The organism is Streptomyces sp. NPDC057950, assembly GCF_042887295.1.
GTDB classification, from domain to species: Bacteria; Actinomycetota; Actinomycetes; order Streptomycetales; family Streptomycetaceae; genus Streptomyces; species Streptomyces kaempferi.
This window is the reverse complement of record NZ_JBHVPP010000026.1, coordinates 1-57,671: the sequence shown is the minus strand read 5'-3', so window position 1 is coordinate 57,671 and position 57,671 is coordinate 1. Positions and strand designations below refer to the sequence as shown.

The following is a 57,671-nucleotide window of genomic DNA, read 5'->3' as shown; positions in this document are numbered from 1 at the left end:
CCCGGTGGCAGTACCAAGGTGCGGCTGCGCCTGCGCAATACCGGCGACGTGGTGGACGAGTACCGTTTCGAGCCGGTGGGTGATGTCGCGCCCTGGACGACGGTGGAGCCGCAGTCGCTGCGGCTGTATCCGGGGACGACGGGGACGGTGGAGTTGACGTTCGCGCCGCCCCGGACGCCGGACGCGGCGGCGGGCCCGAACCCGTACGCGGTGCGGATCACGCCGACCGAGCACCCTGAGGCGACGACGGTTCCCGAGGGGAACCTGACGATCACCCCGTTCACCGAGGTGCGGGCGGAGTTGGTGCCGCCGACCGTGAAGGGGCGTTTTCGTGGGCGGCCCAGACTCGCGATCGACAATCTCGGCAATACGAAGCTGACGGCGTCGATCAGCGGGAGTGACAACGGGGACCATCTCTCGTACGACATCCATCCGAGCAACATCCAGATCGAGCCGGGGCGGGCCGCTTTCGTCAGGGCGACGCTGAGGCCGCGCCAGATCATCTGGTTCGGGTCGAAGGAACAGCGGCCCTACTCGCTGGCTGTCCAGCGGTCCGGGACGAAGGCGCAGCCCGTCGAGGGGACTTACGTGCAGCGTGGCTTCCTGCCCCGCTGGCTCGCCACCTTCCTGGGCGTCTTCATGGCCCTCGCCATCACCTTCGTGATGCTGTGGCTCGCGTACAAGCCCCAGGTCCGCAGCTCCGCCACCGAGAAACTCCAGGAAGCCGGCGTCAGCACGCTGCCGCCCAGCCCCTCGGCGTCCCTCCCGCTGCCGCAGCCCTCGATTCCCCCGCAGGCCCCCACTCAGGAGGCGGCCCCGTCTCCGACCGAGAAGCCGGCCGGTGGAGGCGGCGGGGGCGGCGGTTCCGAGAAGAAGAAGGAGACCAAGGCTCCCGAGGAGACCGCGGCGACCGCTGTCACGCGGCTGGCCGCGGACGATCCCGGCGTGCGGCACATCTGCTACCGGGCCTACGAGACGGGCGGGGGCTGGCAGAAGCCGGTCTGCGACGGCGCCATGGCGGGCACGGTGGGGCAGAACCGCCCCATCAAAGCGCTCAACCTTGCGGTGTCCGGCACCAAGGGCATGAACGGCAACGAATTCGTCCACGAGAAGGAGTGGCTGAACCCCTGGACGAGCGTGGCCGACGGGGTCGACCTGTACCTCGGGAGCACCAAAGCGGACGACCCGTACATGCTGGCCTTCGGTATCAACGCGGGTGAGGGCACCATCTGCCAGAACGCGCACGTCCACAACCAGGCATGGCTCGGTCTGCAGTGCAACACGCCCCCGAAGTGGATCTTCGGAGGGACCCTCGACCAGTCGCTCTGGCTCGAAGCCGTCAAGTTCACCGTGTGAATCGTCCGCGCCCGGCCGGTCCAGGGCGTGTTGCGAAAGTCCCGTCGTCCGCCCGAGGCAGGCGGGACTTTCGCAACCCGCCCCAGGTGGGACCGGCCGGGCGTCGGTGCGTTTCGGCGCGGGCCGGGCCGGGCCGGTCCGGAGGGCGGCACCGCGGCCCGCGGCGCGGAGTCACCAGGTGCCCTCGCCCGGGACCAGCCGCCCCGCCTTGCGGTACTCGCGCCGTGCGCCCTCCAGCAGGTCCGCCGTGGTGACCTCCGCGTCGCGGCCCGCGGCCGTGTAGGCGGCCGTGACGACGGCGCTGCGGATCGAACCACCGGCGAGTTCGAAGTCGTGGGCGACAGCCCGCGGGTCGATGCCGTCGGCTCGCGGCACATGGGTCAGGGCGTGCCGCCACAGGGCGAGGCGCTGGTCCGCGTCCGGGAACGGGAAGTCCACCACGAGGTCGAGGCGGCGGGTGAACGCCTCGTCGATGTTGGCGCGCAGGTTGGTCGTCAGCAGCGCGATGCCGTCGAAGGACTCGAGGCGCTGGAGCAGATAGGAACTCTCCATGTTGGCGTAACGGTCGTGGGCGTCCTTGACCTCGGACCGTTTGCCGAACACGGAGTCGGCCTCGTCGAAGAGGAGGACGGCATCGGTGCGGTCGGCCTCGGTGAAGATGCGCTCCAGGTTCTTCTCGGTCTCGCCGACGTACTTGTCGACGATGGAGGAGAGCTGCACGACGTAGAGGTCGAGGCCGAGTTCGGCGGCGACGACCTCGGCGGAGAGGGTCTTGCCGGTGCCGGAGTCGCCGGCGAACAGTCCGAGGACGCCCCGCCCGCGACCGCCGCCCGCGCTGAGCCGCCACTCACCGAGCACGCGGTCTCGGTGGCGGGCACGCAGGGCCAGCTCGTGCAGTTGCAGGAGCGGTTTGTCGGGCAGCACGAGATCGTCCCAGCCGACGTCGGGACGGATCCGGCGGGCGTGCCGCTCCAGGCCGGAGGCGGACTGCTGCCGGGCGGCCAGACGCAGATGGGCCGCGGTGAGCGCGCCGCCGTCGAACGCCGCGAGGTTTCGCGCGGCACGGGCGGCGCGCACGATGCGGTCACCGCCGAGCCGGTACGGCGCGACGACGGGGGCGAGGTCGAAGCCGGGCGGGGAACCGGAGCCGTGCGGAGGATCCGGAAGGGGGCCGGCGCCCGCGGTCCGCTCCGGTGCGGGCACCGCGTCCTCGGCCGGCTCCGTCCAGGGTTCGGCCTCGGACGCGGGTTCCTCGCCGAGCGCCGAGGCCCACGCCTCCACGGCACCGGCCCGCAGCCGGGGCGCGTCGAGGACAAGCGGGTCGCGGTGATCGCACCAGTGCGGATCGTAGGGGCGGGGATCGGTGAACAGGACGGACACGTCGTCCACCGCAAGTGCCCGCATCAGCGGCGCGGGGTCCGCCGGCAGCGGGGACACGACGATCGCGCAGTCCCGCAGCCGTGCCTCGCGCAGGAGTTCGGCGATCGGATCGTGCGCGGCGGTATCACCGGGCGTGAAGTGGAGCGACTCCCGTCCGGAACGGCGCAGGGCGGCCGCGGCGCAGGCGAGTCCGTCTCCGGCCCGGTGCTCGCGCAGGTACACCGGGAGCTGGACGCGCGTCAGCCGGTCGGCGAGCCGGAGCAGGAAGTCCTCGTCGTACCGCTCGCCCCGCACCGGGGCCCGCAAACGGCGGACGTGGCCGCTCAGCGCCGCGTCGAGGGTGTCGTCGCCGAGCAGGTGCGCCACCAGCCGGTCGGGGACACGCAACGACCGGCTGAGGAAGGGACGTTCGGGTTCCTCGACCACGACGAGACCCAGCGTGGACAGCGGAGCCGAAGGATGGAAGCGGGCCCGTGCCGCGGCCTGGTGCGCGGGAAGCCCGCACAGGTCGAGGGCGAGCCCCGTGGTGGCCCGGCGGCGGCCGACGTCGTCGTTGAGGTAGCCGTACAGCGGCTCGAAGGCGCGCTCGAGGTCCGGTGCGAGGGCGATGAGCAGGATACGGACGTCCAGTTCCGTGAGCCCGAGGCGCCCGGCGAGCAGGTCCAGCCGGTCACCCCGCTCGGGGCCCCAGTCCTGCCGGGGCCCGGGACCCGGGACGGCCGGCTCCAGGAGATGCCGTACCGCCTCCTCGGGCAGGTACAGGCCACGCAGGGGATCGGTCGCGGTGGGGTCGGTGGCGCTGCGCTGCTCCACGAGCAGGGCGACACGCTCGCGCAGCCGGGACAGGCGGGGGAGGATCGCGTCGGCCGCTTCCACGGGCACCGCCTCGGTCGGTACGGGGGCGGCGGCGGTCCCCGGGACGTGCGGAGTCACTTGGCCCGCTTCTCTCCGTCGGGCCGGCCCGTCGCCGGGGGATCCGCGTCGGGCGCGGTGCCGGCCCGTGCTGGTGCGCTGGTCAAGTGCCGTGCCTGGTGATGTCGTTCGGGTGAACCCTCCAGCGTGCCGTCCATGCCGCGTACGCGCACGGCGGCGCCCTCCGTGACCGGCGGCCCGGCGTCGTACTCCGGGAACGCCGGGAACGGCGCGGTGACCACCAGGTCGAGCGAGGGCTTCAGTTCGCCCCCGAGCGCGGACCAGATCTCGGCCAGGGACCGTGACTCGGTGTGCAGGCCCGCCACCGTCAGCGGTACGGACAGGCCCAGTGCGCCCAGCGCACCGGGGAGTTGCTCGGGAGGGAGGACTTCGTGGGGAAGCAGCGTGGCCAGCACGGCGGACAGCAACCGGTGTTCGTCCTGCGGCTGTTTGGTCCAGGCCGTCACCAGATACGACAGCCGGAACCAGCGGGGCGGCTGGCGGCGGCGGAGCACGACACCACGCTCGTCACGGACGGCCATGGCACCGCGTTCGCGGCGTCTGACGTCCTCGCGGATGTCGTACAGATACGTGTTGATGGCGGGCGCGTTGCGCCGGGCCGCCCACTCGCGGGTCGGCGCGTCGAAGGAGACGTCGATGCCGGAACCGTCCAGGGCGCCGCTGTTGAGCAGCCGCTTGAGGACCTCGTCGACCTCGTGAATCACCGTCGTGCTCCCGCCGCGCCGTGCTGTGCCGTGTCGAGATGTGCCGTGTCGAGATGCGCTGTGTGTCCGCCGCGCACCGTCATGTCCCGTTCGAGAGGCCCCATGTGAAGGACCGTCGGGCTCAGATGTAGCCTTCCCGGAGGGCGTAGGCCACAGCGTGCGCGCGATTGCGCAGGTGGAGCCGGGTGGTCAGCCCGTGCATGACGTTCTTGACGGTTCGCTCGGAGTAGGAGAGTTTGCTCGCTATCTCTCCGGTGTCCATTCCTTCGGCGATGAGCCTCAGGACGTCGATCTCACGCGGTACCAGGCCGGCCAGCGGAGCGCCGGGCCGGCCGGCCGCGGTCCGCTGGAGCGAGCCCACCTGAGTGATGAGGCGTCCCAACAGATCCGCGGGCAGGTCACCGTCACCCCGTGACGCCGCGAGCACGGCCTGCACCAGACGGTGCGCGCTGGCCTCGTGGCGCCAGACGATCGCTCCGACACCACACTCGATGACGTCCAGGAGCTCCGCCTCGCGGATCGCGCCCACCACCAGGACGGCGTGTGCCCCCTCGCTGCGCACCAGCCGCCGCAGCCGGGAGAGCGTCGCCTCGTCCGGGCTCTCGTTGACGAGGACGGCCACCGCGCCGGGGCCGGCCTCCGCGCCGTCGAGGAGATCGATGACCGGGTGCTGCCCCAACTGGCTGCGGACCCCTGCCTGGGAGATCGGGTCGGGTGCCTGCACCACCACCGGGATGCGGTTCGCGGAGCCCACCGCGCGGGATTCGGCCTGCCGGTGTGACACGCCTGCGTCAGTGGTCCGTAATGAACTGCGCAACCGTTTCTCCCAAATCCACGTACTCGTCGCCCCCGCGCCGGCTGTGGCCGAAGGGCTTGTCCCAGACTTCTGCGCCTGGTGTGTCCCGCGCAATCGTGGAGGACCACGAGACGTACCACGAGATCGATCATGAAAAGTTCACGACAGGAGGCAGCGATGGGTGCCGAACTCGAGACGCTGCGGGATCGCCGGGAGGCACTGGAGCTGGTGGCCGCCGAGGCGGACCGTGCCCGTTCGGGGTCCGGCCGACTGGTGCTGCTCAGAGGTGCCACCGGAACGGGGCGTACCGCCCTCCTGGAGGCCGTCGCCGGACAGGCGGCGGCACGCGGCACGCGGGTGCTGCGCGCCCGCTGCTCGTCCGACGAGGACACCGCCGCCTTCGCGCCGGTCCGGCAACTGCTGGCGTCCGCAGCCGAGTTCGAGAGCGGGGTCAAACCCTGTCCGGACCCAGCCGACGCCCCGCACCGGTGGACCCGCGCGGAACACCTGTGGGACCAACTGCGGGCGTACGCCGTGCACTCGCCCCTGCTGGTCGCCGTGGACGACGTCCACCGCGCCGACGAGTCCTCGCGCCGCTGGTTCGTCGAGGCCGCCCGCCGGATCGACCGGCTCCCCGTCCTGCTGGTGGCCACCGAACGGAGCCAGTACGACCTCGACCCGCCCCCGGCGGGCCTGGCGCACGCGCTCTCGCCCACCCTCGTCCGTACCCACACCGTCGCCCCGCTGAGCGCCGACGCCGCCGCGCGGCTGGTGCGCGCGGAGTTCGCCGACGCCCCGCCCGGCTGGGTGGACGACTGCGTACGGGCCGGCGCCGGCAGCCCCCTGCTGCTGCGCGCCCTGCTCGACGACCTCCGCGCGCGGGAGCCGGACGGCGCCCGGCGCACCACGCTCCCCGAGACCTGCGCGGCGCTGTACCCGGGCGCGTACCCGGCCGCCGTGACCTGGTGGCTGGACAGCGCGGGACCGGCGACCGCGGGGGTGGCTCGCGCCCTCGCGACACTCGACGCCGACGCGATGGAGGACGAACATCCCCAGGAGAGGGCCGAACTGCTCGCCCGGATGGCGGACGCGGACCCCGCCCGGGTGCCCGGCTGGCTCACGGCCATGACCCACCTCGGTCTGCTGCGCCCAGGACCTCGGGGGCGACCGGGCTACGCCCACCCCCTCTTACGGGACGCGGTGCTGAGCGGCTGGCCCAGCACCCGGCGGCAGACCGCCCACCGTACGGCGGCCGAGGTGATGGTGCGCCGCGGCGATCGCGCCGAAACCGTCGCCGGACAGCTCCTGCGGGCACCGGCCGTCGGGGCGCCCTGGGCCGCGACCGCGCTGCTGGACGCCGCCGATCTGGCGGTGCGCGACGCCAGACCCGACGACGCCGTGGCGTTCCTGCGCCGGGTGCTCGACGAGCCGCTCACGCCGGCCCGCCGCACCACGGCCCTCACCGAGCTGGGCTCCCTGGAGTTCGCCGTCGCCCGTTCGTCGGCCGGGATACCGCGGCTGACCGAGGCGACCCGGCTGCCGGGCACCCCGCAGGACCGGGTACGGGCGGCGGTGGCACTCGGCACCGTACTGGCGCGGCGCGGCAAGGCGCGCGCGGCGATGGACGTGCTGCGCGGCCTGGACGAGCAACTGGCGGACCACCCCGACCTGATCATGCTGCTGCAGACCGCCTCGGCGCTCCTGTCGGACCACGACCAGGGAATCCGCGAGGAGGCCTACCGCTGGCTCTACGGTGCCGCCGAACGGTCCCCGGACCTGGTCGGCACGGCCGGCCGGGCGCTCCTGGTGCGCTACGACGCCACGGCCGGTCTGGTCTCCGCCGCCACGGCCATGGAACGGATGCGCGCCCTGCTCGACGAACCGGTCGACGCGCTCGCGGAGCCCTTCCTGCTCGGTACGGCGGCCGCCGTCGCGCAATGGGCCGACGAACTGGAGGAGGCCGAGAGGCTGGTGCGCCGCGGGCTCGCCCGGCAGCGGCCCTCACTGCTGCATCCGATGCACGAGGCACTTCTCAACGTACGGGCGGACATCGCCGCCGTCCGCGGGAGGTATCCCGACCTGCTCGTCGACCCTGAGGGCCGGCAGGCCGGCGAGCGGGCCCGCCGGGGTCCGGCCAACGCCCACGCGCACGCCCTGATCGCGCTCGTCGAGACGGGCCGCACCCAGGAGGCGTCCCGGCTCGCCGGCCGCTTCGATCTCCGGGACGCCCAGGACTCCTGGGAACTCAACCGGTTCCTGTACGCGCGAGGTGTGCTGCGGTCGGCGACCGGTGATCCGGCGGGCGCCCTCGACGACTTCCTGGAGTGCGGGCGGCGGCAGACGGCGCGGGACGTGGTGAGCCCCGTCGTCACGCCCTGGCGCACCGCGGCCGCCGCGTGCCGTACCGCGCTGGGCGCTCCGCAGGACGCCCTCGCGCTGGCCCGGGAGGAGCTGCGGCTCGCCCAGGTCTGGAACACCCCGCGGCTGGTGGGCAGGGCCCTGTCCGGGCTCGCCACGGCCACCGGGGGCCGCCGCGGGCTCGAACTCGCCGACCGCGCCGTACACATGCTGCGGGACGCGCCCGCGGAGACCGAGCTGATCCCCGCCCTGATCGCGCAGGGGCGCCAGTTCGTCGCGGCGGGAGAGCGCGCACGGGCCCGTGACGCCCTGCGTGAGGCGGCCGAGCGCGCCGAACGGCTGGGAGCGGTGCGCCTGCGGGCGCGGGCCGAGGAGGCACTGCCGGAAGGCCGTTCCCGCGGCACGACGACGGCGCTCACCGGATGGGAGGCGCTGACCGGCAGCGAACGCCGGATCGCCGCGCTCGCGGCCGGCGGCCGGACGAACGCCGAGATCGCGGCGCTCCTGCACCTGGCCCGGCGTACCGTCGAGACCCATCTGACCAGTGCCTACCGCAAGCTCGGCATCCGCCGCAGGGCGGAACTCACCGCCGTGATCGGAGGGCGGGCACCGGACCATGGCGAACCGGTGGAGGTACGCGGCGCCTGAGCGGGGCTCCCGCCCCGGCCGTACGGGCTCGCGCCCCGGCCGTACGGGCTCGCGCCCCGGCCGTACGGGCTCGCGCCCCGGCCGTACGGGCTCGCGCCCCGGCCGTACGGGCCGCGCCGCGGACCGTAGGGGCAGCGTCGGGCCGGTGGTGCCCGCCACCGCCCGCGACTGTGCGGGCGAAGCGGGTCAGGACGGGGTGAGCCGTCCGTCCGGGTCTCGCAACGTGCCCTGCTGGGACGGGTCTTGGAGCATGCGGCGCACCAGGGGCGCCGGCATCCGCACGACCACGGGGAAGGGCAGAGTGAGGTCCCGCACGGCGACGGACGCGGAGCCCGGCCGGCCCCGGCCGCTCACCCGGGCCACCACCCTCACGTCCAGGGTGAACTGCACGAGCGTCGACTCGGACTTCGGTTTGTGCAGCGGCATCGAGCCGGAACCGTGTGCGGCCGCGTCCGTCGCGCCGGCCGCCCGGTCGGCGTGGCCGAGGAACTGGTTCATCCGGAACTCGTCCGCGTTCAGCACCCCCGCGCCGCCCAGCCCCCGTACCGACGTGCCGTGCTCCGCCGCCTGCTGGTGGTCCGTGCCGGTGGGCCGGGGTGCGTCCAGGCTGCTCTGCGCCACCGTCTCGAAGGTCATCTTGTCGCCGACACTCAGCACCCGTCCGCCGCGCAGCCTTGCGTGCAACGAGGTGCGCAGATCCTGCCCGCGTACGCCGGAAGCGTGGACGACCGGCAGGTCGGCCCCGGCCGCCGTCAGCAGCGGCAGGGCGGAGATCAGCCACTCGGTGGAGACCGCCTCGCGCTGGGCGTACGCCGCCGCGTCGCCCGTCCGGCGATAGCGCTCGCCCCCGTGCGCCGCGCGGACCGTGTCGTCGATCACCCGCCGGATCTCGGGCGCCCCGCGGAACCCGTTGACCTGCGCCTCCATCGGCAGGCTCACCCCGCGGGCGTGCCAGGGTCCCAGCCGGCCCTCCGCGGCGTCGTCCGGGCGCAGGAACGCCTGCCCCACCTCGGCCCGCGGCACCGGCCGCAGCCGGGACAGCGCTTCGAGGTCGTGCGCCGGTACGCGGTGGACCAGGGACTGGCCGCCGAGTGTGGCCAGGCCCACCCGGCCCCGGGACGAGTGCAGTTCGAGGGTCGCCTCGATCGGTACGCGCATCCTGACCGAACGGGAGGAGGCCTCCGCCACGGTCTTCACGCCCAGTTGACCCCGTCCGACGGCGACGGACCTGGTCACGTCCGAGACACCGACGCCGAGCCCGCCGGACGCGCCGACGCTCCTGAGCGGGCCACCGCCGCCCTCCAGTTTGCCCGCCCCGGCCACGATGCCCTCGAGGGTGCGTACGTCTCCCGTCTCGGCTCCGCGCGCCCTCTGCGCGGCGGCCGAGGTGATGTACTCCATGTCGCGGCCGTCGGCCGCCTCGCCCTCGGCCGTGCCGGGCCGGGTGCGACGTACGCGGAACACGGCCCAGTACGGCGTGCCGCGACCACGGAACAGCTCGACGGGTACACCGCCGTCCATGGCTCCGGAGAGCAGTGCGGCGGACCCGTCCCGGTCCAGGACGCGCAACAGCCGCTGCATGTTGTCGTTCGGATCGGCCAGTTGGAGCCGGGGGAGCAACGCGTCCGCGAGGCTCCGGTCACGGCGCCCGACGTCGTGCCGCAGCCGTTCGAGCAGGGGGACGAAGTCGGGCAGCTCCTCGATCATGCCGAAGCCGAGCGGCAGGTCTTGGGCCAGGGTGGGAGCAGTCGCCGCCGGGGTCGTCGATCCGCTCGCCCGGCCATCGTGCCGCGACGAGCCGGCCGGCTCGCGTACGGTCCCGTCGTCACGCCCGGTCCGTGGGTCGCCGGCGGACGTCGCCGCGGCGGCCGTGGAGCCGGACGAGCTCACCGCCGGTGTGGAGCCGGACGAGCTCACCGCGGGTGTGGAGCCGGACGAGCTCACCGCGGGTGTGGATTCGCTCCCCGCGCCCCCGGGCACCCGCAGGCCCGCGGCCCGCACCTGTTCCCCGGTGAGCCAGAGCGCCGCCGCGGCGGGCAGCGTCCGCTCGCCCGTCGCCACGTACGGGCCGCCTCCGGTGACCTTGACCTCGCCGACCATACGGACCACCAGGTCGCAGTGGACCAGGTAGAGGGGACGGCCGCGCGGGGTGTGGGCGTTGCGCTCGACGCTGCCGCTCAGAGTCGTCGCCACGGAGGCGCTCTCGCTCAGGCTCCGGCCGGCCGAGACCCCCTCGCCGATCCGCCACCCGGCGCCGTTCTCCGCCCCGAGGAGTCCTCCCTGCACCGAGGTCGTGGTACCGCGGCCCTCCTGCCCGGTGACCTGGTGTCCGCCGAGGACGAACGTCTCGGTTCCCGGTCCCGTGCCCTGTGCCACCACCTCGGGGTTGACGAGGGCGAACCGGGTGCCCACCGCGCCTTCGAGCGCCGCGAGCCTGCGCGGGTGGCGCAGGTTCTTCACCACCCAGCCGGAGGAGACCGCCTGGCGCAGCGCCGAGGTGATGGCCTGGGGGCTGAAGCGTTCCTCGATCGCCAGCCTCGGCGCGAGACCCTCCGTCTGCAGTGCCCGGTCCGCACGCGGCTCGCGGCCACGGGCCGCGGCCTGCGACAGCAGCCGGAAGGCGAGGTCCCGGACCGGGCCGCCGTCTCCCAGGGTCTCCACCAGGGTCCAGTCCCGGACCGCGCGGCCGGTGATCGACCGGGGCGTCATCGTGGACAGGTCACCGATGCCGGACGCGGTGAACCGCCGCTGCGGCGGGCCCAGTTCGGCCGTACGGGTCCTGGTGCGGGCGGTCAGCCGGTCCTTCCCCGCGGTGTCCAGGGTGAACGCGGTCGGAGTGAGCAGGCGTACCTCCTGCTCCGCCGGCGCCAGCGCCTCGGTGTCCGCGCTGGACGCGATGTGTTCGGCCTCGGGCACGTCCCGGCCCGGGGCGCCGGGGGTGAGGGCGCGCCGGGCGGTCCGCTCGCGGGTGGTCATGGTGACATCGACGTCGAGGCGCAGCGCGCCGCCGAAGGAACTGGTGCTCTCACCGCCGTTGGTCAGCACGTCGGTGCGGGTCGTCGGGCCCGCCTGATTGCGCCGGGAGCTGTGCCGGGTCCGTTCGCCACGCACCGAGGCGGACAGCACTCCGGGGACGAGCCGGAACTGGCCGAGCGCGAGTCCGCCGACCGAGCGTGAACTGGAGCGCCCGCTGAGGGAGTTGCTGGTGACACCCGAGTGACTGCGCACCAGCCAGTCCTCGGTGTCTCCCAGATGTCCCGTCTCGCGGAGCGCCCCGACGACGCGGATCTGCACGTCGTGCGCGTGCCACCGGCTCTTGCGCCGCATCCGCACGCGGATCCCCGAGGAGAGCAACTGGTCCTTGTTGACACGCAGGTTGGTCTCCGACAGTACGGTGACGAGCTCGCGGTAGTTGCGGCGCTGGACCTCGGCCTCCGCACGGCTCGCCTCCGCCGCCGGCCCCGGGCCGAACGAGGGCAGATAGCCCGAGAGGCGCGGATCGGCGGCGAAGAGCCGCTCTATGCCGGACAGCAGCGGCCCGGTGTCGAGTTGACTGATCGCGACGCTCGATCCCATGGCTCCGAAGGGCAGATGGCGTTCGGTGTCCTGCCCCGCGCGCGAACTGCCGGCCTCCCCCTCGGCCTCCGCCGTCCGGCCGGACACCGCGGTGTCCCCGGCCCCCTTCTTCCCGGCGTCCCCACGGGCGGGTACGGCGACCATCGGGCCCGCCGTGACACCGTCGGGCAGCGCGAGCCCGAGCGCCTGGGCCTCGTCGGCCCGCAGAGCGACCCACACGTCCATCGAGTGGTGAGCGGCCCGCGTTCCCGCGCGCACCCTCATCGCGGGCGAGAGCGGGCCGGTGCCCTCGACACGGAACCGCACCCGGCCGAAGTAGAGCACCTTGTCGCCCCGGACCTCGGCTCCCTGACGGCTCGACACGGTCTGTTCGGCCACCGTGAACCGCGCCTTGCGGACCCCGGCCGTGGGCATGACCGTCCCGCGCACCGCGGCGGCACCACCCAGGACTCCGAACCCCGCCGCCGGGCCCGCGCCGAAGGTGCCGCCGCGCCCCTTGCCCGCCGAGTGGGACACCGAGTGCTGCGCCTGCTGGTGCGTGCGCAGCTGCGTCCCGCCGATCGGCCACGAGGGCGCCAGGCCGGTGAGGTCCGCGCGCATCCGGTAACTGCCCGTGGCGCTGCCGTCCTTGGCCACCAGGTCCTCGCCCATCACCCAGCCGCCCAGCAGCCGCGGCAGATCCTCCAGCACCGTCGTGGTGGAGGTGGCGTCGTGCAGCCGGGCCCGGCCGGGCGCACCCGGCGAGGTCAGGGAGGGATGCAGTACGGAGCGGACGGTGTCGAACAGCCCGCCACCGCCCGCTTCCGGTGCCGCGGCATCGTCCAGCGCTACCGGGGCCAGGGAGTCCGCGAGCCGCACCCGGTTCGCCGACGGGGCGTCCAGGGGCCGCAGTCGGGCCGGCGCGGGTGTCTCGGCGGTCACGGGTACCAGGTGTTCGGTGGGTACCCGCATCATCAGCGTCCCACCGGCCCCGAAGGTCTGCGCGGTCTCACCCTGTCCCTTGATCCGTACGCCGTAGCGCACCTTCCTCGGTATCTCGACCGAACCCTTGTCACTGCGCAGCACGCGCGGTTCGGAGACGGCCTTGTGCACCCGGGTGTCCGTGGAGGACAGGAACGGCTGCGCGTTGGCCGTCACCGCCCCGCCGAGCCACACACCGGGAACCACCGGCGCCAGCCCGAACGCCATGAAGTTGACACCCTTGCCGGCCGAGCGGCCCGTGCTGTGGCTCACCGCACCCGAGGTGTTGTGCTGGGTGTCCACCTTGACGCCGGCACCCTCGGCCAGGCGCGCGGCCTGGGCCGCCTGCCGGGGGCCGGCCTCCGTGCGGGGAGCGGACCTGCCGTCGTGGTCGTCGGCCCGCTCTTTGCCCCTGCCCGTGGTCCCGGCGTTCTCCGACCTGGCCAGGAGGGCGGCCATGGACTCGACCTGTTGGGCCGCGGCGGCCAGCGCCTTCGCCGCCTCGGGGGAGACGAAGGTCTCGGGCAGGTCGGCGCCGTCCCGGGAGACGGTGACGGTGACGTCGTACCACCCCTTCCCCTCCGGTCCCTCGACGGTGAAGGAGCGGCCCTGTCCGTAGAACGTCTCGGGGCGCCCGGCCAGCTCCTCGCGGATCTCTGCCACCGTGCCGTCGGAGCGTCCGACGACCGTCGTGAGGGTGGTGGAGACGAACTCGTGCCCGGTCAGCCGGTACGCCGTGGAGAGGCCCGGAGCCCGTAACTCCCGCAGATACGGGGGCAGTCCGAGCGGCACATGGGCCGCGGCCGGGGCGACGCCGGCCGGCGGGGGTCCCGGCCGCCGCGCCGGCCGGCCCGAACGTGCCGCGGTGGGACGCGGGCGAGCGGTCCTTGTTCCTTCCCCGCTCTCGTCCTCCTCACGGAGGGCGGGCAGCACCGTGGGCAGCTTGGTGGCGGCTCCGCTCTCCGGCAGCTCCTCGACCGTGGCCGGGACGGCGGGCCCGGCACGCGGAGGAAGCCCGGATCCGGTCAGGCCTTCGACGGCCGGGGACCGCCCGCGCAGTGCGCGCGCCGTCGCGGCGTTCCCCGCGGACCTCTGCAGGGCCAGCAGAGCCTGGGGAGTCATGCCGGGGGCCGTCGTCGCGGACAGTGGGCGCGCCGCCGGAGTCTCGGCGCCGCTCCTGGCGGAGGTGTCGGCACCGCTCCTGGCGGAGGTGTCGGCACCGACAGGCCCCCGGCCGCGGTCGCCCGCACCGCCGTCTCCGCCCGACGTCTGCCGCTGCCTGCGCACTGTGAGCCGTCCCCGTCGCGGGGTGGCAACCCAGCCCCATCGGATCCATCCGCTCGGGAGCGTAACCACCGCGGCGGCCACCCGGGGAGAAAGATCTCGGACTCCGGCGGATGGACGCCCGCCGACCACCGAGGGGACGACGGGAGTACACCCGGGCTCCATGTCCGGTGTGCGAGCGGTCATTTCGACCAGGGTGGAAAGTCGTTGCCGCCCGCCGGCCGAGGCACCCACTGTGGCGGTGTTGACAACGAACCACACCCACAGGGGGATCCCTCATGCGCCGTATCCCGATCCCGGCCGTCATCGCCACCCGCGCCGCGACACTCGTCTTCCTCGCCCGGACGGGCGGGACTGCCCGCCTCGGCCCGATGCTGACCTCACGCGAACGGGCCTGCGCGAAGGGCCCCTGAAGCGGGGCGCCCGCGCGGCTCAGTCCTTGTCGGCGCGCAGCGCGGCGAGGGCCCGGTCGGCGTGGGCGCTCATGCGCAGTTCGCTGCGGACGACCTCCAGGACCGTACGGTCCCGGCCGATGACGAAGGTGACGCGCTTGGTGGGGGCCAGCGAGAAGCCGCGCTTGACGCCGAACCGTTCGCGGACCGACCCGTCGACGTCGGACAGCAGCGGGAAGCCCAGGCCGTTGCGCCCGGCGAACTCCTGCTGCCGGTCGACGGTGTCACCGCTGATGCCCACCGGCCGCGCGCCCGCGGCGGCGAACTCGGCCGCCAGATCACGGAAGTGGCACGCCTCGGCGGTGCACCCCGCGGTGAGGGCGGCGGGGTAGAAGAACACCACCACCGGTCCGTCGTCGAGCAGTTCGGACAACCGCCGGTCCGTGCCCGTCTCGTCAGGAAGGACGAAGTCCTCCACCTTGTCGCCCACTTCGACCGTACGTGTCATGACCGGCCCTCCCCACTCCTAGCGACGCCACGTGCCCACAGCACCAGCGGTACCTGCAACGGAAGCCGGGCGAGTGCCGCGGCCTTGAGCGGCGCGGGACGGTGACGCCAGTCCACGGCCATCTGCACATTGGCGGGGAACACCCCGACGAAGAACGCGGCCGTGGCCCGTGCGGCGGCACGCCGTGTCCGGGGCAGCGCCACCCCGGCGGCCAGCGCGAGTTCGGCGGCCCCGCTCACGTACGTCCAGGTGCGGGGCGATCCCGGCAGCGCGCGTGGAATCGTCGCGTCGAACTGCCTGGGCGTCACGAAGTGACCGACCCCCGCGGTCGCCAGCAGACCGGCGAGCAACAGGGCTGAGCGTTCCGACCGTGGCACGGTTCCTCCTCCTGGGGCCTCCGCGAGATATTACTGGACGGTAAGAGGGGGCGCGGAGGGCGGTTCCGTGCGGTCGAACGGACCTGTCGCGTCGTCAGTGTGCGGCGCGGACGCCGTCGAGGGCGACGGTGAGGACGCGGTCGCGCTGGGCGTCGTCGAGGAAGTTCGTCGAGGTGATCCCGGCGACCATGCGCAGGAGGTCGTCGAAGTCCATGTCCGTGCGGGCCTCGCCGGCCATCTGCGCCCGCTGGAACAGCGGGCCGCCCGCCTGGTACATCGAGTCCCGGCAGGCCAGGAAGATCTCCGACTCGTTGTCCAGGGCCTCACGGATGGCCCGCTTGGTCACGGTGTAGTCCACGAACCGGCGCAGCCAGGAGGTCAGGGCCGCCCAGGGTTCCTGGGTGGCGACGTCGCGCGCCATCCGGCACAGCGCGTCCACCTCGTCCGCGTAGACGCTCTCGAAGAGATGGCGGCGGGTGGGGAAGTTCCGGTAGAGCGTGCCGATGCCGACCCCCGCACGACGGGCGATGTCCTCCAGGGACGCCTCGGCGCCGTTCTCCGCGAAGGCCTCCCGCGCGGCGGCCAGCAGGGCGTCGTAGTTGCGAGCGGCGTCCTTCCGGTGCGGACGCTGGGACGCCACGATCCCGCTGATGGAGAGCGGCTGGGCCGTCACGAGTGCCTCCCGGCAGCGAAGAGGTTGTACCGGAGGTGAGCCTCCGGTACAGTGGAGGTATACCTCCACTTTAGCAGTCGGGGCTACGTTCCCGTCGTTGCGTGCGGCCGCAGGCGACGACGACGTGCCCGTGCCCCCTGTTGACGGGCAGTGGGCCCTGTGCCGCCCGCGCCGCCCGTCCGTCCTCCTCCGTTCCCCGGCGACCGCTCCATGCGCTCGCCCCACGCTCACGGCCGCCCGTCGGCCCTCCCTGTCGTACGACCACGGCCGGTCGATCCCGGCCGCATCCTGTTCCGAGAGGCTTTTCCATGCCCAGGAAGTCCACCCGCCTCACCTTCGCGGTCCTCGCGACCGGCGCGGGGGTGTTCTCCATGCTCCAGTCGTTGATCGCGCCGGCCCTGCCGACCGTCCAGCACGCGATGCACACCTCGCAGTCCACCGTGACCTGGGTGATGACGGCGTACCTGCTGTCCGCGTCCGTCTTCACCCCGATCCTCGGCCGGGTCGGGGACCTCGTCGGCAAGAAGCGCACCCTCGTCGCCGTCCTCGTGACCGTGACGCTGGGCTGTCTGCTCGCCGCGCTCGCGCCCTCCATCGGGGTACTGATCGTCGCCCGGGTCGTCCAGGGGATAGGCGGCGCGCTGTTCCCGCTGTCCTTCGGCATCATCCGGGACGAGTTCACCGCGGCCGAGGTCGGCCCGAGCATCAGCAACCTGTCCGCCGTGATCGCGGCGGGCGGCGGCGTCGGCCTGGTGGCGGCCGGCCCCATCGTGTCGGCCCTCGACTACAAGTGGCTGTTCTGGCTGCCGGTCGGCGTGGTCGCGGTGACCACCTTGATCGCGTGGCGCTGCGTTCCCGAGTCCCCGAAGCGCGCAGAGGGGCGCGTCAGCTGGCTCGGTGCCGTACTGCTCTCCGGCTGGCTGGTGGCCCTGCTGCTGCCGCTCAGCCAGGCGACCCACTGGGGCTGGGGATCGGACCGGGTGATCGGCCTGTTCGTCGCCGCCGTGGTGCTCTTCGCGCTGTGGCTGTACGCCGAGGCCCGCTCCAGCAGCCCGCTGATCGACCTGAACGTCATGCGGCTGCCCGCGGTGTGGACCACCAACGCCGCCGCCCTGCTGTTCGGCGCCGGCATGTACGCGATCTGGTCCTTCCTCCCCGGCTTCGTGCAGACCCCCCGCTCCGCGGGCTACGGCTTCGGGGCCAGCGTGACCGGGGCCGGACTGCTCATGCTGCCGATGCTGATCGCGATGTTCTGCTCGGGCGTGCTGAGCGGCCGGCTGGAACCGGTGCTGGGCGCCAAGAGGCTGCTCACGACCGGTGCCGCGCTCGGCGCCGTGGCCTGCGGCTTCCTCGCCGCCTGGCACGACCAGCAGTGGCAGGTGGCCTTCGCCGCGGGTGTCTTCGGCCTCGGTATCGGACTGGCCTTCGCCTCGATGGCCAACCTGATCGTCGGCAGTGTGCCGGCCGAGCAGACCGGCGCCGCGACCGGGATGAACGCCAACATCCGTACCATCGGCGGATCGATCGGCGCGGCCGTGACCAGCGTCCTGGTGACCGGCCGCCTGCAGCCCTCGGGCCTGCCCTACGGCTCCGGCTACACCCACGGATTCAGCCTGCTCGCCCTGCTCTGCCTCGGCGCCGCGCTGGCCGCCCTCCTCGTGCCGGCCCGGCGGACCGGCCGTATGCCCGGCGCCCGCGCCGTCTCCGACCCGCCGAGCACGGAGGCCGAGACCGTCGTGTCCGGCGTGCGGAACTGAGGCGGACGGACGACGGCGCCGGGCCGGTACGGCAGGGCCGGGCTGGTACAGCCGGGTCGTACGGGTGGGTCGTGCCGGTGGGGCCGGGCTGGTACGGCAGGGTCGTTCTACCGGTGGGACCGGGTCGTACGACCCGGTCCCACCGGTGGGGCGGCGCACGCATCACCTCGCCGGTGCGGACGGCGTTCCGGCGAGGTGAGGGTGTCCTGGCCTTCGAGGCGGCGCCTCGACGATACGGGAAGATGCTTGTCCTACTGTGCTACCGAGGCGTGACTCCGAACGGGCGGCGCCCTCACCCGACCCGGTGAGCGGCCGCACGGGCGCGTACCACCGGCGCACGCGCAGCCGTTGCTCCGTCATGGACAGCACACACACGTCCCGGCGACGCCGTCCGGAGGAGGGCTTCGCGGGCCGGCCCCCCGCCGAGCCGGCGGCCGGCCACCCGACGCACCCGCCGATCTACGCCCAACTGGTCGCGGAATGGCGGTCCGAGGGCCGTACGGTCCCGGAGCGCCGCGAGGTCTTCGAGGTGCTGTGGGCGTCCTTCGCCGCCCCCGACCCGTCGGAGGGCGAGCCGCGGCCGGCCGGCTCCCAGGCGGTCCACCGACGGGTGGGACCCCCCTCCCGGCCGTCGGACGTCCGGACGGAGCCGGCCCCGGAGAAGGACGTGGGCGAACAGGTGCCCGCCGTGCCCGTACCGCGCGGCCTTCCGGGCCGCTGACGCCCGCTGTTCCTCCGGAGTCTCAGCACTCCCGCGAGGGCGCCAGGACGGCGAGGGTCCCGTTGGCTTGTTGCAGGGCCAGCTCCAGGGAGGGGGCCGAGTGGAGTTCCCCGGTGCCGTCCGGTGGGATGAGCCACTCCAGGAACCCCGCGGAGCGATAGGGCGGGGGCACCGCGACCCACGACCCCTTGCCGGCGTAACGGATACCGGATCCGACCCAGCGGCTCTCGGGATCCGGTGCCAGGAAGAAGCCCACGCGGCGGGCCGCGGTGTCCACCAGGGTCGGACCCGGCGCGTGCAGGGGGTCCTGCCACAGGATGTCCAGGGCGAGCAGGCCGAGTTGCTCGGGAACGCTGAGGACGTCCCAGAACCGGCCGGCCTCCAACAGCGCGGTTCCCGGCTCCTGATCCCATTCCCGCTTGCAGGCCCGAGGGTCCGAGGCCGCCGCCGCGAGCCACTCGACGGCTTGCCTCCACGCTGCATCCGGCATGACCAACTCCCGCGTCCTCACAGGCTGTTCGGGCGTGTGCGGGGCGACACCCGGATGCGGGAGCGCACCCGGGCGCCGACCCGGCGTGTTCATGCTGGTAGATATTTCTATTCTTCGGAAGGGGTGGCGCGGTCTGGCGTTTACCGCCGGGCCGCTCGGGTGTCGTCCGCAGGGTCCGTGGCGGGCGACCGCGAGCCCCAGGAGGACGACGGTCAGGGCCCCGCGGACGGGTGGTGACGGCGCGGTGTACGGCCGTGACCGGCGCGCGGGCGGGGCGGGCGTGGCGACATCCGCTCCCGGTCAGGACCGCGACGGTGATCCCGTGTCGGGGGCAGGGGGACGGGACAGGGGGAGAGGGGGACAGCGAACCGTCGACCCTGGCGTCCCGGAACCCCGGCGGGGACGGCCGGGCAGGCCCGGCACGCCCGGCAGGAACAAAGAGCTTGAGAGCGTCGGGTCCGCCCGGACGTGATCCCCAGCATGTTCTCTCGCAAGAACCGCCGACCGAAGTCCGCCGACCTGCTGAAGGCATGGGAGTGCCTCGACGCCGGAGACATGCCCGGCGCCCTGCGGGTGGTGAAGAAGGGCGCGGAGACCCTGCCACTGGCGGAGACGGCACTCGTGGCGGGCCGGGCCGCGGGAATGGCCGGCTTCGACGACCTCCGGGCCGCCGCCGGGGCGCTGGCCGCGGATCCCGGGAAGGGGCAGGCGCTCTACGACTTCGGGTACGCCTGTGTCGAACGCGGGCTCTCCGCCCTGGCGATACCCGCCCTGCGTGAGGCGCTGCGCGCAAACCCGGGCGCCCTGATGGTGATGCGGGAGCTCGTGTCCGCGTACGAGCGCGAGGGCCGGCACGGCGAGGCCGTCGAGGTGTTGACGCGGTACGAGAACGACTTCGCGCAGTGGCCGGACCGCTACCTCCTCGTCCACAACGCGATCATGTCGGGTGACCTTCCGCTGGCGAGGCGCCAGGACGCGCTGCTGCCGGACCCGACGGACCCTCGCTGGGGGCCCACGCGTGACCGGCAGCGCCGGATGCTGGAGCGGGCCGCGAGCGCGGAGCCGGTGAGCCCGCTCGACGTGACCGACCTGCGCGGCTGGCAGTTCGTGATGGGCGGCACGGTCCTCGGCACGCTCTCGCCGTTCGGCTTCGGCGCCGGGATGACCGGCCGGTACGCGTGGCTGCGGGACTCCTACGGCCAGTGCCTGGAGGGCCTGCTGCGGCTGAGGGCGATGCTGGACGCCACCGAGGTGCGCCCCCGGTCGGTGTCGCTCCTGCCCGACCGCGACAGCCGGATCCTCGGTCTGGCCGCCGCCGAGGTGCTCGGCCTTCCGGCGGAGTCCTTCGCCCCCGGGCGGGAGGACACCGTCGTGGTCGCGTACGACCTGAACGGGCTCGCCGAGGCCGACGGGGGCCCCGAGATCCTGGGGCAGCTCTTCGACCGCGCCCCGGGACAGGTGCTGCACGAACACGCGAGCAACTGGACCGACGTCCCGGTGGTCACCGCCGACAGTGTCACGCTGCTGCACCAGGCGGTCGTGGCTCCGTGGGGCGAGCAGACGGGTGCGGGGGAAGACGGCGGTGTGGAGCGTGGGGTGGCCGACGACCGGCCGGTGGAACGGATCGCCGCCGAGATCGTGGCAGCCGATCCTGTGCCGGGGGAGGGCGACGGCGAAACGCCCGCTGACCCGCTCGGCCCCTTCACCGACTTCGTGGCGGCGGTCCACGGCTCCTGGCTCCGGGGCGACCGGGCCCGGCTGATTTCGACCGGCCCGGTCCCCAGCGCCAGGTTCGCCTGACCGGGCCCGGCCCCAGGTGCGCCCGGCACGCCGGGAATGCGATGAGGGGGGTCGCTGTTACACCCCACGTAGCTGGCATGCGCGAGTCAAGATCCTCGCGGTGCGGGCGGAAGGAGGACCTCATGGCACGCAGCAGCGCGCGTCCCGTCGTCACGCTGAGGTCGACGGCCGAGACCGGCGTCACCTACGTGACACGCAAGAACCGTCTCAGCGATCCCGACCGGCTCGTCCTGCGCAAGTACGACCGGGTGGCGGGTGAGCACGTTCCGTTCCGGGAGGAACGCTGAGTCGATCCCGGCATGGCCGGGTGGGCAGTGGCAAGGAGGGAACACACATGAGGCCCCGTATGCATCTTCATCCCGAATCCAGGCCGGTCGTCTTCCGTGACCGGGCCGCGGACGTCGCGTTCCTGACGCGTTCGACGGCGGGCTCGTCGAGGACGATCGAGTGGGAGGACGGCAACACCTACCCGCTGATCGATGTCGAGATCTCGTCGGCCAGCCATCCGTTCCACACCGGGAAAGCGCGGGTCGTGGACAGCGCGGGCCGGGTCGAGCGCTTCGAGCGCCGCTACGGCCGCGCGGCCGCGCCGCGGCACTGACCGCGGGCCCGCTTGCCCAGCAGAAGGAGAGCAGAGCTGTGAAGGTACGTAATTCCCTGCGCTCGATGAAGTCGAAGCCCGGCGCCCAGGTGGTCCGCCGGCGCGGTGTGACCTTCGTCGTCAACAAGAAGAACCCGCGTTTCAAGGCCCGCCAGGGCTGAGGAAGCACCGGGGGCGGACAGAGTGACGGCCGGCCCGGTCCTCGCACGGTGCGAGGACCGGGCCGGCCCCATGTCACAAGGCCGAGACCACCGCGTGGTGCGCGACCCCCGTCGATTCTCCGGAGCGGGGTACTCACGGGAGCGGACGGCGCCGGGTTGAGTAGCCGTACTCATGCCCGGTGGCCCCGGTGGCCCACACCATGGACCTCACGCGGCACGACGTACACCGCACGCTGATCGACCGTCAGCTCTTGTTCGGAGCAGAGAACTTGGTGTGCGTCGTACCGAAACGGCCCCGCGTGTGCGGTGGTCGGTCCGTCGGCCTTCTCGTCATGGGGGAATCACATGTCCAGGCGCCTCGTCCTGTCCGCGCTCGCCGGTGCCGTCGTCCTGGGTGGAGGCGCCGCTGCCACCGTCGCCCTCGTCGGGACCGCCGACGCGGCCGGACCGACGGGAGATCCGGTCATCGCGAAGTCCTCCTCGGACCCCGTGGTCCTCGGGAGCGGCGGGACCCATGCCTTCACCTTCACCACCTCCGTGTCCGACGACTCGGGCATCAGGAGCGTGAAGGTCCTGGCCTGGCCGAGGAGTTCGCACCTGGCCCCCAAGGCGTCGGAGATGGCCCACGTCGAGAGCGCCACGTGCAAGGCGTCCTCGGCGACCACCTCGGTGTGCGCCTACCGGTCTCAGGTCGACGGGAAGGACGCCGCCGACCTCCCGACCGGTACGTGGTACGTGGCGGTCCTCGTCACCGCCAAGGACCACGGCGCGGCGTTCTCGGCGAAGGCGTCGACCTTCACCGTCACACGTCACGCGGGCTGAGTGCCACCCGAAAGGTGCCGGTCGGGCGACGGCCCCGCGGGGGAACGGGCCGCCGCCACGGCCGCGTTGTGCCCCGCGACGCTTCTCCGCTATAGTCGATCTTGAGCACGCCGCCGGATCTCCGGTAGCGGGCCCGGCGTTGGTGGTCCAAGGAAAGACGCCCCGCTTCCTGCGGGGAGATGCAGGTGCAAGGCCTGCCCGGCGCTCCACACGGCCCCGCCCTCCGATTCGGAGGGCGGGGCTCAGGTGTTTTCCGGCTCCCCTGCGGTACGCGCCTCACGGTGCGGACGTCGCTCCCGGGCCCGCGTGCGGACGGCGCTCGTGTCACGTGCCGGTCGGCGGCGGGAGCGCGCCGGACCCGCGGATCGGTCTGGTCCGGCCGACGCGGAACCGCATCGCACCCATGGGACTCTTGGGCCGGTCGAGGCTGCGGAGACGGCTGACCACAGCCCCCACGGCGCGTGTCGGCAACATACCGGACAAAATTGTTGACAATCTTCTTGGCCTGGATTTACGTTCGACAGGCACTCACTCAGGGAGGGCACGATGCCGAAGGAAGCCCGTCCGGGCACCGGCGAGCAGGCCAGGAAACACGCGCTGGCACAGCTGCGGCAGGCCATCCTGCTGGGCGAGATGGCACCGGCCCAACGGCTCGTGGAGAACGAACTCGCCGAGCGGTTCGACGTCACCCGGGCCAGCGTCCGGGCCGCGCTGATCGAGCTGGAGTCGGAGGGACTCGTCGAGCGGATCCGCAACCGCGGTTCACGTGTGCGGGTGGTGACGGTCGAGGAAGCGGTGGCCATCACCGAATGCCGGATGGCCCTCGAAGGCCTGTGCGCGGCCAAGGCGGCCGTCGCGGCCACCGAGGACCAGCTCACCGAACTGGCCGGCCTGGGAACGGCGATGTCGAAGGCGGTCGCCGACGGTGAGCCGTTGGTCTACTCCGGGCTCAACCACGAACTGCACGCCCGGATCAGGGAGTTCTCCGGCCAGCGGGTCGCCGTGGAACTGCTGGAGCGGCTCAACGGACAACTGGTGCGCCATCGTTTCCAGCTCGCGCTGAGGCCCGGACGTCCCCAGCAGTCCCTGAGTGAGCACCTGGCCATGATCGAGGCGATCAGGGCCCGGGACCCGCAGGCGGCCGAAGCGGCCGTCCGCGGCCACCTCGCGGGAGTCATCGACGCACTGCGCCAATGACGCCCCGGAGGTGGGCCGACCGGCCTGTCCACCAAGGAGATGCGAGCCATGACGCACGGCAAGGCGCCCACCACCCCACGATCGACGCTCGTCATCACCGCGCACGCCGGGGACTTCGTCTGGCGGGCCGGGGGAGCCATCGCCCTGGCCGCCTCCCGAGGAGAGAAGGTGACCCTCGCGTGTCTCACCTACGGGGAGCGCGGTGAGTCCGCCCGAGCCTGGCGCGAGGGCAGGAAACTGGCGGAGATCAAGGAGATACGCCGTACCGAGGCCGAGGCGGCTGCCGCCGTGCTCGGCGCCGAGGTCCGCTTCCTCGACGCGGGCGACTACCCCCTGCCGGTGACCCAGGACCTGACCGACCGTCTCGTACGGATCTATCGCGACACCCGGCCCGACGTGGTGCTGACCCACCCCCGGGACGACCCCTACAACGGCGACCACCCGGCCGCCGCGCGGATGGCACTGGACGCGCGCGTCCTGGCCCAGGCCATCGGGTACCCGTCCGAAGGCGAGGTCATCGGCGCCCCTCCGGTGTTCTTCTTCGAGCCGCACCAGCCGGAGATGTGCGGCTTCAGGCCGGAGGTCCTCCTCGACATCACCCCTGTGTGGGAGACCAAGCGCGCGGCCATGGAGTGCCTGGCCACCCAACAGCACCTGTGGGAGTACTACACCGACCTGGGAAAGCGGCGCGGCGTGCAGCTCAGGCGCAACGCGGGTCCCAACCTCGGCCTGCCCCACACCACCTACGCCGAGGCCTACATGCGCCCCTACCCACAGGTCACGGAGGAACTGGCGTGAGCGGTCTGATCATCACCAATCCGCCGCGCGCGCACGCCCAGGACGTCGAGGCGCTCGCCGGCCACGGCGTGGCCACGGTGCACGAGGGCATGGGCCGGCGAGGCAGCCTCGGCCCCGGCTTCCGGCCCGTCCAGCAGGACGTACGCGTCGCGGGCACCGCGGTCACCGCACTGTGCCGGCCCGGCGACAACCTCATGATCCACGCGGCCGTCGAGCAGTGCGCGCCGGGCGACATCCTCGTCGTGGCCACCACCTCGCCCTCCACCGACGGCATGTTCGGCGACCTGTTCGCCACCGCGCTCCAGCACCGCGGAGTGCGCGGCCTGGTCATCGACGCCGGAGTGCGCGACACGGCCGGCCTGCGCGCCATGGGCTTCCCCGTGTGGTCGACCGCGGTGTGCGCCCGGGGCACGGTCAAGGCCACGGCCGGCTCGGTGAACGTACCCGTCGTGCTGGGCGGCCAGATCGTCCGGCCCGGGGACGTGATCGTCGCCGACGACGACGGCGTGGTGTGCGTGCCCCGCGAGCAGGCGGGCGCGGCCGTCAGGGCGGCCGAGGCGCGCGCCGCCAAGGAGGACGCCACCCGAACCGCCTTCGCCGGGGGCCAGTTGGGCCTGGACCGCTACGGTCTGCGCGAGACCCTCGTACAACTGGGGGTGCGGTACCTGTCCTACGAGGAGTGCGCCCCCGACGTCCGCGACGGAACCGTGTCATGAGCGCGGGCGAGGAGGTGCGCTGCATGCTCATGCGGGGAGGTACCTCGAAGGGCGCCTACTTCCTGGCCGACGATCTCCCGCCCGTTCCCGGCGCACGCGACGATCTGCTGCTGCGGGTCATGGGCAGCCCCGACCCGCGCCAGACCGACGGCCTCGGCGGAGCGCACCCGCTGACCAGCAAAGTGGCCGTGATCTCCGCGTCGGCCGGCCCCGGGGCGGACGTCGACTACCTGTTCCTCCAGATCGGCGTCGACCGGCCCGAGGTCTCCGACCGGCAGAACTGCGGCAACCTGCTCGCCGGGGTCGGCCCGTTCGCGGTCGAACGCGGACTGGTCGGGGCGGGGGAGGAGCGGACCTCCGTACGGATCCGCATGGTCAACTCCGGGGACCTCGCCGTCGCCACCTTCGCGACACCCGGCGGGCGCGTCGACTACACCGGTACGGCCGAGATCTCCGGCGTGCCGGGCGCCGCCGCCCCGGTGACGGTCGAGTTCCCTCCGGGACCCCGTCCGCTGCTGCCCACCGGGCACGCCCGCGACACCGCGGCCTCCACTCCGGTGACCTGCGTCGACAACGGGATGCCGACCGTACTGATCGCGGCGTCCACCTTGCACGTCACCGGATACGAGGAACCCGGGGACCTGGAGGTGGACCACGCGCTCGCCGGACGACTGCGGGCGATCCGGCTCGAGGCCGGGAAGCTGATGGGCCTCGGTGACGTGGAAGCGGCCACCGTTCCCAAACTCACTCTGCTCGCGCCGCCGTTGCACGGGGGCGCGGTCATGACCCGTACCTTCATCCCGGTGCGCTGCCACCCCTCCATCGGTGTGCTGGGCGCCGCCGGCGTCGCCGCGGGCCTGCGCGTCGGGGGCGGGGTGGGCGAGGGCATCGCCCGGCTGCCCGCCCACGGGGACCTGCTGCGTATCGAGCACCCCACGGGATTCCTCGACATCGAGGCCGCCCTCGACCACCGATCCGCCACCCCGGTGGCCCGGCGCACCGCCGTCGTCCGCACCGCACGAAAGATCTTCGACGGCACGGTCTTCGCCCGCCCGGCCGCAGCCGCGGCCCACCTGTGAGGAGGCCAGGATGGCCCCGCCCCTTCGTGACATCGCCCACCTCGGGCACGTCGAACTGCTCACCCCGGACCTGGACGCAAGTCTGCGGTTCTTCACCGACTATCTGGGCCTGACGGTCAACGGCAGGCACGGCGACTCGGTCTACCTGCGGACCTGGGACGACTACGAGCACCACAGCCTGGTCCTCACCGCGCACGAGACCTCGGGCTTGCGCCGCACCGCGCTGCGCGCCTCCAGCGAGGAGGCCCTGCGGCGCAGGGTCGGGGAGTTGGAGGCGGCTGGCCACGCGGGGCGCTGGACCGAGGACGAGCCGGGACTCGGCCCGCTGTACGTCACCAGCGACCCCGACGGCCACGAGGTCGCCCTGTACTGGGAGTCGGAGTGGTTCCGGGCCCCGGACGGGCTCAGACCGGGCCTGAAGAACCAGCCCCAGGCCAAGCCCGGCCACGGCGTGGGCGTACGTCGTCTGGACCACGTCAACTACCTCGCGGCCGACGTCGCCGCCAACGCCGACTTCCACCAACGCTTGCTCGGCGCCCGGCCGACCGAGCAGATCCGGCTCGACACCGGCCGGATCGTCGCGAAGTGGCTGACGTTCACGGACAAGTCGTACGACGTCGTCCACACGGAGGACCGGACCGGCTCGCGCGGGCGGCTGCACCACATCGCGTTCGCGACCGACACCCGCGAGGACATCCTGCGCGCCGCCGACCTCGCCCTGGACACCGGTGTGTTCATCGAGACGGGCCCGCACAAGCACGCCATCCAGCAGACGTTCTTCCTGTACGTCTACGAGCCGGGCGGCAACCGCGTCGAACTCTGCAACCCGCTCACCCGGCTCGTCCTGGCCCCCGACTGGCCGCTGATCACCTGGACCGAGGCCGAGCGGGCCAAGGGGCAGGCATGGGGTCTGAAAACCATCGAGTCCTTCCACACCCACGGCACACCACCTCTCGACCAGGCCCAGGACACCTGACCCGGGTTGACCCTCGACCTTGTGCAGGGCCCAGAGTGCTGGGTGTGGAGAACGACATGCGCAGCATTGGCGAGATGGCCCGCGACAGCGGTCTGGGTGTGAGCGCCCTGCGGTTCTACGACCGTGCCGGTGTGCTGGTCCCGGCCTGGGTGGATCCGGTGAGCGGCTATCGCTGGTACGAACCCGAGCAGCTCGAGGAGGCCCGGCTGCTGGCCCGCCTGCGCCGGTCCGGGATGCCGCTGGCGGACGTCCGGCTGGTGCTGGCCAGCTGGTCCGGCGCGGACACCGATCTGGTCCGGAAACTGCTGACGGCGCACCTGCGCCGCCTCGAACAGGGACTGTCCGATGCCCGCGGCGAGTTCTCCGCGCTCCGAGCCCTACTCGATCACAGGGAGAACGTCATGACTCCGCTTCGCATCGCCGCCGTCCGGCTGTCCGTCGCCGCGCCCGAACTGGCGGCCGCGCTGGACACGGTTCGTTTCGCGGTGAGCACCGACCCGGAGCTGCCGATGCTCTGCGGGGTCCTGTTCGACATCGAGGGCGAGAGCCTTCACGTCGTGACCACCGACCGGTACCGGATGGCCGTCGCGCGGGCCGGTGTCGCCGGGCACGACGGGAGCCGAGTGCAGGTCGTCGTGCCCACCCCGCTCGCCGACGCGATGCGGGCGCTCCTGGACGGCGAGGGACCCGTGCGGCTGCGTGTCGACGGTGACCGCGTGACACTGGAGACTGGGGGCAGGCAGGCAGCCGGTCAGTGCCTCGACCACGATTTCCCCGACTACCGGCGTCTCCTCCCCCGGGTCCCGGGGCGCCGCGCGGTCGTCGAGGTGGCGGCCTTCCGGGAGGCCCTGGAGAGCGGTCCGGTCCGTTCCGGAGAATCCGGAGCGCACGACCTCAGCGTGCTCAGGGTGGAGGATGGCGGCACGATGACGCTCTGCCCCGAGGGTGTCGAAGACCCGAACCGCGTCGCCGTCAACCGTGAGTTCCTGCTGGACGCGCTGACCGCCGGGGCCGGGGACCGACTGATCGTGGAGCTCGACACCCCCACGACGCCGATCGCGATCCGCCGGCCCGACGACGAGGGCACCTTCTCGATCCTGATGCCGGTCCGCCTGGAGGACTGACGGTACGTTCGCCGTGACCCGGCCCGCCCACGGTCCGTCAGCTTCAGGACACCTCGTTTTGAAGGCCAGGGATCAGCGTGCCGCCCACGCCTCCACCGCGGTCGTCACCGGCGCTCCCGTACGCGCCGACTCTTCGATGGCCAACGCCAGCAGATGATCCTGGCAGCCCTCGGCCAGCGGATACGGTTCGGGGCCGGCGTCCCGGACCCATGCCCCCGTACGGCACAGCAGGTCCACCACGGCGAGGTCGTCCTCGGACAGACTCGCGCCCAGATAGTCGTTGCGCCACACCACTCGTCCGTCGAACGAGATGTGGTGCACCTCCGCCCCTTCGAGATTGAGATCCGTCCCGGTTCGGCGACGCATCAGCGGGGACTCCACGGGCGTGCGCGGACCGGCCATCCGTACCACCATGTCGTCCACCATCTCGCCGAGCGAGCCGCGTACCACGATCCGGCGGGCGCGCAGCGGATTCCACCACTGGTTGTCGGTGAAGTCGTACAGGCCCGTGAGGGCCCCGCCGAAGTCCAGGAGAGCGAGGGTGTTGACGGCGTCCTTGGGCGTGAGGTCGTCCGACCAGCCGGCGGGGGACAGCGGATCGGCCAGCGGGGCGCTGAAGGCCCGAGCCGTCACGGTGACGGGCCCGTCGGCGACACCCAGCGTGTGCCGGATCAGCGACATCGCGTGATACATGTGCGTCGAGGACACTTGGACGGATGTGACCTTGCCGATCACGCCCTCGCGCACGAGGGCCGTGCGAGCGGCGTGGCCGGGCATCAGGGGGTACTGTTCGGCGACTTGGACGAGTCCGCCGCCCCCGGCGCGTGTCGCGCCTCCCACGGCATCCCACAGCTCCCGAAGGCCGCGCACGTCGGGCGCCGGCGGAGTCTCGGCGAGGACCGGTACCTCATGCTCGACCAGTTCCTTCACGACCTGCGGCGTGATCTCCCACGGCACCGAAGGGATCACGAACTCCGGTTCAGCGGCGCACAGTTCGCTGACGGTCCGGAAAGCGGGTACACCCCACTCCGCCCTCACCCGGGCGGCGCGTTCGGCCGAACGCGTCACGACGCCCGCCACCGCCAGCCGCTCGGGCAGTACCCTCGCCAGCCGGGCGAAGAAATCGGCCCGCCACCCACTGCCCACGATGCCGAACCGTACGGGTCCTGTCCTCAAGTGTCCGTTCCTCCCTGCATCCGTGCCCCGTGTCCAGGGGCCGCTTCGTCATCCCCGGCGGGCGCACGACGACGCCTCCGGCCTCTGCGCGCGTGTGCCGGGAGGGCACGCGGCAGGCCCTGTCCGGTGAGTCCCACGGGGCCGACCCTGGCCCGTAGGTCGGGGGATCGGCGCGAGGGAGTGAGGGCGGGGCGCGACGTGTTCCCGCCCCGCCCCGCCGCCCGGCCGTGGCCGGGGTCAGTCCTTGAGCCGGTCGATCTGGCGGATCTTGTTGGTGGCGTCCAGGGCGGCGACCTTGTAGGACTCCGCGAGCGTCGGGTAGTTGAACACCGCGTCGACCAGGTAGTCGACCGTGCCGCCGCATCCCATCACCGACTGGCCGATGTGGATCAGCTCGGTGGCCCCGGTGCCGAAGCAGTGCACACCGAGCAGTTTCCGGTCGTCCGGGGAGACCAGCAGTTTGAGCATGCCGTGCGAGTCGCCGATGATCTGGCCCCGGGCCAGTTCGCGGTAGCGGGAGACACCGACCTCGAAGGGCACGCAGTCCTCCGTGAGCTGGTCCTCGGTGCGCCCGATGAAACTGATCTCCGGAATGGTGTAGATGCCGATCGGCTGGAGGTCGTGCATCGGGTGCACCGGTTCGCCGAACGCGTGGTACGCCGCCGTGCGTCCCTGCTCCATCGAGGTCGCCGCCAGGGCCGGGAAGCCGATGACGTCGCCGACGGCGTAGATGTGCGGCACCTCGGTGCGGTAGTTCTCGTCGACCTTGATCCGGCCGCGCGGGTCGGCGGACAGACCCGCCTTGTCCAGGTCGAGTTCGTCGGTGAGGCCCTGCCGGCCGGCGGAGTACATCACGGTGTCCGCGGGGATCTTCTTGCCGCTCTCCAGGACGGTGAGCGTGCCCCCCGGATGGTGTTCGACCGCGGCGACCGTCTCCCCGAAACGGAAGGTGACGGCCAGGTCCCGCAGGTGGTACTTCAGGGACTCGATGATCTCGACATCGCAGAAGTCGAGCATCGTGGACCGCTTCTCGACCACCGTGATCTTGCTGCCGAGGGCGGCGAACATGGAGGCGTACTCCATGCCGATCACACCGGCCCCGACGATGACCATGGAGCGCGGCACCCGCTCCAGGTTGAGGACGTTGTCCGAGTCCATGATCGTGCGCCCGTCGAACTCGACGGACGCGGGCCGGGCCGGCCGGGTGCCGGTGGCGATCACGATGTGCTCGGCGGTCAACAGCTTTTCGTTGCCGTTCGCCTCGGTCACGGAGACGGTGTGGTCGTCCACGAAGCTGCCGGTGCCGGCGAAGAGGGAGACGTGGTTGCGGGAGAGCTGATTGCGGATGACGTCGACCTCGCGGCTGACCACGTGCTGGGTGCGCGCGGTCAGGTCGGCGACGGTGATGTCCTCCTTGAGCCGGTAGCTCTGGCCGTACATGTCGCGCTGGGTGAGACCGGTGAGGTAGAGGACCGCCTCGCGCAGGGTCTTGGAGGGGATGGTCCCGGTGTGGATGGACACCCCGCCGACCATGTCGGGCCGGTCGACGACGGCGACCCGGCGGCCGAGCTTGGCCGCGGCGATGGCGGCTTTCTGCCCACCGGGGCCGGATCCTATGACAAGCATGTCGAAGTCGCGCACTCTGCGGAGTCTGTCAGGCCGAAGTCCCTCCCCGGAAGGGTGAATGGGCAACGGACCGCTCCGCCAGGGGAAAAATCCGGTGGTCAACGCACCTGACGCCGGAGACGGACGCATCGTACGACGGGGGTCGGCGCCCGGAAGGCCGCGCGCCTCACCCCGGACGTCAGCGCACCAGACACGGGCGCTTCGCGTCGAATTCCCACCCGGGGACCAGGAAGCGCATCCCGACGGCGTCGTCACGTGCCCCCAGCGCCTTCTCCCGGTAGAGGTCGTGGGCCGCGAACAGCCGGTCCATGTCGATACGGACCCCGAGCCCGGGGGCGTCCGGCACGGCGATCTCCCCGCCGACGATCCGCGGCGGCTCGACGGTGAGCCGCTCCAGCCCCTCCTGCCAGATCCAGTGCGTGTCCAGGGCGTTGTAGGCGCCCGGCGCCGCTGCTCCGCAGTGGGTCACCATGGCGAGCGAGATGTCGAAGTGGTTGTTCGAGTGGCAGCCCCAGGTGAGTCCCGTCGCGTGGCACAGCTGGGCCACCCGCACAGAGCCCCGCATGGTCCAGAAGTGCGGGTCGGCCAGCGGGATGGAGACCGACTGAAGCGCCAGGGCGTGGGTCAGCTGCCGCCAGTCGGTGGCGATCATGTTGGTCGCCGTGGGCAGACCGGTGGCACGCCGGAACTCGGCCAGGATCTCCCGCCCCGAGTAGCCGTCCTCGGCCCCGCAGGGGTCCTCGGCGTAGGCGAGGGTGCCGACCAGGGGTGTGCACAGCTCCACCGCCTCGCGCAGCGACCACGCCCCGTTCGGGTCGAGGGTGATCCGCGCCTCGGGGAAGCGGTCCTTCAGGGCCCGTACGGCCTCGACCTCCTCGGCGCCCCGCAGGACACCGCCCTTGAGCTTGAAGTCCCGGAAGCCGTAGAGGTCGTACGCGGCCTCGGCCTGCCGGACGATCGCCCCGGGGGACAGGGCCTCCTCATGGCGGATCCGGTACCAGTCCACGCCGGCGTCGGGTTCGCGGACGTACTCCAGGTCCGTGCGGTCGGGGTCACCTACGTAGAACAAGTAGCCGAGGACCCGTACGGAGTCACGCTGCTGCCCGTCGCCGAGCAGAGCCGCGACGGGTACGTCCAGGTGCTGCCCGAGGAGGTCGAGCAGCGCCGACTCGACGGCCGTGACGGCGTGGACGGTGGTCCGCAGGTCGAAGGTCTGGGCGCCGCGTCCGCCGGAGTCCCGGTCGGCGAACCGGGCCCCGATCTCCCGCAGGACGCGCTGGTAGTCACCCACCTTGGCCCCGACGACCAGCGGCCCGGCGTCCCGCAGGGTCCGGGTGATCTTCTCCCCGCCCGGGACCTCGCCGAGCCCCGTACGGCCCTCGGAGTCCGTCAGGACGACCACGTTGCGGGTGAAGTAGGGGCCGTGCGCACCGGAGAGGTTCAGCTCCATGGAGTCCCGTCCCGCGACCGGATAGACGGAGAACGCGGTGACGGTCGGCCGGCTGATGCCCATGGTCTTCGGATCCCTTGCGTACGGAGTGAGTCGGGGGAGGAGGTGCGGGGTGGCGGAGGCGGAGCGCCGGGGCGGTCAGACGGGTCGGGGCGCCGCTTCGGCCAGGAGCTGCCCGGCCTCGAGGATCTTCGCGAGAACGGCGAGGTCATCGGGGCCCGGGTCGGTCAGCGGTGCCCGGACCGGACCGACGGGCAGGCCGCGCAGCCGGGCGGCGGCCTTGACCAGCGAGACGGCATAGCCCGGCACCCGGTCGCGCAGTTCGACGAGCGGGACGTAGAACTCCCGCAGCAGCGCGGTCGTCCGCTCGTCGTCCTGGTCCCGCAGGGCGCTGAAGAAGGCGTTCGCGATGTCCGGCGCGAAGGCGTGGACCGCGGAGGAGTAGGCGGGCACACCCACGGTGGCGTAGGCGCGGGCCTGGATCTCGGCGGTCGAGGCGCCGTTGAAGAACAGGAAGCCGTCGGGCGCGGCGAGCGTGAGCCGCTGGAGCCGGTCGAGGTCGCTGTGGCCGTCCTTGAGGCCGATGACCGTGGGGATGTCCGCGATCCGGCGCAGGCTCCGGGCGTCGAAGGCGACCTGTCCCCGTTGGTAGGCGATGAGCGGCAGGGACGTCCCGGCGGCGATCCGGCGCAGCTGCTCCACCAGGCCGTCCTGCGGGGCGGCGACCAGGTAGTGCGGCAGCACCAGCGCGGCGTCCGCGCCCTCCTCCTCCGCGATCCGGGCGAACCGCAGCGCCTGTGCCCAGCCGTAGCCGATTCCCGCGACCACCGGCAGCCGCCCGTCGGCGATCTCGACCGTGGTCGCGACGACCGAGCGGTACTCGTCCTCGTCCAGGGAGAAGAACTCGCCGGTTCCGCAGGCCGGGAAGACCGCGCCCGGTCCGGTCGCGAGCTGGGCGGTCAGATAGGCGCGGTACGACTCAGGGTCGAGGCTCCCGTCGTCCCGGAAGCTCGTGAGGGGGAAGGACAGCACCCCGCCCGCCATGCCGTCCCGCAGCCTCCGCGTCACGTCCTCGGTCCCCGTGCTGAACCGTGCCATCATTCTCATCCTCATATGCAGATGACGTTTATGTATGCAGATGAAGATTAGGTGGGTGAACCATCGCGGGTCAATGGTGCGGGAAGGCGGTTTTACGATGGGGCCCATGTCCGAGAGCAGAGGTGTCCGCGCCGTGAAGTCGGCGTCCCGAACGGTCGCCCTGCTGGAACTGCTCGCGGGGCGCGGCGACCGGCCCGCCCGCCTGGACGAACTCGCGGCGGAACTGGCGGTGCCGCGCAGCAGCATGTACCAGCTGCTGCAGACCCTCGTCGACTGCGGCTGGGTGCGCTCCGACACCACCGGCTCCCTCTACGGCATCGGGATCCGCGCCCTGCTCACGGGTACCGGCTATCTCGACGGCGACGCGCATGTACGGGCGGTGCGTCCCTGCCTCGACGAAGCCTCGGACACGCTCGGCGAGACGATCCACCTGGCGCGGCTCGACGGCTCGGACGTCGTCTACCTCGCGACCCGCGAGTCCCACGAGTACCCGCGCACCCTCAGCCGGGTCGGCCGCCGGGTCCCGGCCCACGCCGGTGCCCTCGGCAAGGCGCTGCTCGCCGAACGTCCCGACGAAGAACTCCCGCTCCCCGCAGGCCCGTTGGCCGCTCTGACGGAGAACACGCACACGGACCGGGCCGCCCTGCTCGCGGACCTCGCCCGGGTGCGCGAGCGCGGCCACTCCGTCGACCGCGAGGAGACGGTGCCCGGTATCGCGGGCTTCGGCTTCGCCCTGCGCTACGACACACCCGCCGTCGACGCCGTCAGCTGCTCGGTTCCCGTCACCCGGCTCACGGACGAGCACGAGGCCCGCATCGTCTCCGTCATGCGGGAACTGCGGACGAGGATCGAAACCCTCGCCGCCCCGGCGCCGGGCGCTCCCGACTGGCGCTGACCGGGGAAGCACGGGCGCGGAGCCGACCAGGGCCGGCCTCCCGCCGGCCGGCGCTCTCCCGGACCGCGCCGCGTGGTCCGGCCGCCCACGACCGTGCTCCGTGGTCCGGCGCACCTCAGATCATGGCCTTGTCCAGATAGCACCAGCGCCAGTCCTCGCCCGGCTCCAAGGACCGGATGACGGGGTGACCGGCCGTGGCGGCGTGCGCCCGTGCGTGCTGGAGCGGCGAGGAGTCGCAGCACCCGACGTGCCCGCAGGTCAGGCACATCCGGAGATGCAGCCAGGTGGAGCCGATGTGCATGCACTCGTCGCAGCCGTCCGGAGTGCGCGGTGTCACGGAGCGGATGTACGACAGATGAGGGTCGGGCCGCGCCGTCGCCATGGCGTGCCTCCTTCCTCCGCCCTTCGCGCGGGGCGGGTTCAAAGGCGAACGGACAGGCTCTCCTCGACCCACTGCTCCAGAGCCGGCGCGGGGGCCGCTCCGGTCCTCCGGGAGATGACCTCACCCTTGTCGAGCAGCAGCAGGGTCGGCACGGCCTGCACCTGGAACCGCTGCGCGAGCCGCGGACTCCGGTCGATGTCGACCTTGACCAGCTTGACCCGTCCGGACAGTTCGCGGGCGACCTCCTCCAGCGCGGGGCCGACCGTCCGGCAGGGCCCGCACCAGGTGGCCCACAGGTCGACGAGGACGTACGGCCTCGCCTGCTCGGCGACCTCCGCGAAGTCCGCGTCACCGGCCTCGGTGATCCACGCCAGCGGGGCCTGACAGTTCCCGCAGCGCGGTGTGCCCGCGGCCGCCGCCGGCACCCGGTTGGCACGGCCGCACCGATCGCAGGTGACCGTTCCGGCCCGACTCGTGCCCACCGCGCTCACGCGGCCTTCCGGACGTCCGGCGCCGCCGGTTCGCCGTAGGTGACGACCAGTTCGCCGTTCTGCGCGTCGACCCGGATCGTCGAACCGTCCCGCACGTCACCGCGGATCAGCGCCCGGCCCACGAGCGTCTCGACCTCGTGCGAGATGTAGCGGCGCAGCGGACGTGCTCCGTACACGGGGTCGAAGCCCTGCCGGGCGATGAGTTCGAGCGCCGCCCGCGTGAGATCGACGGTGATCTGCCGTTCGGCCAGGCGCCTGCGCAGGTCGGTGAACTGGAGCTCCACGATGCGCTCGATCTGGGGCAGGCCCAGCGGCTTGAACAGCACGATGTCGTCGATCCGGTTGAGGAACTCGGGCCGGAAGTGGCTCTGCAGCTCACCCAGTACCAGGGCGCGCGCCTCGGGCTTGATCTCGCCGTCGGCGGTCACCCCGTCCAGCAGGTGCGCCGATCCGATGTTGGACGTCATGATCACCACGGTGTTGCGGAAGTCGACCGTACGGCCCTGCGAGTCGGTGATGCGGCCGTCGTCGAGGACCTGCAGCAAGGTGTTGAACACATCCGCGTGGGCCTTCTCCACCTCGTCGAACAGGACCACGGAGTACGGCTTGCGGCGCACCGCCTCGGTGAGCTGGCCGCCCTCCTCGTAACCGACGTAACCGGGAGGCGCTCCGACCAGCCGGCTGACGGTGTGCCGCTCCTGGTACTCGCTCATGTCCAGGCGGACGATGTTCTCCTCGGAGTCGAAGAGCGCCGCGGCGAGCGTCTTGGCGAGTTCGGTCTTCCCGACGCCGGTGGGGCCGAGGAAGAGGAACGAGCCGATGGGCCGGCGCGGGTCACGGATGCCGGAGCGGGCCCGGATGATCGCGTCGGCGACCAGCTTGACCGCCTCGTCCTGGCCGATCACCCGCTCGGTGAGGATCTCGTCCAGCCGCAGCAGCTTCTCGCGTTCGCCCTCCTGCAGCCGGGTGACGGGGATTCCCGTCCAGGCCGCCACGATCTCCGCGATCTCGTCCTCCGTCACCACCTCGCGCAGCAGCTGGTTGTCGCCCTGCTTGGAGTCGAGCCGCTCCTCCTCGGACGCCAGCCGGCGTTCCAGCTCGGTGAGTCTGCCGTAGCGCAGTTCGGCGGCGCGGTCGAGGTCGTAGCTGCGTTCGGCCTCCTCGGCGTCCTGCCGTACCTGCTCCAGTTCCTGGCGCAGTTCCTGCACCCGGCGGATGGCCTGGCGTTCGGCGTCCCACTGGGCGTGCATCGCGTCGGACTCGGCGCGCAGGTCGGACAGTTCGCGGCGCAGTTCCTCCAGACGCTTGGCGCTGGCGGGGTCGCTCTCCTTGGCGAGCGCCGCGTCCTCGATCTCCAGCCGGGTCACCCGGCGGGTGATCCCGTCCAGTTCGGCGGGCATGGAGTCGATCTCGGTCCGCAGGCGTGCGCAGGCCTCGTCGACCAGGTCGATGGCCTTGTCGGGCAGGAACCGGTCGGTGATGTAGCGGTGGCTGAGCGTGGCCGCCGCGACCAGCGCGGTGTCCTGGATCTTCACACCGTGGAACACCTCCAGCCGCTCGCGCAGCCCGCGCAGGATGGACACGGTGTCCTCGACGCTCGGCTCGTCCACCACCACCTGCTGGAAGCGGCGTTCGAGTGCCGCGTCGGACTCGACGTACTTGCGGTACTCCTCCAGGGTCGTCGCACCGATCATGTGCAGTTCGCCGCGGGCCAGCATCGGCTTGAGCATGTTCCCGGCGTCCATGGCGCCCTCGGCACCACCGCCCGCGCCGACGACCGTGTGCAGTTCGTCGACGAACAGCAGGATGCGCCCCTCGGCCGCCTTGACCTCGCTGAGTACGGCCTGCAGCCGCTCCTCGAACTCGCCGCGGTACTTGGCGCCCGCCACCAGCGAACTCATGTCGAGCGAGAAGATCGTCCGGTCGCGCAGGCCGTCGGGCACGTCACCCCGGACGATGCGCTGCGCCAGACCTTCCACGATGGCCGTCTTGCCCACGCCCGGGTCGCCGATGAGCACCGGGTTGTTCTTGGTCTTGCGGCTCAGGATCTGGATCACCCGGCGGATCTCCGCGTCCCGGCCGATCACCGGGTCCATCCTGCCCCCGCGGGCCTCGGCCACCAGATCACGGCCGTACTTCTCCAGGGCCTCGTACGACGCCTCGGGGGTCGCCGAGGTGACGCGCTGGTTGCCGCGGATCCGGGTCAGCGCGGCCAGGAAGGCGTCCTCGGTGACGCCGAACCTCTTGAGCAGGCGTCCCGCGGCGGTCTGGGAACCCTCGTCCGCCAGCGCCAGCAGGAGGTGTTCGACCGACACGTACTCGTCCTTGAGCCGCTTGGCCTCCTGCTCGGCCGCGTCCAGCACCCTGGCCAGCCGCTGGGTGACGTACACCTGACCGGGCGTGGCACCGGGCCCGGTGACCTTCGGCCTGCGCGCCAGTTCGTCCGAGAGGGCGGAGCGCAGAGCCTGGGTGTCGGCACCGGTCTGGTCGGCCAGGCGCGCGATCAGACCGTCCGGCTGGTCGAGGAGGGCGAGCAGCAGGTGCTCGCCGTCGACCTCGGTCTGGTTGAGCCGGCCGGCGATCGTCTGTGCTTCCTGCACCGCCTGCTGGGACCTCTGGGTGAGCCGGTTCATATCCACGATTCATCACTCCTGGAGCCGGCGTTGCTGCGCCTCAGCGCGTCCTCCAGCTCACTGATCCGGTCGAGCAGATCGACCACCAGACCCAGGGAGGCGTAGTTGAGGGGGAGCGCGGCCCGTAGACGTTGGATGCGGGCGAGGGCGACGGGAGCGGACGGGTCGAACCACAGCCGCCCCGTCGCGTCCCGGGCGGCGTCGACGAGGCCGAGGGCGACGAACCGCCGTACGAGATCCGGGTGGATACCGGAGCGGAGGGCGACGGCGTCGAGACCGAGCCTCAGGGGCGGACCGAGGGTGGCGGTGCGCACCCGGACGTTGAGGACCGGCGGGGCGGCCGGTACGGCGGTGCGGCGGCTCGCGCCGCCGGGACGGGGGGCGGTGGTCATCGGGGCCTCCTCGGGTCGAAGGCGGACACGGCGGCCAGTTCCTCGAAGAGCTCGCGTTCGCGGGCGGTGGGCTCGGGCGGCACCATGATGCGGATCTCCGCGTAGAGGTCACCGCCTGGGCCGCGCGGGTTGGGCATGCCCTCGCCGCGCAGCCGGAGCCGCCGACCGCTGGAGGAGTTCGCGGGGACGGTGACCTTGGCCGTGCCGCCGGGGGTGGGCACCGGCACCGTCGCGCCGAGCGCCGCCTCCCACGGCGTCACCGGGGCGACCACGTGGATGTCCCGCCCCTCCAGCCGGAAACGTCCGTCGGGCTTGATGCGCACCCGGAGATACAGGTCGCCCGGCGGGCCGTCGCCGCTGCCGTGGCCGCCCTCACCGGCCAGCCGGATGCGCTGGCCGTCCACCACACCGCGCGGGACGGTGACGTCGTAGCTGCGCTGTCCTTTCGGGCCGCCCAGCGTGATGCTGCGCCGGCCGCCCCGGTACGCCTCCTCGACGCCGAGCTGGATCTCGGCCTCCTGGTCGGCGCCGGGCACCGGGCCCCAGCCTCCGCTGCCTCCGCCGCCCCGTCCGAACATCCCGCCGAACAGGTCCTCGAAGTCGACGCCCGAGCCGTCGAAGCCGGCGCCGTCGGCGCTCCGGAAGCGGACCCCGCCGCCGCCCCCGCCACCGCCCGCCCACCCGGCCCGGCCGCCGCGGGCGCCCGCCGCCGCGGCCACCCGCTCGTCGTAGTCCTCCGGGATCTGCCGGAAGTCGTCGCCGAAGCGGTCGTAGCGCTGCCGGGTCCTGGGGTCGGAGAGCACGCTGTAGGCGTCGTTGAGCTCCTTGAAACGCTCCTCGGCACCGGGATCCTTGTTGACGTCGGGGTGGTGCTTGCGCGCCAGCGTGCGGAAGGCCTGCTGGATCTCCTCGGCACTCGCGGTGCGCGGCACCCCGAGCACCTCGTAGTAGTCGCGTGCCATGAGGCGTCACTCCTGCCGCTTGCTGACCATGACGAACGCGGGCCGCAACTGGTTGCCGTCCGCCCCATAGCCCGGACTCACCACCTGGGCCACGGTGTTCGGCTCGGCGCCGGGGTCGTCGACGACCCCGACGACCTCGTGTCTGGTCGGGTCGAAGGGCACCCCGGTCTCTTCGTGGCGCGGGTATCCGAGACCGCGCAACACCTCGACCGCCTGGTCGCGCACGGTCTCGATGCCCTTCAGCACGGCGGAGGGATCGGCGTCTGCGTGCGCCAGGGCCCGTTCCAGGTTGTCGAGGACCGGCAGCCAGGCCGCCGCGGTCCGGGCGCGTTCCTGACCGCGCACGCGTTCCAGTTCCTTCGCGTGGCGCTTGCGCAGGTTGTCCAGGTCGGCGAGCGCGCGGCGCCAGCGGTCCCGGAGTTCGTCCAGCTCCGCGGCCTGGTCCGCCGCCTCCGGCCGCGACGGGGCGGCCGGGTCCGTGGGGAAGGCGGCGTCGGCGGTGCGCTGTTCGCCGTCGGGGGGCGTCACGGGCTCCTGTCCGGTGGCCATGGCCGCACCTCAGTTCTTGTCGAATTCGGCGTCAATCACGTCGTCGGAACCCGTCGGGGCGCTCGTGGTGTCCTGCACGCCGGGCGCGGCCTCCGCGGCCTGGCCGGCGCCCGCCTGATGGGCGGCGAGGGATGCCAGCACCTGCTGGAGCTCGGAGGTCATCGGCCGCACCTTCTCCGGCGGCGCGTCCTGCTGGACGGCTTCGCGGGCGTCCGAGACGAGCATGTCCGCGCGGGCCCGCTCGTGTTCCGGCGCGGCCTCGCCCAGTTCGCCGAGACGTCGCTCGACCTGGTAGGCGACGGCGTCCAGTTCGTTGCGCGCGTCGACGGCGTCGCGCAGTGCCTGGTCCTCGCCGCGATGCTGTTCGGCCTCCTGGACCATCCGTTCGACCTCGCCCTGGTCGAGATTGGAACCCTCACTGATGGTGATGCTCTGTTCCTTGCTGGTGTCCTTGTCCCGCGCGGTCACGTTCAGAATGCCGTTGGCGTCGATGTCGAAGGTGACCTCCACCTGCGGTTCGCCGCGCGGTGCCGGGCGGATGTCCTTGAGCTGGAAGCGGCCCAGGACCCGGTTGTCCGCGGCGAGTTCGCGCTCGCCCTGCAGCACGACGACATCGACGGCCTCCTGGCTGTCCTCCGCCGTGGAGAAAGTCTCGGAGCGGCGCACCGGGATCGTGGTGTTCCGCTCGATGAGCTTCGTCATGACCCCGCCACGGGTCTCCACACCCAGCGACAGCGGCGTGACGTCGAGCAGCAGGACGTCCTTGACCTCGCCCTTGAGCACGCCGGCCTGGATCGCCGCGCCCAGCGCCACGACCTCGTCCGGGTTCACGCTCATGTTCGGGTCCTTGCCGCCGGTCAGCCGTCGGACCAGGTTCTGCACGGCCGGGATACGCGTCGAGCCGCCCACGAGAATGACCTCGTCGATGTCGTTCTCGCCGACCTTGGCATCGGTCATCGCCTGCTTGACCGGCTCCAGGGTCCGCTCCACCAGATCGGCGGTGATCTGGTCGAACTTGGACCTCATGATCGTCTCGGTCAGGTGCTTGGGCCCGGAGGCGTCCGCGGTGATGAACGGCAGGCTGACCTGCGTCTGGGTGACCGAACTCAGCTCGGTCTTGGCCTTCTCCGCGGCTTCGAACAGCCGCTGCAGGGCCTGTGGATCCTTGCGCAGGTCGATGCCGTTCTCCCGCTGGAAGGTGTCGGCGAGCAGGTCGACGATCCGACGGTCGAAGTCGTCGCCGCCCAGATGACTGTCCCCCGCGGTCGAACGCACCTCCACCACGCCGTCGCCGACGTCCAGAATGCTCACGTCGAAGGTGCCGCCGCCCAGGTCGAAGACGAGCACGGTCTCGTGCTGCTTCTTCTCCATCCCGTACGCCAGCGCCGCCGCCGTCGGCTCGTTGATGATCCGCAGCACCTCGAGGCCCGCGATGCGGCCGGCGTCCTTGGTCGCCTGGCGCTGCGCGTCGTTGAAGTACGCAGGCACGGTGATGACCGCTTCGGTGACCCGCTCGCCCAACTGCTTGCCCGCGTCGTCGGCGAGCTTGCGCAGCACCTGCGCGCTGATCTCCTCGGGCGAGTACAGCTTGTCGCGCACCTTGAAGCGGGCGACCCCGCCCTCGCCCTCGACGACGTCGTACGCCACCGCCTTGGCCTCGGCGGACACCTCGTCGTAGTGCCGGCCGATGAAGCGCTTGGCCGAGTAGATGGTGCCCTTGGGATTGAGGATCGCCTGGCGCCTGGCGAGCTGGCCCACCAGACGTTCGCCCCCCTCGGCGAAGGCGACGATGGAGGGCGTCGTGCGCGAGCCCTCGGCGTTCGGTATGACAGTGGGTTCACCGCCCTCCCATACGGCGATCACCGAGTTGGTGGTGCCCAGATCGATTCCGACTGCCTTGCCCATGAGGAACTCCTTCGCCTGCCGCCCCGGCGTGCGCCCCTGTCCGGGGACGGCGGTCGTGTTCAGGTCGGGTCCGTGCGTCGGCGGGCGCACGCGCGTCGGGCGCCCGGAGCGCCCCGCGTCGTGGCTCGCGTCCCTGCCAGACTGTTACGGGGCTCCGAGTGACGCCTGCGCCCGACGGGGTGAAATTCGGGCCCCGGCCTCGACCTGGCAGGACAGGGCACGCCTCCCCGTACGACAGGCGGCCGAAAGGCGCAAAAGCTACTATTACGGCATGCCTGGCATGGCTGAGGACGCCTCCGGTGCGGGGCACCAGGGCATCGGACCGCGCGGCTCGCCCAGCCAGGTGCCCTCCACCGCACCCGCCTCCTGGGGCCGTAAACAGCTGGCGAGCCTGTACGACGTGTTCGTACTGGCCGTGACGATGCTCGACGCCCCGGGAGCACAGGAGATCCTGCGCCTGGCCATGGACGCGGTGCCGCGCCTCACCGGCTGCCGGCCCGAGGGCTGCTACCTGCTCAGGGACGGGCGCTTCGAACTCGACACCCCACCGAGCGCACCCTCCCTCGAAGGCCGGGCCCCGAAGGAGCTGCCGGCGGCGGTCCGACAGCTGAGCGCACTGGACGGACAGGACGGCACCCTCCGGTTCCGGGAGGGCGGCTGGGGATGGGCCGCGGGCCTGCGCGGCTCCCGCGGACTCCTCGGCTACCTCGTCGTCAGCGCCCCCGAGCCGCCGTCCGGCGACGAGTGCTTCCTCCTGTACGCCCTCGCGCGGCCGACCGCCGCCGCCCTCTACAACGCCGACGCCCGCAGCCGCGACCGGGAGTACGCCCGGCAGCTGTTCCGGGCGATCGAGGAGCGGGACGCGGTCAACGAACGGCTGACCACGCTGGTCGCGGAGCTGGAGGCGCAGCACACCGTCCACGACGTCCTCTCCCGCGCCCACGACGGCGACGCGGGAGAGGACGGTATCGCCGCGGCCGTGTACGAGCTGACCGGCCTCGCCACCTGGATCGAGGACCGATTCGGCAACCCGCTCGCGCGGGCGGGACCCGGCGTGGACGGAGCCCATGACAAGCCCGATCCGACGCTGCGCGAACAACTCCTGCACCGCGCGATGCGGACCCCGGACCCGGTCCGCCACGAGGGCCGTCTGATCGGGGTGGCCCGTCACCACGGTGAGATCCTCGGCACGATCGAACTCATCGACCCGGGGGGCGTGGCGGGTGACGCCGAGGCGTTCGCGCTAGGCCACGCGTGCACCGCGCTGGCCCTGGAGCTCGCCCACCGCCGCAGCCTGGCGGAGACCGAACTGCGCATGAGCCGCGATCTCGTGGAGGACCTGCTCACCGGAGCCGACGAGGGCGGCGCGTACGCCCGCGCCGAGGCCGTCGGCCACGATCTGCACGGACCGCACCATGTCGTGGTCGCCCAGTGGCAGGCCACGGCCGCCGACGACCGGTTCCTGGACGCCGTCGACCGCGCCGCGCGGGGACTGGGACTGCGGTCGCTGCTCGCCCGACGCTCGGACATGGCGGTGCTGATCGTCCAGGGAGGGCCGCGCGACCCCGGACTGTACGGCGCCGTCGCCGGCGAGGTGGGCTCGTGGCGAGGCGCGGTGGGCATCGGGAGCCTGTGCGAGACGACGGGCGGCCTTCCCCACTCCTACGAACAGGCCGTCAGCGCGCTGCACGTACGCCGGCAGTCACAACCCCCGTACGGCACCGCGGTCTACGAGGAGCTCGGCCTCTACCGCATCCTGGCGAGGGGGAACGACGCGCGGGACGTCACCTTCTTCGTCCGCGAGTGGCTCGGCCCGCTGCTCGACTACGACGCCACGCACGGCACGGACCTAGTGCACACCCTCACCCGGTACTTCGACCACGGCGGCAACTACGACGAGACGGCGCGGGCCCTCGCCGTCCACCGCAGCACGCTGCGGTACCGGTTGCAGCGCATCCGGGAGGTCAGCGGACGGCGGCTTGACGACGTGGACAGCCGTTTCAACCTCCAAGTGGCGACGAGAATCTGGAAGGTGAGCGGGCCGGCGGCCGAGGGGAACGCGCACTCGGACTCGCTACCCGGCGGGTGAGCCCGGTGACGGGCCGTACGTACGGGGTGTGAGCGCGCCACAACCTCCTTGTCCGGCAGGTGAATCCGCCCGCGACACGCTTGACCGACGGCTCTGCCCGTAGTGGGCCGGTCCCTTTACTCGAACCGTGACGGATCGCCCGCCCCGCGGCGTACGATCTCGGGTTCACCCTGCGAGAAGTCGATGACGGTGGTCGGCTCGACGCCACAGTCACCGGAGTCGAGGACCGCGTCGACCACGTGGTCGAGCTCGTCCTTGATCTCCCAGCCCTGGGTGAACGGCTTGTCCTGGTCGGGCAGGAGCAGCGTGCTCGACAGCAGTGGCTCGCCGAGCTCGGCCAGGAGCGCCTGGGCGACGGCGTGGTCGGGGATCCGGACGCCGACGGTCTTCTTCTTCGGGTGCAGCAGTCTGCGCGGTGCCTCCTTCGTCGCCGGCAGGATGAAGGTGTAACTGCCCGGGGTCGAGGCCTTGACCGTGCGGAACACCGAGTTGTCGATGTGCACGAAATGGCCCAGCTGCGCGAAGTCCTGGCACATGAGGGTGAAGTGATGCCGGTCGTCGAGCCGGCGGATGGAGCGGATGCGATCCAGTCCTTCCCGGTTGCCGAGCTGGCACCCCAGCGCGAAGCAGGAGTCGGTCGGGTAGATGACGAGACCGCCGCCGCGGATGATCTCGGCCACCTGGCTGATGATCCGCGGCTGGGGGTTCTCCGGATGCACGTCGAAGTACTTGGCCATACGCCGAGCTTAGATCGCCCGGCGGTGACGCTCAGGGACGTGCCGAGTGCCGCCGCCGCCCGACCGGTTCACGGGACGCGGCGCCGGGGTCCGTGCCGGCATCGTGGAACACAGCCGCCGTACGGGCCGGGCAGGTTTCACAGGGACTTCGACCACCAGCGGGTGGTGGTCCGGGATCGCCGTCCACAGGGGCGGCGCGCGCCGTGATCGGCGCGACCCATGGCGTGGGCGGAGCGTGCGGGGGAGTCCGTGGAGGGGGGAGTCCATGGAGAAAGCGGTACGGGGCGGGACGCGTCGAGCCGCGAAGGTGCCGACGGCGCGTCACTGAGTACGGACTTCACCGCGTAGCGGCTTCATCGAGTACGGGCTTCGCCAGGTACCGGCTTCACCGCGTACCGGCTTCGTCGAGTACGGGCTTCGCCAGGTACCGGCTTCACCGCGTACCGGCTTCATCGAGTACGGGCTTTGCCACGTACCGGCTTCACCACGTACTGGCTTCACCGTGCGCGGACTTCACCGGGTCCGGCGCTGGGCGTGGCAGGCCGGTCAGGCGTCCGGCGGCGGCCGAAAAGAGCCCTGGGCGGCGGTGAATGTCCAGCAGGCAATGGTCAATTTCAGCCGTAGATTTGGCATCGCCATGACAAAGCGTCGACCGTGATGCCAGTCTGCTCATGAACGTTCACCGTTCCTTCACCTCCCCCCACCTCTCGCGCGCCGCCGAGTTCGGTCACGCCTCCGTGCGTCACCTCGTGCAGCGCCCTTTCCTGCTCAGCGCGTTGCCCGCCGGCCCACCCAGCCGGCCCGCTCTCTCGGCCTCGACCACAGGCCGATCGTCGCCAGAAGGAGAAGCCCTTGTCACGGCCACGCCATTCCTCGTACCGCCGCAGATACACGGCGGTGTTGGCGCTCGCCACCGCGAGCACTCTGCTCGCCGCCGGATTCCAGGCCGGCATCGCGTCCGCGGCGCCCCACGGCAGCGGTCACGCGAAGATCGTCGCCACTCCCCGGGCCGGTGCGGCCCCCGCGAAGCTGTCTCCCGCCCAGCACGCCTCCCTGCTGAAGAGCGCGACCGCCGCGGTCGGGGACACCGCGCGGATCCTCGACCTCGGCTCCAAGGAGAAGCTGATCGTCAAGGACGTCGCGAAGGACGCCGACGGCACCACGCACACCCGCTACGAGCGCACCTACGCCGGCCTCCCGGTCCTCGGCGGCGACCTCGTCGTGCACACCAAGGACGGCCGTAGCACCCTGTCCGAGGCCACCAAGGCCACCCTCAAGGTGCCCACCCTCACCGCCGGCGTCGGGTCGGCCACGGCCGCCCGGAAGGCACTGACGGTCGCCAAGAAGGCCGACGCCACACGTCCGAAGGTCGACGGCACGCCCCGGCTCGTCGTCTGGGCCGCCGGAGCCGAGCCGGCGCTGGCCTGGGAGTCCGTGGTCGAGGGCACCCAGGACGACGGCACCCCGAGCGAGCTCCACGTCATCACCGACGCCACCTCGGGCAAGGCCCTCTTCGACTATCAGGGCGTACGGACCGGTACGGGCACGGGCCAGTACAGCGGGACGGTGCCGGTCGGTTCCACGCTCTCCGGCTCCACGTACCAGCTGGTCGACGGTGACCGCGCGGGGCACCGTACCTACGACCTGAACCAGGGCACCTCCGGCACCGGCACCCTGTACACGGATGACAACGATGTCTGGGGAGACGGCAACCAGAGCAACCGGCAGACGGCCGGTGTGGACGTCGCCTTCGGCGCCGCGGCCACCTGGGACTACTACAAGGACGTCTTCGGCCGCAACGGCATCCGCAACGACGGGGTGGCCGCCTACAGCCGGGCGCACTACGGCAACGGGTACGTCAACGCCTTCTGGTCCGACACCTGCTTCTGCATGACGTACGGGGACGGCGCGAGCAACGCCCACCCGCTGACCGCCCTCGACGTCGCCGCGCACGAGATGAGCCACGGCGTCACCGCCGCCACCGCCAACCTCACCTACTCGGGCGAGTCCGGCGGCCTCAACGAAGCCACCTCGGACATCTTCGCCGCGGCGGTGGAGTTCCACGCCGACCTGGCCTCCGACGTCCCCGACTACCTCGTCGGCGAGAAGATCGACATCAACGGCAACGGGACCCCGCTGCGGTACATGGACAAGCCCTCCAAGGACGGGGCGTCCCGCGACTACTGGGACTCCTCGCTGGGCGGCGTCGACGTCCACTACTCCTCGGGACCGGCCAACCACTTCTTCTACCTGCTGTCCGAGGGCAGCGGCGCCAAGACCGTCAACGGGGTCTCGTACGACAGCCCGACCTTCGACGGCGTGCCCGTGACCGGCATCGGCATCGAGAACGCCCAGCGGATCTGGTACCGGGCGCTCAGCACCTACATGACCTCCAGCACCAACTACGCCGGCGCCCGCGTCGCGACCCTGCAGGCCGCGGCCGACCTCTTCGGCGCCTACAGCGACACCTACCTCGCCGTCGCGGCCGCCTGGGCCGGGATCCACGTCGGCGACCGGATAGCGCTCGGCGTCAACGTCTCCCCGATCGACGACCAGGTCAGTGGCGTCGGCCAGCAGGTGTCCCTGCAGACCAGCGCCTACACCACCAACTCCGGCGCCGGTCTGACGTACGAGGCCACCGGCCTCCCGGACGGTCTGACCATCAGCGACACCGGGCTGATCTCCGGCGTCCCGACCACGACCGGAACCAGCACCGTCACGCTCACGGTCACCGACAGCACGGGTGCCACCGTCTCGACCGGCTTCGACTGGCGGATCGCGAACATCTACGTCAACGGGACACGCGTCGACATCCCCGACGTCGGACCCGCGGTCGAGTCGCCCATCACCGTCACCGGCCGGACCGGCAACGCCTCGGCCACCACCCAGGTCTATGTCAAGATCGTCCACACCTACCGCGGTGACCTGACCGTCGATCTCGTCGGCCCGAACGGCACCGTCTATTCGCTGCTGAACCACAGCGGCGGTTCCGCCGACAACGTCGACCAGACCTTCACGGTCGACGCGTCCGCCCAGCCCGTCGACGGCACCTGGATCCTCCGGGTCCGGGACACCGCCGCGATCGACGTCGGCTACATCCAGCAGTGGCAGCTCACGCCCTGACGCCCGCCGCTCCGACCCGGTCCTGTCCCCTCTGACCCGACTCGCCCGTCCGGACCGCCTCGCGCGGACCGGGCGGGCGAGCCCGTTCCGCCCGTCTAGCCGGTGACGTGCTCCGTGCGGGGGGTGAGGACGAGCATCGTGACATCGTCACGCACCGCGCCGCAGAAGTGCAGGAGGTCCTCCCAGAGGCGGGTGGTGAGGTCGGACGGCGTCTCGTGCGCGAACAGGGTCAGGCGCTCGGCCAGGGGATAGAACGCCCCCGTCGCGTCCCTGCTCTCGGTCACACCGTCGGACCCGAGGAACAGTCGGTCGCCGGGTTCGAGCAGGACCGTGCGGACATGCGGCGGAGAGAGCTTGAAGAATCCCAGACCGAGCGGAGCCCCGGGTTCCAGGACCAGTTCGACAGCCTTTCCACCGCGCAGCAAATACGGATGCGGGTGCCCGCACGAGGTCAGTCGTACGCTGTCCGCGATGGCGGAGAACTCCAGCAGCAGGGCGGTGGCGAACAACTCGGCGTGCTCGGTCTGTGCCGAGTCGACGATCAGCCGGCGGTCGAGGCGGCCCGCCGCCGAGGTCAGGTCGCGCTGGTCGAGCACCGACTCGCGGAACGCCCCCAGGAGCGAGGCGACCGTTCCGACGGCCGACAGACCGTGCCCCTGGACGTCACCCATCACGGCTCGTACGCCGTAGGGCCCGTCCCGTACGTCGAAGAAGTCACCGCCGACCAGGGTCTCGCGTTGCGCCGCGCGGTACAGGCCCACGCATCGCACGGGTCCGACGGACTCGGGAAGCGGCGCCAGCACGGCGAGCTGGGCCGCCTCCGCGACGGTGCGCACCGTGACCAGGTCGGCGTCGCGACGGCTGCGCACCAGGGACAGGACCACGCTGAGCGCCGCGATGAACACGATGGTCAGCAGGTCGGTGTTGCCCGGATGGTTGAGCTGGAGCGCCGGAACGACCAGCAGGGCGACGACGATGGCGCCGTAGACCGCGGTCACCAGGGGCCCGTAGGAGAGCACGGCCAGGGACGGGACTACGCCCAGCAGGAATCCGATGTCCACCGGTCGCTTGCTGGCCAGTTCCGTGCCGCAGACCACCACCAGCAGAACCGGCGGCAGCACCCGCACCCAACGCGGGGGCGGTGCTCCGCGCAGCCAGCCACGCTCCTTCTTCTCCCGTAGTAGTGGGACGGCCGCGCCCATAGCACTCCTCCCTCCTCCACCACGCTCCTACGTCCGGCGCCCGTGCGCATTACGGTGGCCATTTCATGGGGCCGAACGGAGAAAGTCTCCGGAGCGGTGGTTGAAATTCGGAATTTCCTGCCGGGAATTGCCTCCCGCGGAACACGTGTCGGAGCCGGAGAAGAGGACACCCGGTCCTTCGAACGCGCACCCGCACCGAACGCGGACCCGCGGAGAACGGGGACTCGCGGAGAACGCGGACCCGCACACAGACAAGTGGAAGGACTTCTTCGTGAACGAGAACCTGTGGGCCTACGCTCCTACCGCCGGTCACACCCCGGACGCCGATCTGACCGGGTACCGGGTGGACGCGAGCGACGGCCACATCGGCAAGGTCGACAAGCACTCCGATGAGGTCGGTTCTCAGTACATCGTCGTCGACACCGGCATCTGGATCTTCGGCAAGGAGGTTCTGCTGCCGGCCGGGACGATCACCGCGATCAGTCACGAGGACAAGACCGTCCACGTCTCCCGGACCAAGGACGAGATCAAGTCTGCGCCGGAGTTCGACAAGGAGAAGCACCTCGGCGACCCCCACTACCGCGACCAGCTGGGTGGACACTACGGGTCCGGTCACTGACACCGCCTCCCCGCGGACACTCGTGCGCCGGTGCCGCCCCCTCCCCGGGGGCGGTACCGGCGTCCGCGTCGTCACGGAGTGCCCCGGTCGACCCGGCGAAGGAGTGATCCACGCCTTTCCGCATCCGGGCGGGCGGTGCGACGGGTAGACCGGTTCAGGAGAGCGCGGAGGCGTGCCACCCGGGCCGTGGGTCCGGACGCCCCGCGCCCGACGGAGCCGCTCAGCGAAGGAGAGCCTCATGGCCGCCACCCGCGGTGTGCCCGATGTGCTGGTGGTCGGGGCCGGCCTCGCCGGTCTGGCCTGCGCCCACGACCTCGTCAGCGCCGGGTTCGGTGTCCGTGTCCTGGAGGCGTCGGACGGCGTCGGCGGACGCATGCGGTCGGACCGCCACGAGGGGTTCGTGCTCGACCGCGGATTCCAGGTGTTCAACACCTCCTATCCACAGGTCCGGCGTCGTCTTCCGCTGCGTGACCTGCGGCTGCGGCCCTTCACCCCCGGCTTCCTCGTACACACCGACGACGGTGTACTGCGCTTCGGCGACCCGACCCGGAAACCGCACCGGCTCGGCGATCTGCGCCCGGGGCGGTTCGTGGGGAGCCGGGACCTGCTCGCCCTGGGCGTCCTGTCGGCCCGCGACATGGCCGCTCCGGTCCGTTCGCGGACCCGCGGCGACGACCGCACGACGCGCACCGCGCTGGCGGATGCCGGATTCTCCGAGGAGTTCGTCGAGAGGTTCTTCCGGCCGTTCCTCTCCGGGGTCTTCCTGGAGGACGAACTGGAGACCTCCAGCAGGGTCTTCCACCTGATCTGGCGCAGCATGTTGCGCGGCACCCTGTGCCTGCCGTCCGAGGGCATCGGGGCGGTGCCGCGGTTGCTCGCCGCCGCGCTGCCACCGGAGGCCGTGAACCTCGACACCCCGGTGGCCCGGCTCACGGACACCGGGGTCGCCCTGGCCGCGGGCGGCGAACTGCCCGCGCGAGCGGTGGTGGTGGCGACCGGCCCGGGTCCGGCGGCCGCGCTGCTGCCCGGGCTCGAGGTACCCGCCTACCGGGTGGTGACGACGTACTACCACGCCGCGGCGCACTCCCCGCTGAGCGAACCCACCCTCCTGACGGACGTGCGTGGAAGATTCCTCAACACCTGCGTCCTGAGCGAAGTTGTGCCCGGCTACGCCCCCGCCGGGAGCGCGCTGATCGCCACGTCCGTGCTCGGCGACGACCGCGAGGGCCGCGAGAACGAGGTGCGCCGGGCGCTCTCCGAGGTGTACGCCACAGACGCGGGCGACTGGCAGTTCCTGAGCGCTCGCACCGTCCCCGACGCGCTGCCCGCGATGCCGCCACCGCAGCCGTTGAGCCGCACCGCCCGGTTCGCTCCGGGCCGCTACGTGTGCGGCGACCACCGGGCCACCGGGTCCGTCCAGGGAGCACTGGCCTCGGGCGCACGCGCGGCCCGCGCGGTGGCGCGGGACCTGGCGTGGTGAGGGCGCGGGACCTGGCGTGGTGATGGCGCGGGACCTGGCGTGGTGATGGCGCGGGATCTGACGTCGTGATGGCGCGGGACCTGGCGTGGTGAGGGCGCGGGACCTGGCGTGGTGATGGCGCGGGACCTGACGTCGTAGTGGTGCGGCAGGCCACGGCGCCGCGGCTTCGCACGGGAGAACCAGGGCATTCCCATGGGAGGGCTCCGGTTCGCATGGGGGAGCCCCGACTGGACGGGGGAGACCAGCCGGGGCCGCGTGAGGTGTGGCCGGCGGAGGGCGGTCGCCTCTCGGCGGAGGGCACCATGGGGCTTCAGCCGGACGATCGTCCCCATGGGCTTCGGGTAGGGCCCGGGGACACTGTCCCCTCCGCAGCCACATACCGGCCAACGGTCGGCCGCCACGGGTTGTTCCCGGGGCGTCCCCGTCACCGCTGTGAGGTGCGGAACATCCGCGGACGCGGCGTCCTCAGCCGAGGAAGTCGGCGACGAGCGTGGCGAACTCCTCGGGGGCGGCCAGTCGAATGCCGAGGTCCTCGGCCTTGGCACGCTTGGACCCGGCGTTGGCCCCCGCGACGACCAGGGCGGTCTTCTTCGAGACGCTGGAGGAGGAGCGGCCACCGGCGCGTTCGATGAGCTCGTTCATCTGATTGCGGCTGAGCTTCTCGAGGGCACCGGTCATCGCGCCGGTGACGACGACCGTCATCCCGGCCAGTGGGCCGCCTGCCGCCGCCCCGCCCTCCCCGTCGGCTGCCGCGTCCGCGTTGGTGGCGGTGGCGTCGCCGGCGGCGGTCGTGGGGACCGGCGGAATGGCGCCCGGTTCGGTCATGTTGACCCCGGCGGCCGTGAGTCTGTCGATGAGCGGGGCCAGTTCGGCCAGCTCGGCGACGATGGACGGGGCCTTCTCGGTGCCGATGCCCTCGACCCGTTGCAGCGTCTCGGCGTCGGCGGCCCGGATGAGATCCATGGTGGCGAAGTACCGCGCGATACGACGGGACATGGAGCGTCCGGTGCCACGGACGCCGAGCGCGCACAACACCCGTGACAACGGCTGTCCCTTGGCCGCCGCGATCGCGGCGAGGAGATTGTCCGTGCTGGTCTCACCCATCCGCTCCAACCCCAGGAGCTGTTCGCGGTTGAGGGCGAACAGATCGGCGAGGTCGGCGACCAGACCGGCCTCGACGAGCTGGACGACACGGGTGGACCCGAGGCCCTCGATGTCGAGCTGGTCGCGTCCGGCGGCGTAGGAGAGGGCGGCGACCAAGTGGCAGTTGCGGCCGTTCGCACAGCGCCAGCGCTGCTCGCCGGTGTCGATGGCGGACCCGCACCGCGGGCATGCCTCGGGGAAGACGATCGGCTCCTCGTCGCCGGTGCGCAGATGGGCGACCGGGGCTTCGACACGGGGGATGACGTCACCCGCGCGGTGCACCATGACGTGGTCGCCCAGGCGCAGATCGCGGCGGGTGATGTCCGCCGGATTGTGGAGCGTGGCGTAGGTGATGGTGGAACCGTCGATCTCGACCGGCTCCAGGACGGCGCGCGGGGCGATGATGCCGGTGCGGCCCACGTTCCACTCCACCCCCAGCAGCCGGGTGATCTTCTCGACCGCGGGCAGCTTGTAGGCGATGGCCCAGCGCGGGGCACGCGAACCCGATCCGGCGGCCCGCTGGTCGGCGGCCAGGTCGGCTTTGATCACGATTCCGTCGATCCCGAAGGGCAGCTCGGCTCGCAGCGCCGCGATCTCCTTGACGCGCGCCAGCACCTCCTCGGTGGTGTCGGCGGTGATGCCGGGCACGGCGGTGGTGGCGGTGGTGCTCACCCCGTACGCGCCGGTCCGTGCCATGAGGTCGCTGTGCGCCAGCTCGGCCAGACTCTCCGCGAGGGCGCTGTCCGTGTCGGGCAGCGGCAGCAGGCCGTACGCGAAGAAGCTCATCGGCACGGTGTAGGCGCGGTCCTTGGCGCGCAGGGTGCCCGCCGCGGCGTTGCGCGGGTTCGCGAACGGCTGGCCGCCGTGCCGGGTGCGCACCTCGTTGGCGTACTCGAACTGGGCGGTGGACATCAGGACTTCACCGCGTATCTCCACCGTGACCGGCTCGGTGAGCTGCCGCGGCAGACCTTCGACGGTGCCGATGGCGTGCGAGACGTCCTCCCCGGCCGTCCCGTCGCCCCGGGTGACGAGTCTCTCCAGACGGCCGCGGGTGTAGCGGGCGGCGATCGCGAGTCCGTCGAGCTTCGGCTCCACACTGAAGCGGGTGGCGTCGTGGCCGATCCGGCGGGCCAGTGACGCGGTCCACGCGCTGAACTCCTCGGCCGAGAAGACGTTGTCCAGGCTCAGCATCGCCACCGTGTGCGGCACATCGCCCTCCACGGCGCCGCCGGCGACCTTGCCCGTCGGCGAGTCGGGCAGCACCTCCTCGGGGTGCTCCGCCTCCCACGCCGCGATACCGCGCACCAGCCGGTCGTAGGCGTCGTCGTCCAGTACCGACGTGCCGCCCGTGTAGTAGGCGGCCGACGCCCGCACCGCGTCCTCGACCGCCTGCGCGTAGGCGACGGCGTCCACGATCACTGCAGCTGGTGTTGTCATACCCGCCATCCTGCACGCCACCACTGACAACGCCCTCCCGCCACCGTCGTCCGCGGAGTGCTTACGGAGTGTTTACGGAGTACTTGCGGAGTGTCTGTTCCCGCGACGCCTCCTTCCTCGGGCACCGCCGCGCGAGCACCCTCGCCGCGACGCCCCCTTCCTCGGGCACGGCGGGCGGTCCGCGCGGGGGGTGACCAATCCGCGCGGTGCCCGGCGACGGATGATGGGTGGGCGACGGGACACTGTGCCCGTCGGCGGAGCCGGGCCACAGGAAGAGGTGCGATGGACAGCCGTACGCAGAGGACGCCCTTGGGCGCTGCGGGTCGTCGGGCCACCGGGGACCGTCCGGCCCTGGTGCCGCTCAGGCACGGGGGTCCGGCCGGGGCGGCCGTGCTCGTCCTGCACGGAGGCAGGGCCGACGGCCTGGCGCCCTCACGGCCCTGGCACGTGGCGGCGCTGCGGATGCGGCCCGTCGCCCGTGCCGTCGCCGCGGCGGTGCCGGACGATGAGGTGTTCCTCGGCCGGGTCCGCTACCGCCACCGGGGATGGAACGGTTCGCGGGCCGACCCGGTCCAGGACGCCCGGCAGGCCCTGACCGAGCTCACCCGGCTCGTCGGGGAGGTGCCCGTGATCCTCGTGGGCCATTCCATGGGAGGCCGTACCGCACTGCGCGTCGCCGACGCACCTCAGGTCAGGGGAGTGGTGGCGCTCGCCCCCTGGTGTCCGGAGGGCGAACCGGTGGCCCAACTGCGGGACCGGCAGGTGATAGTGCTCCACGGCGACCGGGACCGGGTCACCGATCCAGAGGCGTCCGTCTCGTTCGTACGCCGTGCCCGGGAGGCCGGTTCGCACGCCGGCGTCCTGCTGGTGAAGGCCGGTGACCACGCCATGCTCCGGCGGTGTGGAACCTGGCACCGGGCCACGGGGGCGGCGGTCGCCGAACTGCTGACGTCCGGCGGGCCACCAGGTCCGGCCGACGGGCTGCTGGCCACCGCGCTGTCGGCGTCCGGGGCCGGTGTGCTCTGACGCGGGTCGCGGGACGGGAGTCGTGAACTGCGCGAAGTACCAGTGATGTGGCGGGGGTCCGGGCGGCGGCAGAAAACCCGGTGACCCGCCCCCTCCGGGTTGCCTACACTCGCCACACATCGCGCACCGGAAGCGGAGCCGCTTGCACAGCCGACGGCGTTCCTGCCGGCCCGGCCGGTGGCTCCGCGGGACATAGCTGCGCGCGCCGTCACCAACCGAGGGGAGCCGGGCCGTGCGTCACCGCATCGCTGTCGTGGTTGCCCCCGCGCGGTACGAGGTGATCCTCGTGTCTACGTGGAACCGGTGCCGGCCGCGCGGCCCGCACCGGTCGTCCGCGACGAACTTCTGACCTCTGCCCGTCCGTTGTCGGGTCGGCCGGCCCCGTACGCCCAGATGCGCGGGTGCCGTCGCTCCACCCTGCCAGGGGTCCAACTCCGGTCCGATCACGGGCCGCTTCGTCCGGCAATCGCGCCGCTCCGTTCCGGATCGTCCCGAAAGGCCGTGGCCGTGCGCACCGACCTGCACCGTCATCCCGAGAATCCACCCACCGCCGTCCGCAACCTGGGCATCCTCGCCCACGTCGACGCCGGCAAGACCACCCTCACCGAGCGGATCCTGTACGTCACCGGGACCACGCACAAGCGCGGTGAGGTCCATGACGGCACGACCGTCACCGACTTCGACCCGCAGGAGCGCGACCGTGGCATCACCATCTTCGCCGCGGCCGTCAGTTGTGCCTGGGACGGCCACCGCATCAACCTGATCGACACCCCGGGTCACGTCGACTTCTCCGACGAGGTGGCGCGTTCGCTGCGTGTCCTCGACGGGGCCGTCGCGGTGTTCGACGCGGTCGCCGGAGTGGAGCCGCAGAGCGAGTCGGTGTGGCGGCAGGCGGACCGGTACGGCGTGCCGAGGATCGCCTTCGTCAACAAGCTGGACCGTACGGGTGCCGACCTCGACTCGGCGGTCGAGTCGATCCGGCGGCGGCTGCATCCGGCGCCGCTCGTCGTTCAGTTGCCGATCGGTACGGAGTCCGGCTTCACCGGTGTGGTGGACCTGCCGCGCATGCGGTCGCTCGTCTGGACCGAGGGCCTCGACACGGCCGAGGAAGGTCCGGTGCCGGAGGAACTGCGTGCTGAGGCGGACCGCCGTCGACGGCTCCTGGAGGAAGCGGTGGCGGAGCTCCATCCGGCCGCCCTGGAGGAGTTCTGCGCCGAGGGGAGCGTCTGCGCACCGACCCTGGTCGCCGCGCTGCGCGACCTGACCCGGACCGGTGACGGCGTCGTGGTGCTGTGCGGTTCGGCCTACCGCAATCGCGGCATCGAACCGCTGCTGGACGCGGTCGTCGCCTACCTGCCCTCGCCGCTTGACGTGCCCGCGGTACGCGGCACCCAGGACGGCGTGGAACAGGAACGGGCCGCCGATCCGCGGGCGCCGTTCGCGGCCCTGGTGTTCAAGGTGAACGCCACCGGCACGGGGCGGCTGACGTACCTGCGCGTCTATTCGGGAACGATCGGGAAGGGAGAGACGGTGTGGGAGTCGGGCGCGCGGCGCGTCGAGCGGATCGGCCGGATCCTGCGGGTCCAGGCCGACCGCCACGCCCCGCTGGAACGGGCGGTCGCCGGTGACATCGTCGCGGTGGCCGGGCTGAAGTCGGCCCGCGCCGGGTCGACGCTGTCCGCACCCGGGGCCCCCTTGGTGCTCGAGCCGCCGGCCGTCGCCGAACCGGTCGTCTCCGTGGCGGTCGAGGCCGGGGGGAACACCGAAGCGGACCGCCTGGTGTCGGCGTTGGCGCGACTGGCCGAGGAGGATCCCTCGCTGGTCGTCCGCACCGACCCCGAGACCGGTCAGACGGTGCTGTCGGGCATGGGAGAACTGCATCTGGAGGTGGCCGTGGAGAAGATCCGGCGCGCGCACGGGCTGGACGTCCGTGTCGGCAGGCCGAGGGTGTCCTACCGGGAGACCGTCGTCCGCGGGGTGTCCGGGCTCGTCCACCGGCACGTCAAACAGGACGGCGGCGCGGGCCAGTTCGCCCATGTCGTCATCGACGTGGAGCCGATGGAGGCCGGCCGGGACACCGTCGGCGACCTGTCGGACGACGGTGCGACACGGTTCGGGTTCCGCTCGGCCGTGGTCGGCGGCCGGGTACCGCAGGAGTACGTCCGTGCGGTGGAGGCCGGATGCCGGGACGCGCTGGCCGAAGGGCCGCTCGGTGGCAATCCGGTGACCGGGGTTCGGGTCGTCCTGACCGATGGAGCGACCCATCCGAAGGACTCCTCGGAGATGGCGTTCCGCACGGCCGGCCGGCTCGCGTTGCGGGAGGCGTTGCGGGCCTGCGCGATGGTGCTCCTGGAACCGGTGGTCGACCTCACGGTCACCGTGCCCGACGAGGCCGTCGGCGGGGTGCTCGGCGACCTCGCGGCACGCCGCGGGCAGGTCTCGGGCTCCGTCACGCGTGCGGGTGCCGTGGTGATCAGTGCCGTCGTGCCGCTGGCCGAACTGTTCGGCTACGCGACGCGGCTGCGCAGCCGGACCCGGGGCCGCGGCGTCTTCGCCACCCGGCCCGCCGGTTATGCCCCGGCGCCGAGCACGGCGTCCCACGGGACACCGACCCGGTGACCCAAGGGCCACCGGACGGGTGACCTGTACGCGGATCCGCCCGCGCCCCGGCCGGTGACCCGCGTTCCGGTTCGGCCCACCCCCGGGCCGGTCCCGCCCCTACCCGGGCGGGACCGGTGACGGGATCACCCCGGAAACGGGGAACGGGGAACGGGGGAGAACGGAGAACAGGGACCAAGGAACAGGGGACGGCGGGAAGGCGGGAACGCGGATCTCGGTACACGCCGGATGTGCCGTGCATGCTTCGTCCCGGCCGGGGCACACGCAACCACAGGCAGCTCGAGGAAGCCCACCCCCCTGGCAACTTCGAGCCCGACGGTCCCGCCCGCAGTCACCCCCCGACTGTGGGCGGGGCCGCGTCATGTGGTGGGGCGACCTCACGGGGCCCGAGTCCGGGAAGCCCGGAAACGCGTCATGCCGGGGGCCGTTTCCCCCACCGGAATTCCGGTG

At 72.2% G+C, this 57,671-nt stretch carries 45 protein-coding genes (1 of these 45 running past the window's edge); 23 read left to right on the top strand and 22 right to left on the bottom strand.

What is annotated here, in order from left to right; genetic code table 11:
* Positions 1 to 1,356, top strand: the 3' portion of a protein-coding gene (locus ACFVTC_RS35175) for a hydrolase (RefSeq protein WP_390132614.1). It extends 45 nt beyond the left edge of the window; the window shows 1,356 of its 1,401 coding nt (coding positions 46-1,401); the start codon falls outside the window, past its left edge; the stop codon is at positions 1,354 to 1,356.
* A gap of 171 nt (positions 1,357 to 1,527) precedes the next feature.
* Here the strand turns inward: ACFVTC_RS35175 and ACFVTC_RS35170 are convergent, their stop codons facing one another.
* The 3 genes from ACFVTC_RS35170 to ACFVTC_RS35160 form a co-directional block, all read right to left on the bottom strand.
* Positions 1,528 to 3,669, bottom strand: a complete 2,142-nt coding sequence (locus ACFVTC_RS35170) for an ATP-binding protein (protein ID WP_390132612.1) — start codon at positions 3,667 to 3,669, stop codon at positions 1,528 to 1,530.
* Positions 3,666 to 4,373: a DUF4255 domain-containing protein gene (locus ACFVTC_RS35165; protein ID WP_390132610.1), complete on the bottom strand. Its 708-nt coding sequence runs from the start codon at positions 4,371 to 4,373 to the stop codon at positions 3,666 to 3,668. The genes ACFVTC_RS35170 and ACFVTC_RS35165 overlap by 4 nt, the downstream gene beginning before the upstream one ends.
* A 121-nt stretch (positions 4,374 to 4,494) precedes the next feature.
* Positions 4,495 to 5,157: a LuxR C-terminal-related transcriptional regulator gene (locus ACFVTC_RS35160; protein ID WP_390132608.1), complete on the bottom strand. Its 663-nt coding sequence runs from the start codon at positions 5,155 to 5,157 to the stop codon at positions 4,495 to 4,497.
* Between the two features lie 189 nt (positions 5,158 to 5,346).
* Here ACFVTC_RS35160 and ACFVTC_RS35155 point away from each other — a divergent pair, with 189 nt between their 5' ends.
* The gene (locus ACFVTC_RS35155) at positions 5,347 to 8,175 is read left to right on the top strand and encodes an AAA family ATPase (protein ID WP_390132606.1); all 2,829 of its coding nucleotides are present in this window, start codon (positions 5,347 to 5,349) and stop codon (positions 8,173 to 8,175) included.
* 186 nt (positions 8,176 to 8,361) lie between these two features.
* On the opposite strand, the gene ACFVTC_RS35150 is transcribed toward ACFVTC_RS35155, so the two are convergent.
* The gene (locus tag ACFVTC_RS35150; RefSeq protein WP_390132604.1) at positions 8,362 to 13,833 is read right to left on the bottom strand and encodes a hypothetical protein; all 5,472 of its coding nucleotides are present in this window, start codon (positions 13,831 to 13,833) and stop codon (positions 8,362 to 8,364) included.
* 440 nt (positions 13,834 to 14,273) lie between these two features.
* Here ACFVTC_RS35150 and ACFVTC_RS35145 point away from each other — a divergent pair, with 440 nt between their 5' ends.
* Positions 14,274 to 14,408: a hypothetical protein gene (locus tag ACFVTC_RS35145; RefSeq protein ID WP_390132602.1), complete on the top strand. Its 135-nt coding sequence runs from the start codon at positions 14,274 to 14,276 to the stop codon at positions 14,406 to 14,408.
* Positions 14,409 to 14,427: 19 nt separating this feature from the next.
* Here the strand turns inward: ACFVTC_RS35145 and ACFVTC_RS35140 are convergent, their stop codons facing one another.
* The 3 genes from ACFVTC_RS35140 to ACFVTC_RS35130 form a co-directional block, all read right to left on the bottom strand.
* Positions 14,428 to 14,895: a peroxiredoxin gene (locus ACFVTC_RS35140; protein ID WP_390132600.1), complete on the bottom strand. Its 468-nt coding sequence runs from the start codon at positions 14,893 to 14,895 to the stop codon at positions 14,428 to 14,430.
* Positions 14,892 to 15,272 carry a DoxX family protein gene (locus ACFVTC_RS35135; protein WP_390132598.1) on the bottom strand — a complete coding sequence of 127 codons (381 nt, stop codon included), beginning with the start codon at positions 15,270 to 15,272 and terminating at the stop codon, positions 14,892 to 14,894. The genes ACFVTC_RS35140 and ACFVTC_RS35135 overlap by 4 nt, the downstream gene beginning before the upstream one ends.
* 94 nt (positions 15,273 to 15,366) lie before the next feature.
* A complete protein-coding gene (locus ACFVTC_RS35130; protein WP_390132596.1) occupies positions 15,367 to 15,945 on the bottom strand; it encodes a TetR/AcrR family transcriptional regulator in 579 nt (192 codons plus the stop codon).
* A gap of 308 nt (positions 15,946 to 16,253) precedes the next feature.
* Between ACFVTC_RS35130 and ACFVTC_RS35125 the strand changes: the two genes are divergently transcribed.
* Together ACFVTC_RS35125 and ACFVTC_RS35120 are read left to right on the top strand one after the other, a co-directional pair.
* A complete protein-coding gene (locus tag ACFVTC_RS35125) occupies positions 16,254 to 17,702 on the top strand; it encodes an MFS transporter (RefSeq protein WP_390132594.1) in 1,449 nt (482 codons plus the stop codon).
* A 358-nt stretch (positions 17,703 to 18,060) separates the two neighbouring features.
* The gene (locus tag ACFVTC_RS35120; protein ID WP_390132592.1) at positions 18,061 to 18,423 is read left to right on the top strand and encodes a hypothetical protein; all 363 of its coding nucleotides are present in this window, start codon (positions 18,061 to 18,063) and stop codon (positions 18,421 to 18,423) included.
* Between the two features lie 22 nt (positions 18,424 to 18,445).
* Here the strand turns inward: ACFVTC_RS35120 and ACFVTC_RS35115 are convergent, their stop codons facing one another.
* The gene (locus tag ACFVTC_RS35115) at positions 18,446 to 18,913 is read right to left on the bottom strand and encodes a hypothetical protein (RefSeq protein ID WP_390132591.1); all 468 of its coding nucleotides are present in this window, start codon (positions 18,911 to 18,913) and stop codon (positions 18,446 to 18,448) included.
* Between the two features lie 480 nt (positions 18,914 to 19,393).
* On the opposite strand from ACFVTC_RS35115, the gene ACFVTC_RS35110 reads away from it, so the two are divergent.
* The 11 genes from ACFVTC_RS35110 (at position 19,394) to ACFVTC_RS35060 (ending at position 28,187) form a co-directional block, all read left to right on the top strand.
* A complete protein-coding gene (locus tag ACFVTC_RS35110) occupies positions 19,394 to 20,713 on the top strand; it encodes a tetratricopeptide repeat protein (RefSeq protein WP_390132588.1) in 1,320 nt (439 codons plus the stop codon).
* Positions 20,714 to 20,835: 122 nt separating this feature from the next.
* On the top strand, positions 20,836 to 21,000 hold the full coding sequence (gene rpmG, locus ACFVTC_RS35105) for a 50S ribosomal protein L33 (RefSeq protein WP_390132586.1): 165 nt from the start codon (positions 20,836 to 20,838) through the stop codon (positions 20,998 to 21,000).
* A gap of 59 nt (positions 21,001 to 21,059) precedes the next feature.
* Positions 21,060 to 21,314 carry a type B 50S ribosomal protein L31 gene (locus ACFVTC_RS35100; RefSeq protein WP_390132584.1) on the top strand — a complete coding sequence of 85 codons (255 nt, stop codon included), beginning with the start codon at positions 21,060 to 21,062 and terminating at the stop codon, positions 21,312 to 21,314.
* Positions 21,315 to 21,352: 38 nt separating this feature from the next.
* Positions 21,353 to 21,475 carry a type B 50S ribosomal protein L36 gene (gene ykgO / locus ACFVTC_RS35095; RefSeq protein ID WP_148014371.1) on the top strand — a complete coding sequence of 41 codons (123 nt, stop codon included), beginning with the start codon at positions 21,353 to 21,355 and terminating at the stop codon, positions 21,473 to 21,475.
* A gap of 345 nt (positions 21,476 to 21,820) precedes the next feature.
* Positions 21,821 to 22,297, top strand: a complete 477-nt coding sequence (locus tag ACFVTC_RS35090) for a DUF5707 domain-containing protein (RefSeq protein ID WP_390132582.1) — start codon at positions 21,821 to 21,823, stop codon at positions 22,295 to 22,297.
* 546 nt (positions 22,298 to 22,843) lie between these two features.
* Positions 22,844 to 23,494, top strand: coding sequence for a GntR family transcriptional regulator (locus ACFVTC_RS35085; protein WP_390132580.1), 651 nt, complete (start codon positions 22,844 to 22,846; stop codon positions 23,492 to 23,494).
* A gap of 48 nt (positions 23,495 to 23,542) precedes the next feature.
* Positions 23,543 to 24,292 carry a PIG-L deacetylase family protein gene (locus tag ACFVTC_RS35080; RefSeq protein WP_390132578.1) on the top strand — a complete coding sequence of 250 codons (750 nt, stop codon included), beginning with the start codon at positions 23,543 to 23,545 and terminating at the stop codon, positions 24,290 to 24,292.
* Positions 24,289 to 25,008: a 4-carboxy-4-hydroxy-2-oxoadipate aldolase/oxaloacetate decarboxylase gene (locus ACFVTC_RS35075; protein ID WP_390132576.1), complete on the top strand. Its 720-nt coding sequence runs from the start codon at positions 24,289 to 24,291 to the stop codon at positions 25,006 to 25,008. Before ACFVTC_RS35080 ends, ACFVTC_RS35075 begins: the two co-directional genes overlap by 4 nt.
* Entirely contained in the window at positions 25,005 to 26,087 is a 1,083-nt protein-coding gene (locus ACFVTC_RS35070) for a 4-oxalomesaconate tautomerase (RefSeq protein WP_390132574.1), read from the top strand. Before ACFVTC_RS35075 ends, ACFVTC_RS35070 begins: the two co-directional genes overlap by 4 nt.
* A 10-nt stretch (positions 26,088 to 26,097) precedes the next feature.
* Entirely contained in the window at positions 26,098 to 27,063 is a 966-nt protein-coding gene (locus ACFVTC_RS35065; RefSeq protein WP_390132572.1) for a catechol 2,3-dioxygenase, read from the top strand.
* Between the two features lie 56 nt (positions 27,064 to 27,119).
* On the top strand, positions 27,120 to 28,187 hold the full coding sequence (locus tag ACFVTC_RS35060) for a MerR family transcriptional regulator (RefSeq protein ID WP_390132570.1): 1,068 nt from the start codon (positions 27,120 to 27,122) through the stop codon (positions 28,185 to 28,187).
* A gap of 72 nt (positions 28,188 to 28,259) precedes the next feature.
* Here ACFVTC_RS35060 and ACFVTC_RS35055 read toward each other — a convergent pair whose 3' ends face one another.
* The 4 genes from ACFVTC_RS35055 to ACFVTC_RS35040 form a co-directional block, all read right to left on the bottom strand.
* Entirely contained in the window at positions 28,260 to 29,363 is a 1,104-nt protein-coding gene (locus ACFVTC_RS35055; protein ID WP_390132568.1) for a Gfo/Idh/MocA family protein, read from the bottom strand.
* A 237-nt stretch (positions 29,364 to 29,600) separates the two neighbouring features.
* Positions 29,601 to 31,004 (bottom strand): Si-specific NAD(P)(+) transhydrogenase, encoded by a 1,404-nt coding sequence (gene sthA, locus ACFVTC_RS35050; RefSeq protein ID WP_390132566.1) that lies wholly within the window; start codon positions 31,002 to 31,004, stop codon positions 29,601 to 29,603.
* Between the two features lie 163 nt (positions 31,005 to 31,167).
* Complete coding sequence (locus ACFVTC_RS35045; RefSeq protein ID WP_390132773.1) at positions 31,168 to 32,496, bottom strand: enolase C-terminal domain-like protein; 1,329 nt, start codon at positions 32,494 to 32,496, stop codon at positions 31,168 to 31,170.
* Positions 32,497 to 32,577: 81 nt separating this feature from the next.
* A complete protein-coding gene (locus ACFVTC_RS35040) occupies positions 32,578 to 33,537 on the bottom strand; it encodes a 5-dehydro-4-deoxyglucarate dehydratase (RefSeq protein ID WP_390132564.1) in 960 nt (319 codons plus the stop codon).
* Between the two features lie 106 nt (positions 33,538 to 33,643).
* On the opposite strand from ACFVTC_RS35040, the gene ACFVTC_RS35035 reads away from it, so the two are divergent.
* The gene (locus ACFVTC_RS35035) at positions 33,644 to 34,432 is read left to right on the top strand and encodes an IclR family transcriptional regulator (protein ID WP_390132562.1); all 789 of its coding nucleotides are present in this window, start codon (positions 33,644 to 33,646) and stop codon (positions 34,430 to 34,432) included.
* A 115-nt stretch (positions 34,433 to 34,547) separates the two neighbouring features.
* Here the strand turns inward: ACFVTC_RS35035 and ACFVTC_RS35030 are convergent, their stop codons facing one another.
* Genes ACFVTC_RS35030 through dnaK form a run of 7 tightly spaced genes read right to left on the bottom strand, consistent with a single transcriptional unit; the run spans position 34,548 to position 41,746 of the window.
* A complete protein-coding gene (locus tag ACFVTC_RS35030) occupies positions 34,548 to 34,814 on the bottom strand; it encodes a UBP-type zinc finger domain-containing protein (RefSeq protein WP_390132560.1) in 267 nt (88 codons plus the stop codon).
* A gap of 38 nt (positions 34,815 to 34,852) precedes the next feature.
* Positions 34,853 to 35,296, bottom strand: a complete 444-nt coding sequence (gene trxA, locus ACFVTC_RS35025) for a thioredoxin (protein WP_390132771.1) — start codon at positions 35,294 to 35,296, stop codon at positions 34,853 to 34,855.
* Positions 35,297 to 35,301: 5 nt separating this feature from the next.
* Positions 35,302 to 37,944 carry an ATP-dependent chaperone ClpB gene (gene clpB / locus ACFVTC_RS35020; RefSeq protein WP_390132558.1) on the bottom strand — a complete coding sequence of 881 codons (2,643 nt, stop codon included), beginning with the start codon at positions 37,942 to 37,944 and terminating at the stop codon, positions 35,302 to 35,304.
* Positions 37,935 to 38,330: a chaperone modulator CbpM gene (locus ACFVTC_RS35015; RefSeq protein WP_390132556.1), complete on the bottom strand. Its 396-nt coding sequence runs from the start codon at positions 38,328 to 38,330 to the stop codon at positions 37,935 to 37,937. Before ACFVTC_RS35015 ends, clpB begins: the two co-directional genes overlap by 10 nt.
* The gene (locus ACFVTC_RS35010; protein WP_390132554.1) at positions 38,327 to 39,292 is read right to left on the bottom strand and encodes a DnaJ C-terminal domain-containing protein; all 966 of its coding nucleotides are present in this window, start codon (positions 39,290 to 39,292) and stop codon (positions 38,327 to 38,329) included. Before ACFVTC_RS35010 ends, ACFVTC_RS35015 begins: the two co-directional genes overlap by 4 nt.
* Positions 39,293 to 39,298: 6 nt before the next feature.
* The gene (locus ACFVTC_RS35005; protein ID WP_390132552.1) at positions 39,299 to 39,841 is read right to left on the bottom strand and encodes a nucleotide exchange factor GrpE; all 543 of its coding nucleotides are present in this window, start codon (positions 39,839 to 39,841) and stop codon (positions 39,299 to 39,301) included.
* Positions 39,842 to 39,850: 9 nt separating this feature from the next.
* A complete protein-coding gene (gene dnaK, locus ACFVTC_RS35000) occupies positions 39,851 to 41,746 on the bottom strand; it encodes a molecular chaperone DnaK (protein ID WP_390132550.1) in 1,896 nt (631 codons plus the stop codon).
* Positions 41,747 to 42,017: 271 nt separating this feature from the next.
* On the opposite strand from dnaK, the gene ACFVTC_RS34995 reads away from it, so the two are divergent.
* On the top strand, positions 42,018 to 43,835 hold the full coding sequence (locus ACFVTC_RS34995; protein ID WP_390132548.1) for a PucR family transcriptional regulator: 1,818 nt from the start codon (positions 42,018 to 42,020) through the stop codon (positions 43,833 to 43,835).
* Positions 43,836 to 43,951: 116 nt separating this feature from the next.
* Here ACFVTC_RS34995 and ACFVTC_RS34990 read toward each other — a convergent pair whose 3' ends face one another.
* Positions 43,952 to 44,572 carry an L-threonylcarbamoyladenylate synthase gene (locus tag ACFVTC_RS34990; protein WP_390132546.1) on the bottom strand — a complete coding sequence of 207 codons (621 nt, stop codon included), beginning with the start codon at positions 44,570 to 44,572 and terminating at the stop codon, positions 43,952 to 43,954.
* An 852-nt stretch (positions 44,573 to 45,424) separates the two neighbouring features.
* Here ACFVTC_RS34990 and ACFVTC_RS34985 point away from each other — a divergent pair.
* A complete protein-coding gene (locus tag ACFVTC_RS34985; RefSeq protein WP_390132544.1) occupies positions 45,425 to 47,695 on the top strand; it encodes a M4 family metallopeptidase in 2,271 nt (756 codons plus the stop codon).
* A gap of 95 nt (positions 47,696 to 47,790) precedes the next feature.
* Here the strand turns inward: ACFVTC_RS34985 and ACFVTC_RS34980 are convergent, their stop codons facing one another.
* A complete protein-coding gene (locus ACFVTC_RS34980; protein ID WP_390132542.1) occupies positions 47,791 to 48,897 on the bottom strand; it encodes a PP2C family protein-serine/threonine phosphatase in 1,107 nt (368 codons plus the stop codon).
* A gap of 271 nt (positions 48,898 to 49,168) precedes the next feature.
* Between ACFVTC_RS34980 and ACFVTC_RS34975 the strand changes: the two genes are divergently transcribed.
* Positions 49,169 to 49,516, top strand: coding sequence for a PRC-barrel domain containing protein (locus ACFVTC_RS34975; RefSeq protein ID WP_168532607.1), 348 nt, complete (start codon positions 49,169 to 49,171; stop codon positions 49,514 to 49,516).
* Positions 49,517 to 49,754: 238 nt separating this feature from the next.
* Positions 49,755 to 50,996 carry an NAD(P)/FAD-dependent oxidoreductase gene (locus ACFVTC_RS34970; protein ID WP_390132540.1) on the top strand — a complete coding sequence of 414 codons (1,242 nt, stop codon included), beginning with the start codon at positions 49,755 to 49,757 and terminating at the stop codon, positions 50,994 to 50,996.
* Positions 50,997 to 51,461: 465 nt separating this feature from the next.
* Here the strand turns inward: ACFVTC_RS34970 and ligA are convergent, their stop codons facing one another.
* A complete protein-coding gene (ligA, locus tag ACFVTC_RS34965) occupies positions 51,462 to 53,576 on the bottom strand; it encodes an NAD-dependent DNA ligase LigA (RefSeq protein WP_390132538.1) in 2,115 nt (704 codons plus the stop codon).
* A gap of 282 nt (positions 53,577 to 53,858) precedes the next feature.
* On the opposite strand from ligA, the gene ACFVTC_RS34960 reads away from it, so the two are divergent.
* The gene (locus tag ACFVTC_RS34960) at positions 53,859 to 54,602 is read left to right on the top strand and encodes an alpha/beta hydrolase (protein WP_390132536.1); all 744 of its coding nucleotides are present in this window, start codon (positions 53,859 to 53,861) and stop codon (positions 54,600 to 54,602) included.
* A gap of 507 nt (positions 54,603 to 55,109) precedes the next feature.
* Positions 55,110 to 57,221, top strand: coding sequence for an elongation factor G (fusA, locus tag ACFVTC_RS34955; protein ID WP_390132768.1), 2,112 nt, complete (start codon positions 55,110 to 55,112; stop codon positions 57,219 to 57,221).
* Positions 57,222 to 57,671 lie beyond the last annotated feature (450 nt).

Bases quoted from the DNA above. Each gene is read 5' to 3' on its own strand.
- ACFVTC_RS35155 (WP_390132606.1), top strand. From the start codon at position 5,347: ATGGGTGCCGAACTCGAGACGCTGCGGGATCGCCGGGAGGCACTGGAG.
- ACFVTC_RS35150 (WP_390132604.1), bottom strand. From the start codon at position 13,833: ATGACTCCCCAGGCTCTGCTGGCCCTGCAGAGGTCCGCGGGGAACGCC.
- ACFVTC_RS35145 (WP_390132602.1), top strand. From the start codon at position 14,274: ATGCGCCGTATCCCGATCCCGGCCGTCATCGCCACCCGCGCCGCGACA.
- ACFVTC_RS35140 (WP_390132600.1), bottom strand. From the start codon at position 14,895: ATGACACGTACGGTCGAAGTGGGCGACAAGGTGGAGGACTTCGTCCTT.
- ACFVTC_RS35125 (WP_390132594.1), top strand. From the start codon at position 16,254: ATGCCCAGGAAGTCCACCCGCCTCACCTTCGCGGTCCTCGCGACCGGC.
- ACFVTC_RS35120 (WP_390132592.1), top strand. From the start codon at position 18,061: ATGGACAGCACACACACGTCCCGGCGACGCCGTCCGGAGGAGGGCTTC.
- ACFVTC_RS35115 (WP_390132591.1), bottom strand. From the start codon at position 18,913: ATGCCGGATGCAGCGTGGAGGCAAGCCGTCGAGTGGCTCGCGGCGGCG.
- ACFVTC_RS35110 (WP_390132588.1), top strand. From the start codon at position 19,394: ATGTTCTCTCGCAAGAACCGCCGACCGAAGTCCGCCGACCTGCTGAAG.
- rpmG (WP_390132586.1), top strand. From the start codon at position 20,836: ATGGCACGCAGCAGCGCGCGTCCCGTCGTCACGCTGAGGTCGACGGCC.
- ACFVTC_RS35100 (WP_390132584.1), top strand. From the start codon at position 21,060: ATGCATCTTCATCCCGAATCCAGGCCGGTCGTCTTCCGTGACCGGGCC.
- ACFVTC_RS35090 (WP_390132582.1), top strand. From the start codon at position 21,821: ATGTCCAGGCGCCTCGTCCTGTCCGCGCTCGCCGGTGCCGTCGTCCTG.
- ACFVTC_RS35085 (WP_390132580.1), top strand. From the start codon at position 22,844: ATGCCGAAGGAAGCCCGTCCGGGCACCGGCGAGCAGGCCAGGAAACAC.
- ACFVTC_RS35080 (WP_390132578.1), top strand. From the start codon at position 23,543: ATGACGCACGGCAAGGCGCCCACCACCCCACGATCGACGCTCGTCATC.
- ACFVTC_RS35070 (WP_390132574.1), top strand. From the start codon at position 25,005: ATGAGCGCGGGCGAGGAGGTGCGCTGCATGCTCATGCGGGGAGGTACC.
- ACFVTC_RS35065 (WP_390132572.1), top strand. From the start codon at position 26,098: ATGGCCCCGCCCCTTCGTGACATCGCCCACCTCGGGCACGTCGAACTG.
- ACFVTC_RS35060 (WP_390132570.1), top strand. From the start codon at position 27,120: ATGCGCAGCATTGGCGAGATGGCCCGCGACAGCGGTCTGGGTGTGAGC.
- ACFVTC_RS35040 (WP_390132564.1), bottom strand. From the start codon at position 33,537: ATGGCACGGTTCAGCACGGGGACCGAGGACGTGACGCGGAGGCTGCGG.
- ACFVTC_RS35035 (WP_390132562.1), top strand. From the start codon at position 33,644: ATGTCCGAGAGCAGAGGTGTCCGCGCCGTGAAGTCGGCGTCCCGAACG.
- ACFVTC_RS35030 (WP_390132560.1), bottom strand. From the start codon at position 34,814: ATGGCGACGGCGCGGCCCGACCCTCATCTGTCGTACATCCGCTCCGTG.
- ACFVTC_RS35015 (WP_390132556.1), bottom strand. From the start codon at position 38,330: ATGACCACCGCCCCCCGTCCCGGCGGCGCGAGCCGCCGCACCGCCGTA.
- ACFVTC_RS35010 (WP_390132554.1), bottom strand. From the start codon at position 39,292: ATGGCACGCGACTACTACGAGGTGCTCGGGGTGCCGCGCACCGCGAGT.
- ACFVTC_RS35005 (WP_390132552.1), bottom strand. From the start codon at position 39,841: ATGGCCACCGGACAGGAGCCCGTGACGCCCCCCGACGGCGAACAGCGC.
- dnaK (WP_390132550.1), bottom strand. From the start codon at position 41,746: ATGGGCAAGGCAGTCGGAATCGATCTGGGCACCACCAACTCGGTGATC.
- ACFVTC_RS34995 (WP_390132548.1), top strand. From the start codon at position 42,018: ATGCCTGGCATGGCTGAGGACGCCTCCGGTGCGGGGCACCAGGGCATC.
- ACFVTC_RS34990 (WP_390132546.1), bottom strand. From the start codon at position 44,572: ATGGCCAAGTACTTCGACGTGCATCCGGAGAACCCCCAGCCGCGGATC.
- ACFVTC_RS34980 (WP_390132542.1), bottom strand. From the start codon at position 48,897: ATGGGCGCGGCCGTCCCACTACTACGGGAGAAGAAGGAGCGTGGCTGG.
- ACFVTC_RS34970 (WP_390132540.1), top strand. From the start codon at position 49,755: ATGGCCGCCACCCGCGGTGTGCCCGATGTGCTGGTGGTCGGGGCCGGC.
- ligA (WP_390132538.1), bottom strand. From the start codon at position 53,576: ATGACAACACCAGCTGCAGTGATCGTGGACGCCGTCGCCTACGCGCAG.
- ACFVTC_RS34960 (WP_390132536.1), top strand. From the start codon at position 53,859: ATGGACAGCCGTACGCAGAGGACGCCCTTGGGCGCTGCGGGTCGTCGG.